The 57,671-nt window shown below is 59.7% G+C and carries 38 protein-coding genes and 1 other RNA gene (2 of these 39 running past the window's edge); 20 read left to right on the top strand and 19 right to left on the bottom strand.

The genetic code is table 11. From position 1 onward, the window contains the following. The 5 genes from I2E69_RS05420 to I2E69_RS05400 all read left to right on the top strand — a co-directional run. A protein-coding gene (locus tag I2E69_RS05420) for a calcineurin-like phosphoesterase C-terminal domain-containing protein (protein ID WP_195459612.1) crosses the window boundary here: on the top strand, positions 1-387 show its 3' end. It extends 1,224 nt beyond the left edge of the window; 387 of the gene's 1,611 nt are visible here — the last part of the coding sequence; the start codon falls outside the window, past its left edge; its stop codon occupies positions 385-387. A gap of 55 nt (positions 388-442) precedes the next feature. Beyond that, complete coding sequence (locus tag I2E69_RS05415) at positions 443-1,297, top strand: endonuclease/exonuclease/phosphatase family protein (protein WP_195459610.1); 855 nt, start codon at positions 443-445, stop codon at positions 1,295-1,297. Between the two features lie 76 nt (positions 1,298-1,373). Beyond that, positions 1,374-2,951, top strand: a complete 1,578-nt coding sequence (locus I2E69_RS05410; RefSeq protein WP_195459607.1) for a beta-N-acetylhexosaminidase — start codon at positions 1,374-1,376, stop codon at positions 2,949-2,951. A gap of 6 nt (positions 2,952-2,957) precedes the next feature. Beyond that, entirely contained in the window at positions 2,958-6,446 is a 3,489-nt protein-coding gene (locus tag I2E69_RS05405) for a family 78 glycoside hydrolase catalytic domain (RefSeq protein ID WP_195459568.1), read from the top strand. A gap of 31 nt (positions 6,447-6,477) precedes the next feature. Further along, a complete protein-coding gene (locus tag I2E69_RS05400; RefSeq protein WP_195459565.1) occupies positions 6,478-9,285 on the top strand; it encodes a family 78 glycoside hydrolase catalytic domain in 2,808 nt (935 codons plus the stop codon). Positions 9,286-9,404: 119 nt separating this feature from the next. Here I2E69_RS05400 and I2E69_RS05395 read toward each other — a convergent pair whose 3' ends face one another. From I2E69_RS05395 to I2E69_RS05350, 10 genes are all read right to left on the bottom strand, one after another. Beyond that, the gene (locus I2E69_RS05395; protein ID WP_195459562.1) at positions 9,405-10,778 is read right to left on the bottom strand and encodes an MFS transporter; all 1,374 of its coding nucleotides are present in this window, start codon (positions 10,776-10,778) and stop codon (positions 9,405-9,407) included. Positions 10,779-10,813: 35 nt separating this feature from the next. Further along, on the bottom strand, positions 10,814-11,698 hold the full coding sequence (locus tag I2E69_RS05390) for an endonuclease/exonuclease/phosphatase family protein (RefSeq protein WP_195459559.1): 885 nt from the start codon (positions 11,696-11,698) through the stop codon (positions 10,814-10,816). A 13-nt stretch (positions 11,699-11,711) separates the two neighbouring features. Beyond that, a complete protein-coding gene (locus tag I2E69_RS05385) occupies positions 11,712-12,242 on the bottom strand; it encodes a sigma-70 family RNA polymerase sigma factor (protein WP_288237822.1) in 531 nt (176 codons plus the stop codon). A 138-nt stretch (positions 12,243-12,380) separates the two neighbouring features. Continuing rightward, a complete protein-coding gene (locus tag I2E69_RS05380) occupies positions 12,381-13,838 on the bottom strand; it encodes a calcineurin-like phosphoesterase C-terminal domain-containing protein (RefSeq protein WP_195459554.1) in 1,458 nt (485 codons plus the stop codon). Between the two features lie 12 nt (positions 13,839-13,850). Next, a complete protein-coding gene (locus tag I2E69_RS05375) occupies positions 13,851-15,668 on the bottom strand; it encodes a hypothetical protein (RefSeq protein ID WP_195459551.1) in 1,818 nt (605 codons plus the stop codon). Between the two features lie 24 nt (positions 15,669-15,692). Next, entirely contained in the window at positions 15,693-17,246 is a 1,554-nt protein-coding gene (locus I2E69_RS05370) for a calcineurin-like phosphoesterase C-terminal domain-containing protein (RefSeq protein WP_195459549.1), read from the bottom strand. A gap of 70 nt (positions 17,247-17,316) precedes the next feature. After that, positions 17,317-20,421, bottom strand: coding sequence for a BACON domain-containing protein (locus I2E69_RS05365; RefSeq protein WP_195459546.1), 3,105 nt, complete (start codon positions 20,419-20,421; stop codon positions 17,317-17,319). 15 nt (positions 20,422-20,436) lie between these two features. Next, the gene (locus I2E69_RS05360; protein ID WP_195459542.1) at positions 20,437-21,936 is read right to left on the bottom strand and encodes a SusD/RagB family nutrient-binding outer membrane lipoprotein; all 1,500 of its coding nucleotides are present in this window, start codon (positions 21,934-21,936) and stop codon (positions 20,437-20,439) included. 18 nt (positions 21,937-21,954) lie between these two features. Next, entirely contained in the window at positions 21,955-25,581 is a 3,627-nt protein-coding gene (locus I2E69_RS05355; RefSeq protein ID WP_195459539.1) for a SusC/RagA family TonB-linked outer membrane protein, read from the bottom strand. 35 nt (positions 25,582-25,616) lie between these two features. Continuing rightward, on the bottom strand, positions 25,617-26,630 hold the full coding sequence (locus tag I2E69_RS05350) for a FecR family protein (RefSeq protein ID WP_195459536.1): 1,014 nt from the start codon (positions 26,628-26,630) through the stop codon (positions 25,617-25,619). 274 nt (positions 26,631-26,904) lie between these two features. Here I2E69_RS05350 and I2E69_RS05345 point away from each other — a divergent pair, with 274 nt between their 5' ends. Then, entirely contained in the window at positions 26,905-27,468 is a 564-nt protein-coding gene (locus I2E69_RS05345; RefSeq protein WP_195459533.1) for a GNAT family N-acetyltransferase, read from the top strand. A 9-nt stretch (positions 27,469-27,477) separates the two neighbouring features. Here I2E69_RS05345 and I2E69_RS05340 read toward each other — a convergent pair whose 3' ends face one another. The 7 genes from I2E69_RS05340 to I2E69_RS05310 all read right to left on the bottom strand — a co-directional run bounded on the left by I2E69_RS05340 (position 27,478) and on the right by I2E69_RS05310 (position 35,623). Further along, positions 27,478-28,551: a YeiH family protein gene (locus tag I2E69_RS05340; RefSeq protein WP_195459530.1), complete on the bottom strand. Its 1,074-nt coding sequence runs from the start codon at positions 28,549-28,551 to the stop codon at positions 27,478-27,480. Between the two features lie 135 nt (positions 28,552-28,686). Further along, positions 28,687-29,574, bottom strand: coding sequence for a LysR substrate-binding domain-containing protein (locus tag I2E69_RS05335; RefSeq protein WP_195459527.1), 888 nt, complete (start codon positions 29,572-29,574; stop codon positions 28,687-28,689). A gap of 4 nt (positions 29,575-29,578) precedes the next feature. After that, positions 29,579-30,610: a DHH family phosphoesterase gene (locus I2E69_RS05330; RefSeq protein ID WP_195459524.1), complete on the bottom strand. Its 1,032-nt coding sequence runs from the start codon at positions 30,608-30,610 to the stop codon at positions 29,579-29,581. Positions 30,611-30,685: 75 nt separating this feature from the next. Continuing rightward, the gene (locus I2E69_RS05325; RefSeq protein ID WP_195459521.1) at positions 30,686-31,459 is read right to left on the bottom strand and encodes a DUF4886 domain-containing protein; all 774 of its coding nucleotides are present in this window, start codon (positions 31,457-31,459) and stop codon (positions 30,686-30,688) included. Positions 31,460-31,483: 24 nt separating this feature from the next. After that, on the bottom strand, positions 31,484-32,143 hold the full coding sequence (gene nth / locus I2E69_RS05320) for an endonuclease III (protein ID WP_195459518.1): 660 nt from the start codon (positions 32,141-32,143) through the stop codon (positions 31,484-31,486). A 5-nt stretch (positions 32,144-32,148) separates the two neighbouring features. Continuing rightward, entirely contained in the window at positions 32,149-33,078 is a 930-nt protein-coding gene (locus tag I2E69_RS05315; RefSeq protein ID WP_195459514.1) for a glycosyltransferase, read from the bottom strand. Positions 33,079-33,082: 4 nt separating this feature from the next. Then, positions 33,083-35,623 (bottom strand): UvrD-helicase domain-containing protein, encoded by a 2,541-nt coding sequence (locus I2E69_RS05310; protein WP_195459511.1) that lies wholly within the window; start codon positions 35,621-35,623, stop codon positions 33,083-33,085. 112 nt (positions 35,624-35,735) lie between these two features. Here I2E69_RS05310 and I2E69_RS05305 point away from each other — a divergent pair, with 112 nt between their 5' ends. From I2E69_RS05305 to I2E69_RS05260, 10 genes are all read left to right on the top strand, one after another. Continuing rightward, complete coding sequence (locus tag I2E69_RS05305; RefSeq protein WP_195459510.1) at positions 35,736-36,734, top strand: AAA family ATPase; 999 nt, start codon at positions 35,736-35,738, stop codon at positions 36,732-36,734. A 2-nt stretch (positions 36,735-36,736) separates the two neighbouring features. Continuing rightward, positions 36,737-37,621 (top strand): DUF58 domain-containing protein, encoded by an 885-nt coding sequence (locus tag I2E69_RS05300; RefSeq protein WP_195459508.1) that lies wholly within the window; start codon positions 36,737-36,739, stop codon positions 37,619-37,621. Then, positions 37,618-38,586: a hypothetical protein gene (locus I2E69_RS05295; protein ID WP_195459506.1), complete on the top strand. Its 969-nt coding sequence runs from the start codon at positions 37,618-37,620 to the stop codon at positions 38,584-38,586. The genes I2E69_RS05300 and I2E69_RS05295 overlap by 4 nt, the downstream gene beginning before the upstream one ends. A gap of 11 nt (positions 38,587-38,597) precedes the next feature. Then, positions 38,598-39,383 carry a tetratricopeptide repeat protein gene (locus I2E69_RS05290; protein ID WP_195459503.1) on the top strand — a complete coding sequence of 262 codons (786 nt, stop codon included), beginning with the start codon at positions 38,598-38,600 and terminating at the stop codon, positions 39,381-39,383. A gap of 38 nt (positions 39,384-39,421) precedes the next feature. Then, entirely contained in the window at positions 39,422-39,778 is a 357-nt protein-coding gene (locus I2E69_RS05285) for a four helix bundle protein (RefSeq protein WP_195459500.1), read from the top strand. 39 nt (positions 39,779-39,817) lie between these two features. Further along, on the top strand, positions 39,818-40,804 hold the full coding sequence (locus I2E69_RS05280; protein ID WP_195459497.1) for a vWA domain-containing protein: 987 nt from the start codon (positions 39,818-39,820) through the stop codon (positions 40,802-40,804). Between the two features lie 13 nt (positions 40,805-40,817). Further along, entirely contained in the window at positions 40,818-41,843 is a 1,026-nt protein-coding gene (locus I2E69_RS05275) for a vWA domain-containing protein (protein WP_195459493.1), read from the top strand. 129 nt (positions 41,844-41,972) lie between these two features. Beyond that, the gene (locus I2E69_RS05270) at positions 41,973-43,355 is read left to right on the top strand and encodes an aldehyde dehydrogenase (RefSeq protein ID WP_195459490.1); all 1,383 of its coding nucleotides are present in this window, start codon (positions 41,973-41,975) and stop codon (positions 43,353-43,355) included. 86 nt (positions 43,356-43,441) lie between these two features. Then, positions 43,442-43,806, top strand: an RNA gene (rnpB, locus tag I2E69_RS05265) — RNase P RNA component class A. A gap of 110 nt (positions 43,807-43,916) precedes the next feature. Then, positions 43,917-45,356, top strand: a complete 1,440-nt coding sequence (locus I2E69_RS05260) for a DHA2 family efflux MFS transporter permease subunit (RefSeq protein ID WP_195459487.1) — start codon at positions 43,917-43,919, stop codon at positions 45,354-45,356. Positions 45,357-45,366: 10 nt separating this feature from the next. Here the strand turns inward: I2E69_RS05260 and I2E69_RS05255 are convergent, their stop codons facing one another. Further along, positions 45,367-46,629 (bottom strand): anaerobic sulfatase-maturation protein, encoded by a 1,263-nt coding sequence (locus tag I2E69_RS05255; RefSeq protein WP_195459484.1) that lies wholly within the window; start codon positions 46,627-46,629, stop codon positions 45,367-45,369. A gap of 196 nt (positions 46,630-46,825) precedes the next feature. Between I2E69_RS05255 and I2E69_RS05250 the strand changes: the two genes are divergently transcribed. Together I2E69_RS05250 and I2E69_RS05245 are read left to right on the top strand one after the other, a co-directional pair. After that, positions 46,826-49,654: an outer membrane beta-barrel protein gene (locus tag I2E69_RS05250; protein ID WP_195459482.1), complete on the top strand. Its 2,829-nt coding sequence runs from the start codon at positions 46,826-46,828 to the stop codon at positions 49,652-49,654. A 72-nt stretch (positions 49,655-49,726) separates the two neighbouring features. Next, positions 49,727-51,724, top strand: coding sequence for a glycoside hydrolase family 97 protein (locus I2E69_RS05245; protein WP_195459479.1), 1,998 nt, complete (start codon positions 49,727-49,729; stop codon positions 51,722-51,724). A 73-nt stretch (positions 51,725-51,797) separates the two neighbouring features. Here I2E69_RS05245 and I2E69_RS05240 read toward each other — a convergent pair whose 3' ends face one another. Then, on the bottom strand, positions 51,798-54,617 hold the full coding sequence (locus tag I2E69_RS05240; RefSeq protein ID WP_195459476.1) for a M16 family metallopeptidase: 2,820 nt from the start codon (positions 54,615-54,617) through the stop codon (positions 51,798-51,800). 144 nt (positions 54,618-54,761) lie between these two features. On the opposite strand from I2E69_RS05240, the gene I2E69_RS05235 reads away from it, so the two are divergent. Continuing rightward, entirely contained in the window at positions 54,762-56,720 is a 1,959-nt protein-coding gene (locus tag I2E69_RS05235) for a 4Fe-4S binding protein (RefSeq protein WP_195459474.1), read from the top strand. A gap of 63 nt (positions 56,721-56,783) precedes the next feature. After that, positions 56,784-57,671: the 5' end (the start) of a S46 family peptidase gene (locus I2E69_RS05230; RefSeq protein WP_195459470.1), read on the top strand. It continues 1,287 nt past the right edge of the window; 888 of the gene's 2,175 nt are visible here — the first part of the coding sequence; its start codon is at positions 56,784-56,786; its stop codon lies off the right edge, out of view.

Genomic DNA, 57,671 nt, shown 5'->3' with positions numbered 1-57,671 from the left:
GGCAGCGCCGACGTACAGTACGACTACACGTTCGGGCTGGGCGATGACGTGATCGTGGCCAATGTCTGGAACGCCGACCCAAAATGGGACATCGCCGTCTACGAGAACGGCACATATTCGGGCAGCATGTCGCGCATCAGCATGAAAGACATGTGGGGCATGGCCGTGCACGAAGGCAACACCTACGAGACCCGCATCAACCGCTGGGTAGCCGTCACCGTCACCTGCACGCACCTCTACTCCTACAAGCTCAAAGACAGGAATGCCGAGGTGAAGGTGGTCGCTACGGACCGCTACAACAACAAGTACGAGTCTTCGGAGTTTACGACCGATGTAACGGAAGGCGTTTCGCTGCTGAAAAACGAGAATCCCTACCTGAACCGATAACAAACACGCCGGACCCGTCGGGCTGACGGATCCGGCGCAAAAAACGCGAAAAAACATGTCTGCAATCCAAAAACTGGCACTCTTCGCATGCACCGCCGGGCTTTGCCTGAATACAGCCTGCGGCAAAGACGACGACGGACCGAAAACACCCGGCGACGGCAAGGGAGAAGGCGTCATCCGCCTGGTCACCTACAATGTGGCGACGTTCCGATACGATGCGGAGAACTTCCCCGCCCCGGACCGGGCCTACGCGGCGATCGGCAATTTCCTGAAAGAGATCGAAGCGGACGTTGTCTGTGTCAACGAGATCGACGACGGCGTACCGCGCACGGACGGCATCGACCAACCGAAGCATTTCGCCGAAGTTATGGGTGGCTGGGACTATATTTTCGGCCCGGCGCTCGATCCGCACCCTACCGGCGGCCGCTACGGCGAGGCGGCTTTTTCCCGCAAAAAAGCCATTGCCAAAGACTATGTCTTCCTACCCCAGGGCGTCGGGACCGAGCGAAGGGTGATGTGCGTGTTGGAATTCGACGATTTCGTATTTCTCGCCACCCACCTCGAACATTCCAACGGAGCGGCGCACCCGGGGCAGATCGCCGTGATCAACGATTATGTCGACAACCATTACGCAAATTCGGCGAAACCCATTTTTCTGGCGGGCGACATGAACGCCCGGCCCGAATCGGAGACGATAGCCCTTTACCAGCAGAAATGGAAAGTCATCTCGGCCACGCAGCAGACCTTCCCGGCGAACAAACCCGACCGTTGCCTCGATTATATCCTGGCTTACAAGAACGATGCGAAATACCAGGTGGTGCAGTCACAGGTGGTACGGCTCTCAGGCTCCGTCAAACTGAACCTCGTTTCCGACCATTTGCCCGTATTTACCGACATCAAACTACAATAAAAAAATTAACTTTGCCTTATCGGATATCAGCAGGGAGAAATCCCTGCCGATATTCGTATTACCAAGCCGCAACCCGATGAGAAACTCCATTCTATTGCTCTTTGCCGCTCTTTTCGCGGCTTCAGTCCGTGCTCAAAGCATCGACATCATTCCCCGGCCCCAAGCCCTGACCGAGGGCAAAGGCACGTTCCGGTTCTCCGCAAAAACAGCGATCGTCGCAGACCCCGAACTCCGACGCCCGGCAGAACTATTCGCTGCGGACATTCAGCCCGTCGTCGGATACCGAATCTCCATAGCTGAAAAGGGAACCGTATCGCTCTCCGTAGACAACACGCTCGAAGCAGAAGAGTACTCCCTCGCGGTTACACCCAAAAACATCCGCATCCTCGGAGGATCGCCTCGCGCCGTATTCTACGCCTTGCAGACACTCCGGCAACTCGTAGCGCCCGACGGAACAGTACCCGCGGTCATCGTCCGCGACAAACCCTGTTTCGCACACCGCGGCGGAATGCTCGATTCCGGACGGCATTACTTCTCCGTCGAGGAGGTAAAGCGGTTCATCGACATGCTCGCCATGCACAAACTCAACGTCTTCCACTGGCATCTGAGCGAGGACCAGGGATGGCGCATCGAAATCAGGCGCTATCCCCGCCTCACCGAGGTCGGGTCCATACGCAAACAGACCGTCATCGGACGATACGACAAATCCGACGAAAGCCGCAACCGGTACGACGGGACCCCCTACGGAGGTTTCTACACGCAGGCCGACATACGCGAAATCGTGGCATATGCAGCCGAGCGGTACATCGAAGTAATTCCGGAGATCGACATGCCCGGACACATGTTAGGGGCCCTCGCATCCTATCCACAACTGGGATGCCGCGGAGAAGGATACGAGGTATGGACCCATTGGGGAATCTCCAAAGACGTGCTCTGCGCGGGAAAGGAGGCCACCTTCGAGTTCGTAGAGAACGTGCTGGCCGAGGTGTTGGAACTATTTCCCTCCAAACTCATCCACGTCGGAGGGGACGAGTGTCCCAAGGAGCGCTGGAAGGAGTGTCCCGCCTGCCAGAAGCGAATCCGCGAAGAGGGTCTCAAAAACGAGAACGAGTTGCAGAGTTACTTCATGCACCGTGTCGAAAAGTGGCTCCACCAGCACGGACGCGAACTCATCGGATGGGACGAAATCATGCAGGGAGGAATCTCCCAATCGGCCGTGATCATGGCCTGGACCGATCAGGTCCGCGGAACTGACGCTGCAAGAAACGGAAACCGCGTAATCATGACACCCAAATGGAACTGCTACCTCGATTATGCACAGACATCAGAGCCCGAGAAGCTCGAGCCCATAGGACCCACACGATATCTATCCATGAGGCAGGTATACCGACTCGACCCTTACGACCGGCTCAAACCCAAAGAGTACGAGAACATTCTCGGAATACAGGGAAACGTATGGACAGAGTACATCGCAGACTTCGAACACCTACAGAAAATGGCATTGCCCCGCATGGCCGCGATAGCCGAAGTGGCATGGGCATACGATAGGAAGGATTACGACGATTTCGAAATACGAGCGAAAAGACTCCTGCCAACTTTATACAAGAACGCCGGATTCAAATTCGCCAGATTCTTCTTCCTGAATATAGAATAAAAAACGATGAAAACAAGACCCTGTATCCTCCTGCTATCAGCGGTGCTCCTGCTGTTGACGCCCTGCGGAGCATCGGGCAAGGAGCCAGCCGGCGTCGCAGTAGCACATATGACCTGCGAATACCTGGAAAGCCCCGCCGGGCTGGACATCCGGCAGCCACGTTTCAGTTGGACGCTCGAAGAGACGAATCCCGGCGAATATGCCCAGGCGCAGAGCGCCTACCGCATCGTCGTGTCGGATTCCGCAGACGCAAAAAGGCCGGGCAGCATGTGGGACACGGGCTGGGTCGATTCGGACGCTTCGCAACTAATCCGCTACGCCGGAAAACCACTCGCATCGGACCGCACCTACTACTGGAAGGTGCAGATCCGGGACCAGCGGGGACGCACCTCGCCGTGGAGCGAAACCCGGAGCTGGTCGACGGGATTGTTCAACCCCGGCGACTGGTCGGCGCGGTGGATCGGCAGCGACGAGGTGCTGGACACGACCTCCAAAGAAGACTGCAACATCAGCGACCCCTGGCTGCGCAAGCGGATAACACTAAAAAAACGCCCGTCGCGCGCCGTGATGTTCGTCGCATCGGTCGGCTACCACGAACTCTACGTCAACGGCCAGAAGATCGGCGACCACATCTTGGCCCCCGCGGTCAGCGACCACACCCTCCGGGCACGCTACATCGCCTACGACATCGCCCCCTTCCTGCACAAAGGCGAAAACGTCATCGCGCTGTGGCTCGGGACCTCGTGGTCGATCTTTCCCTCCTACGACATCGAAAGCCGCCCCCGTACGCCGATCGTGCTGGCGCAGGCCGACATCTACTACCAAAAAACCTCCGGAACCCCCGATCTGCGCATCGCCACCGACACGAGTTGGAAAATACACCCAAGCCCCAACAAACTCACCGGGCGCTGGCGTACGGGCAGCATGGGCGGCGAACTGTGGGACGCACGCCGGGAACTCCCGGAATGGAACACCCTCGCCTGCGATGAAACCCCGTGGCAGCAAGCGACGGAATACGCGCCGCAACTGCGGCTCTCGGCGCAAACGACTTACCCCAACCGGGCTTTCGCGGAGATCACGCCCGCAGGCATCGAGCAACTGACAGACGGCACATACCGCGTCGATATGGGTGTTAATTTCACCGGATGGACCTCCATCCGCGTCAAGGCCCGCCCCGGCAAACGCGTCGAGTTCCTCTTTTCGGAACGGGAACAGTTGCCGATGACCTTCGGCATTCGCAGTGCCTGCATCGTCGGGCCTTCGGGCGAAGCGATATTCCGCAACCGTTTCAATTACAGCGGCGGACGGTGGATCACCATCCGGGGAGCCTCGGAAAAACCCGCTCCCGCCGACATCCGAGGATGGGCCGTCCGGACCGATTTTCCGCGGACAGCCCGTTTCGCCTGCTCGGACACGTTGCAAAATTGGATTTACGACCGGGTACTATGGACCTTCCAGAACCTCTCCCTCGGAGGCTACATCGTCGATTGTTCGCAGCGCGAACGGCTGGGTTACGGCGGCGATGCGCACGCCACGAGCGAAACGGGGCTGACGAACTTCGCCATGGGCGCGTTCTACACCAAATGGATGGAGGACTGGCGCGACGTACAGGGACGCCGGACGCAGAAAGGCCTGCCCGCCGACGGCGATCTCCCGCACTCGGCGCCGACCTATGGCGGCGGAGGCGGGCCGGCCTGGGGCGGTATCTGCGCCACGCTCCCGTGGTACGTCTATCAATACGAAGGCGACGAGCAGATTCTGCGCGACAATTTCCCGCTGATCGAAAACTGGCTCGCATTCCTCGCGTCGCACACCCGCGACGGACTGCTCCGGCGCTGGGGAGGCCGCTGGGACTACCTCGCCGACTGGCTGTGGCCCGGCGCCACAGCCGAGGGCATGAACAACGACAAACCGCAGGCCGAATGTTTCAACAGTTGCTACTACGCCTACAACCTCGCCACAGCGGCGCAGATTGCTTCCGTGATCGGCCGCGACAGTTGCGCCGCGGCCTGGAACGCCCGGGCCGACGAGGTCCGGCAGGCCGTTCACCGTGCCTACTACGACCCGGCAGACCACAGTTACTGCGACCGCTCGATGGGCAACCTCGCAGCGGCGCTGATAGGCGGAGTCCCGCCTCCGGAACTGCGGCCCATGGTCCTGAAACGACTCGAACGGGAAATCCTCGAAGTCCGCAAAGGCCATATCCACGTGGGAATCACCGGAGGAGCGCTGTTATTTAAACTACTCCGTGAACTGGGACGCGACGACCTGATTTACAGCATGACCTCGCAAACCGGCTATCCCGGATGGGGCTACATGAAGGCATCGGGAGCCACTTCGATCTGGGAGATGTGGGAAAAGGACCTGCGCGGGCACTCGCTGCTCCACAGTTCGTTCCTCTACCCAGGAGCGTGGTATATCGACGGCGTGGCGGGTATCCGGACCGACCCGGAACACCCCGGGTTCCGGCGCTTCGTCATCCGCGTGCCGCGGCTGGAACAGGAGCACATCAACTGGGCGGAGGCCTCGGTGGAGACCCCCGCCGGAACCGTCATATCGTCGTGGAAACAACACGGCGACACGCTGTCGCTCAACGCGACCGTTCCGCCCAACACCGTAGCCACGGTCCTGATCCCCGACCGTCCCGGAACACGCATCGTGGAGTCTTCGGGCCATGCCCAACCGCTGGGAACGGAGGCCGGATATGTCCGCTACCGGGTTCCGGCCGGAAAATACGCCTTCCGGCAGACGCCGGACACGACGGCCCGCACGGTACGCCTTACAACCTACAACGTCGGCGTATTCAACAAGTATGTCCGCAACGACTATCCGTTCGTCGCCGACATCCTCAGGGAGACAGGGGCCGAAACCGTCTGCCTGAACGAACTCGACAGCTGCACGACCCGCACGGGCGGCGTCTTCCAACTCGGGCGCATCGCCTCGCTGATGGGCGGCTGGAACCACCGCTACGCCGCAGCCATGCCCTACCGCGGCGGGGCGTACGGCATCGGCGTCATGACTCGTAAAAAAGTCCTCAACTCGTTTACCGTATGCCTGCCCAAAGCCAACGGAAGCGAGCCGCGGGCGCTGGCCGTCCTCGAACTGGAAGATTACGTGATCGCCTCCACGCACCTCGATTACGCTACGCCCGAAGCGCAGTTGCAGCAGATCGGGGTGATCACGCGCGTGATGAAGGAGCGGTACGGCAAATCCGGAAAGCCCGTCTTCCTAGGCGGCGACATGAACGCCACGCCCGGTTCACGGGCGATCGAAGCGCTGAAGCGCGACTGGACCGTGCTGACCGAAACTTGCCGGGGAACCGTCCCTTCGGAAGCCCCGTGCGACTGCATCGACTACATCCTGCAACTCGACAACGGCGTCCCGTGCGAGGTCGTATTTTCAGGCGTTGTGAACCGCAGCGCCGCCGGCGACATCGCCAAAGCCTCGGACCACCTGCCCGTGACGCTCGAAGTAAGGCTGCCGAAAAAGAGATAACCCGCCCTGCGACCCAATAAAAACCCAACCCATGAAACCACATCCGATACGATTCCTCATTCTCTGCCTTTTCGCCCTGCTCCCCGCCGGGGCGCACGCACAAGGCTTTTCGGCCTGTGAACTGAAATGCGAATACCTCGAAAATCCGCTGGCTGTGAACACCCTTACGCCGAAATTCAGTTGGAAAGCCGCCTCGGAACGGCGGGGATTCGTCCAAAGTGCCTACGAAATACGTGTTGCCGACACCCGGGAAGAACTCGCCGCCAGACACGCATGCCTGTGGGACAGCGGAAAGGTACGCAGCGGGCAGTCGCTGCACATCCCTTATGCGGGAGCGGCGCTCTGTCCGGGAGAGTTCTATTATTGGAGCGTCCGCATCTATGACGCGGCCGGAAAAGCCTCCGCATGGAGCGAACCGGCCCGGTTCGGGATCGGGTTGCTCGGCGAAAAGGACTGGGAAGGCGCGCAATGGATCGCCCTGGAACTAATGCCCGAAAAGGAGCGGCTGGTTCCGGGCGCAGCCAACAACGCGATGCTCCGGGAACGGCTCGGCGGCCGCAACCCGGGCCGGAACAAACTCCCGCAGTTCCGCCGCGAGATCGACGTGCGCAAGCCCCTGAACCGGGCCGTGGCCTACGTCTCGGGCCTCGGACATTTCGACTTTTTCCTCAACGGCCGCAAGGTGGGCGATCACCTGTTCGACCCCGCCGCCACGGACTACGACAAACTCGTGAACTATGTTCCCTTCGAGGTAACCCCGCTGCTGCGGCAAGGCCGCAACGCGCTGGGCGTGATGCTCGGCAACGGATTTATCAGCATTCCCCGGGAACGTTACTACAAAGGGCTTGCGAGTTACATGTACCCCAAAATGATCCTCAAACTGACGCTCGAATATGCGGACGGCAGCCGCGAAACGGTAGTCTCCGACACATCGTGGCGCACGACCGAAAGCCCCGTGACTTACAGCAGTGTCTACGGGGGCGAGGACTACGACGCAACGCTCCTGCGGGAAGGCTGGATGGAACCGGGCTACGACGATTCGGCATGGCAGCGGGCGCTGCCCGCGCCGCTTGGCGAAGGAACCGTTTTACAGGCACAGACCGCCTACCCGCTGCGCGTCATGCAGCGATTCCGCCCCGTAACCCGCCGCCTGACCCGCCATGGCAAATGGCTCTATGACCTGGGGCAGAATTTCCAGGGAATCATGCAACTGACCGTAACAGGTAAAAAGGGGCAACGCGTGATGATCCACGCCACGGAACTGTACGACGAAAAAGCCGATTCGGTGCATCGGTACGGCGGCTATAAGGACGAAGTGCGCTTCACCTACACCATCGGCAGCGACGATCGGCCGGAAACCTGGCATCCCCAGTTCACCAACTACGGACTGCGCTACGTGCAAGTAACGGGGGCTGTACCCGCCGGGGAGAAAAATCCCGGCGGACTGCCCGTCATTGGAGAGATCGTCGGACTGCATGTCCGCAACTCGGCCCCGGCTGCCGGGTCATTCCGCTGTTCGGACGAACTGCTCAACCGCATAAACACGCTGATCGAATGGGGCATTAAAGGCAATATGGGCAGTTTTATGACCGACTGCCCCCACCGCGAAAAACTGCCGTGGATAGAGCAGTTGCACCTGATGTTCGGATCACTGCAATCCAGTTTCGACCTTTACAAACTCTACGAGAAGATAGCGGCCGACATGGCGGCGGCCCAGTGGGAAAACGGACTTGTGCCCGACGTAGCGCCGATGTACTTCCTTTTCGGCGGCGGATTCGTTGATTCGCCCGAATGGGGCAGTTCGATGATCCTCGTCCCGTGGAAGGTCTACGAATACTACGGCGATCCGTCGCTCGTCGAACGGCATTACGACAGCATGAAACGCTACCTGGAGTACCTCGAATCGAAAGCGACCGACTACATTCTCAGCCACGGGCTGGGTGACTGGTGCGACATCGGCCCCAAACGGCCCGGCGTATCGCAGCATACGTCGCTCGCGGCCACCGCGACGCCCGTCTTTTACATGGACGCCGTAACGATGATCAGGGCCGCGGAACTGCTCGGCAGGGAGCAAGACGCTATAAGGTTCCGGCAACTGGCGGAGAAGATCAAACGCTCCTATAACACCAAATTCTTCCATCCCGACACCAAATCCTACGACCGGGGCAGTCAAGCAGCCAATGCGATCGCCCTGTGCGCCGGACTGGTCGCCCCGGACGACGAACGGGCCGTGGCTGAAAACATCGCAGCCGACATCCGCGCCCGGGGCAACGCCCTGACGGCCGGCGACGTGGGCTACAACTTCGTGCTGCGGGCCCTCGAAGCCCACGGCATGTCGGAGGTCATCTACGTCATGAACTCGCGCTACGACGTACCCGGATACGGCTACCAGATCGCCCGGGGCGCTACTGCCCTGCCCGAAACATGGGACGCCCGCACAGACCACTCGCACAACCACTTGATGCTCGGACACCTGCAAGAGTGGTTCTACACACAGGTCGGGGGCATTCAGCGTGACCCGCAATCGCCGGCCTACAAACGATTCATCGTAAAACCGGCTGTTGTCGGGGGAATCACGTTCGCCCGGACCTCGTTCGAGTCACCCTACGGCACGATCTCGACCGGCTGGGAGACGACGCCCGGCGGATTCCGAATGAAGGTTGCGGTTCCGGCCAACACGACGGCGCAAATCTGGATTCCAGCTGCCCCGGATGACACCGTAACGGAGTCGGGCATCCGAGCCGACCGGGCCAGCGGCGTGCGCCACCTGTTCGACGCCGGCGGATATAAAGTCTACGAAGCCGGAGGCGGAACCTACCGTTTTGCGGCCGGGAATTGAAAAAGCGCCTGCAAATGCAGGCGCTTTCGTTTACCATACCGGGACCCTGTAACGCGCAGGGTCGGAAGCCGCATAAAGTCAGAATGAGTCGAATCGGTTTCATCCTGTCTTGCGTCGTATTACGCATGCGATTTTTTCGACACGAAGAGCGCAAGGATGAACGACAGCGCTGAAGCCGCGATCCAAAAAATAATGGCCGTATCGAAATCATAGGTCGTGACGCCGTCGGCGATTGTTTTGCCGGAGTTGATCAGCCAGCCGCTGACGATGTCCTGCAATCCGGCGCCGACATAGCTGGCCATGCCCACGATGCCGAGCGCCGCGCCGGTAGCTTCGCGCGGCACGATGTCGATGGCCATCAGTCCGCCCAAGAAACAGATCAGCACGCCGATCGCCATGCCGAAGAGCACCATGCTCAGGAGGTTGACGAACATGCTGTCGCCCGAATAGAGGAACAGGCACAGGGCGATGGTGTTGAGCACGCCGAAGCCGAAGGCCAGCACGTTGCGGCGGCCGTGGAAAAGCGTATCGGAGAGCCAGCCCGAAAAGACGGTCCCGACGATACCCAGCAGGGCGTTGACCGAGATGACCTGCGTGGCCGTGGCCAGCGAATAGCCCTTGGCCTCCTGCAGGAACAGCACACCCCAGCCGTTGATGGCATAGCGGCTGACGTACATGAAGGCGCTCGAAAGGGCCAGAATCCAAACGAAGGGATTCCGGATCACGGAGCGTTGCAACTGGGCGGTCGAACCGTGGTCGTGGTTCTGCTCGGGAGCCTCCTCGCCCGTCAGCACCTCGATCGGGGGCAGGCCTTTCGATTCGGGGGTGTCGTGCAGCAGGAAGACGATCACCAACACGCCCAGCACCCCGGCCACGGACGACCCGACGAAGCCCCACTGCCAGCCGAAGATGCCGACGACGGCTCCTACGAACAAGAACGAGAGGAACTCGCCGAGGTTGTGGCTGGCGCTGAAAAATCCGTAGTAAGTGCCGCGCTTACTGAGGGGATACCACCTCGAAAGGGCGATGATCGCCGGGGGCGCGCCCATCGACTGCGACCAGCCGTTGACGCCCCACATCACGGCAAAGGCGACGAAGAGCGTCATGTTGCCCACCACACCGATTCCGTTGGCGAAGCCCAGCACGCCGACCAGCACGTTGGCGACGGCCGACACACACAGTCCGGCGGCCATGAAACGCTTGATATTGCTGTGATCGGAGAGAAATCCGTTGACGAATTTACCGATGGCATAGGCGAACAGCAGCGCCGAGCCGATGATGCCGAGCTGCGTGGCGTCGAGCGCGCCGCTTTCGAGGATCGGCTTCTTCACGACGTTCAAACTCGTGCGGCAGACGTAATAGAGGCTGTAACCGACCGTGCCGGCAATGAAGCTCTGGAAACGGAGCTTTTTGTAAAGTTTCATGCGGGCATCGTCATCGCCCGTGAAGGGCGCCGAAGGCTCGCTTTTGCGAAAAAATGAGAATATATTCATTATCAGTCCGGGAATAGTTTCAGGTAAAAGTCAGGTTATTCGGAAAAGGCCAGTTGGACCTTCACCGGGAAATGGTCGGAGGGTGTGCGGGCCCGGAAGGGCTTTGCACTGCCTTCGGGTTCTTCCGAACGGTAGGTATCGGTCAGAATGCCGTAACGCAGCACCCGGAAACCCCGCGTCACGAAGACGTAGTCGATGTGGCGGAAGGTTTTGCGGTCGGGGTCGAAGCCGTTTTCCGTACCGGTCCAGGCATATTTGATCTCCGCGAGGTCGAACGTATCGTACAACAGGCCCGAATCGTGGAGCACGGCGTAACTCTCGCTCGTTTCGCCGACATTGAAGTCGCCCGTGAGCACGGCACGCTCGCCGCGGCACATCGTGCGGATCTTATCGAGCACCAGGCGGCAGCTTTCGGCCTGTGCACGCTCGCCCTTGTGGTCGGTGTGCAGGGTGAAGAACCAGAAGCGCTCTTTGGTTTCCCGGTCGAGGAAACGGCCCCAGCAGCAGATGCGGACGTATTTGGCATCCCATCCCTTGTTCGGACGCGAGGTGTCTTCGGCAAGCCAGAAGTGCCCCGAATCGAGCAGTTCGAAGCGGTCGCGTTTGTAAAATACGACCGAGTATTCGCCCTCCCGGGCGCCGTCATCGCGGCCTACGCCCGTGTAGCCGTAGCCGGGCAGCGCCGCGAGCAAGTCCTCCAACTGGCTGTGGAACACCTCCTGCGCCCCGAAAATATCGAAGTCGTGAAAACGGATGAGCGATGCGATAACGGGCAGGCGCTGCTGCCAGCCGTCGCCCTTCGCATCGTCGCCCGCATTGAGCTGCCGGACGTTGTAGGTTCCCGTCGCAAGAGTCTGTGCAGCGGCGGGGAGCACCGCTGTGGCTGCAACGGCGCAAAAGAGAATAAACAGTTTCTTCATATCGGTTTTTCGGTTAATCGTTCTTTTGTTCCGAATCGGGCCAGTATCCCTTGAACTGCGGTGAGCGACGGAACCAGCGGATCGAAATCGAAATATGTTTCTCGACGGTGCGCTGCGCAATATGCAGCTTCTCGGCAATCTCACGGTTCGTAAGGCCGTCGATGCGGCTCAGGCGGAAAATGCGTGCGGTCTGCGGCGGCAGGTGGTCGCACAGCGCCAGCACCTCTTCGACGAGCAGCGTGGCCAGCGGCGAGTCGTTGGGAGCGTCGAGAAAATCTCGCATGGCAAGCGTCTCCCACGCCCGGGACTCCTGCAACTTGCCCAGGTCGATGCTGTTGTAAAGTATTTTATTCTGCCGCAGCCAGTTCAGGCATTCGTTGTGAGCCATTGAAAACAGGTAGGCCGGGACTTTGTCGCGATCGAGGCAGGGCCGCCGCTTGAGGAACTTGTAAAAAATCTCCTGGATGATGTCGTCGGCCAAATCCCCGCGGCCCGTCACTCCGTTGACATAGGCACACAACCGCGGATAAAGAGCTGTAAACACCTCTTTTACCTCCCGTTCGGTATACCCGAAATATGAAGCTCCGGAATAAAACATCCAATATACAAATTCCGCCCCGCGGGACACCGGCTACACGTCGGGACCGCAGCGATTTATGGCGGCAGCATCCAAAATCATACCTTACCAGCTTACGCGTTCGGAATAAGTCGTTCCGAAACGGTCGGTCACACGGACCTCGCCCGCCGTGACGCCCGCCCCGGGCTTGATCCGGAACATGTGGAACGACTTGGCCGGCTGGCAGTATTTCCGCGTGGTCTTGTTGGTTACCGTGGCGTAAAGGTCCACGTAATCGGGATCGAACTCCTCGCAAGGCTCCATTTCGCCCACCTTCACGCCGTTCTCCCACCATTCGACGGGCCCCCAGGCGTCGTCCCAGGTCCAGACGTTGGCCAGCACGTAATCGCTTCCCGTCCGCACAGGCGAATAGAGACGCATCTGGTGGTTGCGGTCCTTGCCGCACGAGTGGTAATACCACGACACGTCGTCGCCGTTGACATCGACGATCAGATACCCCTGGGGCGTACCGTCGTTATTGAGGTGCTTGTTCAGGCGCAGCGAGCCGGTCGAACGCGTGACGGTCACAGCCGTCAGGTTCTCGATGGGCATCTGCTCCGAGCGGTTGTAGTTGTAGATATACGTGTGGTGGTTGTGTCCGGCCCACGAATAGACATTCTTGAATTTGAGCAGTTCGTCGCGGTAAACCGGGTAGTTCTTGTTACGGGTCGAAAAGCTGCTGTGCTTCTTGAACATCTGCGAATGGGCGCAGATCATGATCGTTTTGTCCTTCGGCACATAGCTCAGGTCCTGCCGGAGCCAGTGCGCGATTTCGTCGCTCAGGCCCAGTTCGTAGGATTTCGTAGCGTCGTCGCGGCCGTAGAGGATGTTATCCACGAAGACGTAGTGCATGTCGCCGATGTTGGCCGAATAGCACGTCGGACCGAGGTACATCTCGAAATAGACCGTTCCCAGCGAGTCGCTCAGGATGGTCGTCTGGTCATGGTCGTGGTTGCCGATAACGTTGAAAGTCGTCGTATTCACCCGCTCGGTGTTGTCGATATAGGTGTTATAGACGTTCATGTCGTTGTAAACCAAATCGCCGAGGTTGATGCCGTAGCACGGGGTCGTGATCGTGCTGCGCATGCGGATCATGTCCGGAATAACCACCGAACGGTAGGCCTCGGCCGAACCGTCGACGCCGTAGTTCTTGATCTGCGGGTCGCCCTGCACGAGCAGCGTGTGGTGTACGGCAGGCGTCATGCGCGGTTCGAGCACGAAATCGGCCTTCACCTCCGTCTGGAAGCGGTCGATGTGCCGGAAGAACTGCGGGCAGCCGTGACGCGCCGGAATTTCGTATTCGGCCGGGACCGAAATAAACACGAAACGGCGCAGCGCAAGGTCGCTCGTCAGGGCATAACGCCCGTCGGCGTCGGTCTGCGTACAGTTGAGTCCGTCGCTCACCACGACACCCTCGATGGGCAGTCCGCCGGTCGAAGTCACCCGGCCCGTTACATTCGGGGTCTGGGCATAGGCGGCAAAACAGAGGACCGTCGCCCAGATATAGATGATCAAACGTTTCATATCTCGTACATTTTAGTTGTTTCCGTCCCAGTAATAGCAGCTTCCACGGTCGACAACCGCCTTGTTTTTCACGACGTTGCGCCCGGTGATGAACTGATCGAAGTTTTCAGGGCCGGCTTTCGGGGCCGCATCGCGGTTCTGTACCGCCGTACCCACGCCTCCGCCGACGCCGCACCCTTCGACGCGGTCGCTGTCGGTACGTCCTTCGCCCAGGATCGATCCGACCAGGCCGAACATACCCTTGATCACCCCGTCGTTGCGGCAGGCCTCGATACGGGCGTTCCCGCCGTTCCACGTCGTTGCGGCAATACCGCCTGCCTGGCCCTTCGCCCCGGCAAACACGTCGCCGCGGTTCGTGCATCCTTTGACAGAACCGTTATCGAACGCTGCAACGATGCCGCCCAGCAGCACCCCGCCGCCTTCGACAGAACCGAGGTTCTCGTTGCCCTCGAAATCGCAGTAGCTCGCGAATCCGCAGATACCGGCCGCACGCCCCGACTCGGAACGCACCTTGCCTGTATTCACACAGTCGCGCACATCGGCGCTCACGGCCTCGTTGCCATTGATGAAGCCGACGATGCCGGCAACCTGTATGCCACGTGCACTGTTGCGCGTATTCTCGCCCAGACCGCAGTAAACGTCGCCTTCGTTGCGGCAGTCGCGGATCGAAGCCGCATAAACAGCGTCCTTCTTGGCATAGATGTCACCCACGATGCCGCCCGCAGCCGACCGGCGGTCGATACTCGTGCCGTCGAAACGAATCGCCCCTTTGTTACGGCAATGCGAAACGGCGACGGCCCGGCCCGACAGCCCGACGATACCGCCGACCGAAGCCTGGTAGGAACTCGTCGAGGTCACGGGCGCGAAATTGTCGCAGTCGCCGACGGTCATCGACTCGTGGGCCGAACCGCAGATGCCCGCCGTAAGGCTGTACGCATGGCCGCGCGTCGTGACGGCGCCGAAATTGTCGCAGCACATCACGTCGCCTTTGGCCATGCCGCAGATACCGCCCGCCATCTCCTGGCAGTAACGGTCGCTGCCGTCGTCGACCCCGCGCGCCGTCGAGACGACCTCGCCGCGATTGATGCTGAACTTGACCTTCACACGCATGTTGTACCCGACGATGCCGCCGATATGGGAAACGATGAACGCGCCCGAATAGTTCACGCGCCCGGTATTTTCGCAATAAGCCACGAAAGCCCCCGGCAGCGAACGGCCGAGGCTTCCGCCCAGCACTCCGCCCAGGTACATCCTCGGCTCGGCGTTCGGGGCCAGCGACGGGCAGTTGCCCGTCGAAGAGATGTCGCCGCCGTTCTTGCAGCGGATGACGACGTATTTGTTCATGCCGCAGACCCCGCCCACATAATTGTCGTGGAGCGATTTGGGCGAACGGTGCGCAATGGAGCCGTAGTTCTCGCAACGTTCCAGGACGCCGTGGTTCACGTCGGCCACAAAACCCGCATAGAGCGCGTCGTCGCCGTCGTCCGACACCTTCATCGAGCAACTCGCGGCAATCACGAGGTTGCGCACGGTGCTGCCCTCGGCGACGAGCCGGAACAGCCCGCCGTCGGTTTTCCAGTTGAGGATCGCATGGCCTTCGCCGTCGAAGACGCCCGCAAAGTTCTCGATCCGTGCGAACCGCTTTATTTTACCCATGTCGATATCGGCTTTCAGGTGCACCTCGCCGCGATCGTCCTGCCAGGCGGACACGTCGCCGCCTGCATTGAGAGCCTCGGCAAAGGCTGCAAGTTCCGCAGCGGTCGAAATGCCGCCCGCCGCAGCCGCCAAAGTTACCGCCGCGGCAATAAGCGTCAATAACAATTTCTTCATAATTCGGTTAAATTTTCAGGTTCGTTACCACTCCACGGTGGTCGTATAGTGTTCGCCGAAACGATCCGTCGTCTCGACAGTAGCCTGCGCCGCCCCCGCCGTGGGCAGGATGCGGAACATATGCGTGGTTTTGAAGGGTTCGAACGTCGTCGTGGTCTGGACCGAGTTGTAATAGTCGGCCATCCGGACGAAGGCTCCGTCGTAGACGGTCACCCGCGTCATCTTCGCACCGCTTTTGCCGCTGTCCGTATAGCGGACATCGCTCCAGCGGGCGTCGTGGTTCCAGACATTGGCATAAACGTATCCGTCGTCGTAGTAGTCGCCCGGAGTATAGACCCGGATCTGGTAGTCGCGTTTCAGCCCCGAAGGTACGTTATTTTCGTAAGAATACGGTTTGTAGTACCAACTGATGTTTTCCCCGTCGACATCCACGACCATGTAGCCCCGCGGCGTTCCGTCGCTCGAAATGTTCTCGTTGAGCCACAGCGCCCCGGTCGAACGGGCCAGGATGTGCGATTCGACATTGGGAAATTTCGCCGACGTTTCCTCGGCCGAATAGGCATAGTTGAAATTGATGTGCGAATGACCCGCCCAGGAGTGCACGCAGCGATACTGCGCAAGGCGCGACGCATAGTCGGGCCCGTGCTTGTCGCGGTCGGCAGGTTCGGAGTCGGGCTTGCGGAACATCGAACTGTGGGCGCAGAGCATGATGGTCTTGTTTTTATCGACGTATTTCAGGTCGTTGCACAGCCAACTGTAAGCCTCGTCCGAAAGTCCGTCGTTGTAGGCGCCCGTGTTACTCGGATCGAGCGTGTTGTTCTTCATGATGATGTTATCGAGGAAAATAAAGTGCAGATCGCCCAGTTCGACCGAATAGCAGGTCGGACCGAGGTACTCCTCGAACTTCGCCACCGCCTCGCGGTCGGTAGCCACATTCTGCACGTGGTCGTGGTTGCCGATCACGTTGAAAACCGGGAAGTCGAATCCGGCGATCCCGGCGCAATAGGTCGGATAAAGCGACATGTCGTTGTGAACCAGATCGCCCAGCGCGATGCTGTAAACCGGCCGGTCGGTGATCGACGCGGCGGTCTGCTGCAAATCGCGGCACATATCTTCGTACATGTCGATCGAATGGAACGCAAAATTGTCGTAACGCGCGCTGCGCGAACGGATCTGCGGATCGGCCGTCATCAGGACCGTATAACGCGAAGCCGCTTTTTTCCGGGCCTGGAGCGTAAAATCGGCCTTAAATTTGGTCGCCCCCTCCGGAATGCGCTGCCAGAACTGCGGAATGCCGTCCTTCACCGGGATTTCATACGCTGCGGGAATGGTCACCTGCACGAAGCGCCGTTTCGAGAGGTCGCTCGCAAGCGCATAATTGCCCGCGTCGTCGGTCACGGTCGTAAGCATTCCGTCGCTCACGACTACCCCTTCGACGGGCAGTCCCCGCTGATCGACGACCGTCCCGCTGACGACCGCATCCTTGCCCCCGGGCCCGGTTCCTCCGGGCGCGTCGTTGCCGCTGCAGGCGGCCAGGAGCCACCCGATAAAGAGTGCAAATAGTATTTTCCGTGCCATTCGTCGCATTGTTTCTTAAAAAACGGGAACGGAACGGAAGCTTCCGCCCCGTTCCCGACCTACTAACCGTTTATTTTCCGTCCCAGAGGTAATTGGGAGTCGATGATGAGAAGTTCTTGTCGCCGCAAACATTATCGAGCTTCATTTCGAAGGTATGGGCCTCGTCGGCTCCCTTGAGTTGGCCTCCGAACCCGCAGCCGTCGATCACGGCGCCCTTCGCCGAAATGCCGGCGATGCCGCCGCTGGTCAGCACCTTGTACTCGGGTTTAGCCGTGCTGCCGTAAATCTTGGGATAAACCACTCCGTAATGTTTGCTGTTGCGGACCGACGAATTTTCGCCCAGGTCGCCGACGATACCGCCGACCTTGACCGTTACCGCATCGCCCGCGCCGTCGGCAAATACCAGCGCCTTGTTCAGGCAACCTTCGACCTGCGCGTTGAGCACCTGCCCCGCGATACCGCCCGTAACGCCGTTACGGTTGGAAGTCGGGAAGCTGCTCGTGTTCGAGCAATCCTTGATTTCGATGCCGTCGGCATAAGCCACTACGCCGCCGCCTATACCGCGGTAAATCGGAATCAGCCCCGAGTTGGTACACGACGCTATAACGTTGGGTTCGCCCAGGGTAAAGGACGCACCCACGACGCCGCCCGTGCAGTTGGTCCGCTTGGTACTCTCCGCCGCATCAAAGTCGATGTTGTTATTGTAGTAATCGTTGTTGACTTCGCCGCTGTTGCTGCAATCCGAAACCGAAGCTGCCGACTCGTAGATGTAACCTACGACGCCGCCCACATAAGCGGGCATGCCGTTGCTGCGGACCGTCGTACGCTCCTGCTTGACCAGAGCCAGGTTCTTCGATCCGGCGACCGATGCACCCGCATAGGTTTTGCCGATTTCACCGAGCAGACCGGAGATTCCGCCCACGCAGCGGACCTTCCAGGCAATGGTTCCCGAAGCGGGGCTGGCCGACACCGAGACGGCGCCCGAGTTGACCGTTTTGGAAACTTTACCGAGCTGATGACCGACCACGCCGCCCACGGCGACGATGTCTTCCGTGCTGTATTCCATCTGCTCGATCGTAACAGCTCCCGAGTTGGTCGTATCGCCGTTGCCGGTGATCGTTCCGTCGTTGCGCAACTGGCCCGCAACGCCGCCGACATAGGCGTAACGGGGACCGAAATACTTCTCTTTCAGCGCGCCGCCGGTTCCGCCGGGATTTCCGGGAACCGAAACCGAAGCCACATTGACGACATCCGAAACGGCTCCGTCGGCCGAACCGACGATACCGCCCATGATGACGAACTTGCAGATCGCCGCGGCAGTCAGGTTGCCCCGGTTCTTCGAACTGGTAAGCGCACCGACCGACTTGCCGGCCACACCGCCCGCATAGGCATAGCGGCAGGCGTCGCCCAAGCGGTTGGCGGCGATCGAAATGGGCTGTTTGTTGGTACATCCCGTAACCGTTTCGTTGGCCCAGCCGACAATACCGCCCGTGTAGGTCATATAACCAGCCGTAATCTGCAAGGCAATCGTCTTACCTCCCTCGGTGGTGCAGTTCTCGACTGCGCCGCCGGCATAGCCGACCACGCCGCCCGTATAGATACCCGCCGTGTTGACCTTGGGCGTTGCACCTGTGGAAGAGATGCCGCCTTCGTTGCTGCATCCCGTCACGACTGCTCCGGCTTCCGTTTCGGCGACTACGCCGCCGACCGAAACTTTATCGCCAGTCACCTTGTCGCCCAGCGTGATGAACGCCGTATTCGAACAGCCTTCCACACGGCCCGTCGCACCGACCAGACCGGCCACACCGGCTACGCCGCACGCTCCGGCCACCGTAGCTGTTGCATCCAGCGTTACGGCCGCCATGTTGCGGCAGTTTTTGAGCGTTCCGTTGCAGACGCCGGCGAACGCCGCTGCATAAACGTCCTTCGCAACGCTCTTGGCTGTCAGTTTCGACGTGGCGTCGATCGTCAGGTCGCGGATTTCCGAGCCCTCGCCCATGTAGCCGAAGAGCGGCTGAGCCGTATTCCAGTTGAGGATCAGGTGCTCGTTGCCGGCTACGATGCCGTCGAACGGACGCTCCGCCGTACCGATGGCCGTCCACTCGACGCCCTTCATATCGACATCGCCCAATACCTCGACGGTCTTGCCGCCTTCGCCCGATGTCCAGTCGGAGATATCGTCCCCAGCGTTGAACGCCTCGGCAAACATCTTCAGACCTGCGCCCGAAACGATGCCGCCTGCGGGATAGAACGCCTGCTTGACGGTCGGCAGCGCGGTTTTCACCGCAATATCCTTGATCGCGAACTCGATTTCGCCTTCGCGCTCGGTCTTCGTATCGCTGGGGTTCTCGGCAACGGAGAAGGTATAGACAGCCTGCTCCCCGTCCGGTTCGGCGGTATAGGTCACCCATGCCGGGCAAGTCACGCCGGCAACCGCTTCGGCAGGAGCCACCACGTCGAACGTGATTTCACCTTTCGCCGCAAGGTCGATTTTGTTGTCGGCATCGAACGCCACACCGGTTCCGAACTGGTAGACCGAATAGGTCGTGCTGTAACCGACCCCGTCGGTGGGTTCGATGGTCAGCGCACCGTAACGGCCCGCAGCGCCCGTATTGGCGTCGCAGCGAACGCGGAGCGTCGAGGTGGTCATACCGTTCGCATCCGGCTCGGAGGTCTCCACGATCTCGGCGTGGATCCACTCCGAATCCACCGGCTGCCATTTCGAGAGGGTTTTAACCTCCACATCGAAGGCCTCGGTGTCGTTCGGCGCCACGACCGAATAAACGCGGTCGAGGATGAAAATGTTGCCCGACTGGTCGACGGACATCCGGTAGGTGAAAGCGCCGGCCGAAAGGGTGACCACGGCATCGCGCGACTTGAAGTCGTCGTTGGCCGTTACCTCGATCGTAAATTCGCCGCTGCCGATGTGGCTCTCTTCCTCGTCGACAACGCACCAGTCGCTGTCCGAAGCCACTTTCCAGTGGACGCTCTCCACATTGAGCGCCACAGCTACGGTTCTGGTCTGGCTCGAACTGGTCATGCCCCGGGTAGCGTCCCACGTCGGGGTCAGTACGACTTCCAGTTTATCGGGATATGCCGACGTTCCTTCGTCGGACGAACAGGCTGCAAAAACGGCCGTCACCGCCGCCAACAGCACAAAAATGAATCTTTTCATACCTTGGGTCTCCTTTTATTTGCGTTTGTTGGTGTGGTCGGCCCACCAAACATTCGTAGTCATGTTGTTCGTACCTCCGAGCCAGCTGTCGAGTGCCTCGAAATAGTTGTTTTTGTTGCGGAACTCCTCGTCCGAGGGGTAACGCAGGCGGGTGGGCAGGATGCCGTCGTTAGCGGCCAGCGCCTTGACGGGCATCTCGGGATAACCCGTGCGGCGGTAGTCGCACCACGATTCGATGCCGACCAGGAAGTTCGAAATCCACTTCTGGGTCATGATCCGTTCGAGCACCTCTTCGCCGTCGAGCGCATCGAGCGACACCTTCGAGTTGGAGAGGAACGATGTCAGGTCGGCCGCAGGATTGTCCGTCCACTCATAGACGGCCTCTGAAACGGCCTTCACGTAATACTCCTTCGGCGTGCCGGGAATCCAGCCGCGGTAGGCGGCCTCGGCCCAGATGAACCAGAGTTCCGAATAGTTCATCAGCGGGAAATGGTCGCGGTCCTGGATCACATTGCGGCGGTAGTGGCCCGCCGTGTCGAAGTAGCCCATCAGTTCGTTATAGGTGATCTGCGTCGGCACGCCCACGAGTTTGTCGAAATAAAACGACGCACGCGGGTCCTTCAGGCCGACCGACGAATCGTACATCTCGTCCATCAGCCGTTCGCAGATCATGTTGGCGTTCCAGAGTCCGGCGCGGACGTTGTGGAACGGCGTGTACTGTGCATTGACATTCGCGTCGAACTTCACGTCGGCGGCATCCGCACGGCTCTCGAAAACGGGATAAACCGACGGATAGGAGAAAATCTCGTTGAGCTTCGATACGGCGTCGAGGCGTTCCCCGGCCTGGTCGCTCTCGTCTTTCAGCGCGGCGCGCATCAAGAGGCGGACGTAGAGCGAGTTGCCGAACTTGCGCCACTGGGCGACCTTTCCGTCGTACATGTAGTCTTCCAGCGCGTCGAAATCCTTACTCTCGGCCAGCAGTTCGTTGGCCAGTTCGAGTTTCGCGAACATATCGCGGTAAATCTCCTTCTGGCTGTCATAGGCCGGGTAGAACTTACCTTCGGTATACCCCTTGCCGGCCTCGAAATAGGGCGCATCGCCGAATGCGTCGGTGATGTGCGAGAGGGTCAGCACCTTGAGGATGTAAGCGATGCCCAGGCCCGTCTTGTCGTTGTCCTTCTCGGCCTGCGCACGCATGGTCTCGGCATTGCCGGCCCAGCGGTAGATGTTCTGCCAGAAGTAGTTGATGATCGAGTTGTTGAAGCGGTAGTTATAGATACGCTCCGCCTGCGTCTGCGCCTGCACGGTGTACTGCATGAGCTGCGAGTTGACATCGAACGAACGCTCCAGCAGCGCATATTCGAGGCCGAAAGTGATCGGCTGCACGTAGCTCGTGGCATTGGTGGTCTGCAGGGCGTTGTTGTTGACGTTCATCTCGTCGAAGTTGTCGCAGCCCGACAAAGCGAGCGCACCGAACGAGAAGGCTGCAGTCAGTTTTATAATCGTATTTTTCATAATTGGGTTCCTCCTGCGTTAGAAAGTGATCTTGATACTGCCGCCGATAGCGCGGGTTCCGGGCATCTGGGCGATTTCGAATCCCGGCACGACCGACGAACCGCGCATGAAGGCGCCTTCGGGGTCCCATCCCGGGAACTCGGACCAGCAGAAGAGGTCGCGTCCGTAAACGGACAGCACGAGTCCCTTGATGAAGCCGGTCTTGGAGAGCAGTTTTTTCGGGAATTCGTAGTCGAGGCGCAGCTCGCGCAGCTTGAGGAACTGCGTGCTGACGAAGTTCTGCTCGGCGTTCTGGAACGCATAGGCCAGACCGTAGTATTCGGTGATGTCGGCCGTCTTGTGCGTGTTCTTCACGTAGTTGCCGTCGGGCAACAGGTTGACGCCGTCCAAAACCAGTCCGTCGTAACGTCCCGGAAGCGAAATCGTACCCTTACCGCGCGACCCCAGCAGGGCGTTGGAGTAGGAGTAGACATGTCCGCCGAACTGTCCGTCGAAAGCCACCGAAAGGGTCAGGCCGTTCCACTTGACGCTCGTGCCGAAACCGCCCTTCCAGTCGGGCATGCACTCGCCGATACGCTGCAGGTCGTCGGAGTACTGCGGATAACCGTTCTCGTCGATCACCATCTGTCCGCTGACATCGGTCAGCGAACCGTCCTTGCCCACGATGAACGAGCCTTCGGGAGCACGCTTGTAACCCAGGCCGTACATCGTCGAAAGCGACTGTCCCTCGTAAGCCGTCATGTAGGCGTGCGACGAGTAGGAAGCCACGATCCACGAATCGACGCCCTCGCCCAGTTCGAGTACCCGGTTGCGGTTGAGCGCCCAGTTGATGTAGGCTTTCCACTGTACCTTTTTAGTCTTGATAATCGTTCCGTTGGCCGATACTTCCCAACCCCAGTTGCGGATGCGGCCCGTGTTGCTGTAACGGCTCCCAACGCCCGAAGCCTGGCTTACGGGCATGCTCACGATCTGATTCTTCGATTCGCCGTCGTAGTAGGCGATGTCGAAGTTCAGGCGGCTCTGGAACAGGCGGATGTCGGCTCCGACCTCCCACGAGCTCACGATCTCGGGCTTGAGGTTCAGATCAGCCGCCGTGCGGGGAATCATGTAATTGCCCGCGAAATCCGAAGAAGAGAGGTAGTTCGACGTGCGGTAAGGCTTCGTGTCGTTACCCACCTGCGCAAAGCTGCCGCGCAGTTTCACCAGGTTGACGACGTTGCGCGCCGTACCGAAGTCGATCAGTTCGTTCAGCAGCACGCTGGCCGAAACCGACGGATAGAAATAAGAGTTGTTGTTGCTGGGCAGCGTCGACGACCAGTCGTTGCGGCCCGTGATGTCGAGGTAGACGGCGTCGCGCCACGAGAGCGAAACCAATCCGTAGATGCTGTTGGTCTGGCGCTCGTAGGAGTAGCTGTCGGTCTTGATGCGGTTGACCGAGTTGGCCAGCGAGTAGACGCCCGGCTGCTTGAGCTGCTCGGCGGTCTTGGCCGTCTGCACGAACGAGCGGTTGATGATGCTTCCGCCCAGGTTGGCCGTGATGTTGAAGCCGGCGCCCAGCTTGCGGTCGTATTTGAGCAGGAAGTCGGTCGAGAGCTGCAGCGAGGTGAGCTCCGTCTCGTTGTACATGCCGTATTTCTGCGAATAGGAGCTTTTCGGGTGGCGGGTCGTGCGCAGGTCGCGCGAGAAGTCGATACCGCCGCGGAGCATCAGGTCGAGACCCTTGTAAAGGTGGAGGTTCAGCGCCGTGTTGCCGAACATGCGGTCGCGATCGAGCGAGTTGATCTGCTCGTAAGCCACGAAATAGGGATTGTTCTTGCCGCCCGAAAGGTCGGAATCCTGCTGAATACCCTCCTGGCCGGGATACCAGTACTGCTTGGCCCAGTTCATGTCGATGTTGGGCGACATGCACCACAGCGAATACATGATCGAGCTCGAACCGTAACCCATCACGGGCAGGTTGTCGTCGTCCTTGCGGTAGTAGGTCAGCGAGGTGTCCATCGAGAGCCACTTGTTAACCTTATTGTTGCTCTTGAGCGACAGCGACTGCTTGGACCACGGCGAATTGGGGATAATCGACTCGCTGCGGTAGTCGGTCACCGAAAAACGGATCGAGTTGTTCTTGTTGATCTTGCCGGAAACCGACAGCGTGTTGGTCGCGGTCCATCCGTTCTGGAAGAAATTCTTGAACCAGTTGCCGTAGCTGACGAACGGCGTCTTGATGCGCACGCCGTTCTCGTCGACGCCGATACCGCGGTTCACGTCGTAATACTGATAGTAGAGCGTACCGTCCATCTTGGGGCCCCACGACGACACGTCGAGCGTACTCGTACCCTCGCCGTCGACGGGATCGCCGTAATGGAAACCGTCGGTTCCCTTCGACGAGCCTTGTCCGTAGATATACTGGAAGTCGGGCGAGGAGTTGATCTGGTCGACAACGAAATTCGAGGTGAAGGTTACCGACACTGCACCGTCCTGCCCCTCGCCGGATTTCGTCGTGATGATGATGGCGCCGCTGGCGGCCTCCGAACCGTAGAGTGCGGTTGCAGCAGGGCCTTTCAGCACCGTGATGTTCTCGATATCTTCGGGATTCACGTCGCCCGTACCGTTGCCGTAGTCGATCGAATAGGCCCCCGACTCGCCGCCTGCGGCCGAGGTGTTGAACATCGGCACACCGTCGATCACGAACAGCGCCCCGTTGTTATTGAGGTCGATCGACGACTCGCCGCGCAGCGTTACGCGCATCGAACCGCCGCCGCCCGTGTTGGCCTTGGCGACCGAAAGACCGGCCACCTGGCCCGAAAGGCCCGACATCCAGTTGGACGACGAAGCCGCCGACGAGAAAACGTCGCCCTTGACTTTCGTGGCGGCGTAACCCAGCGATTTTTCTTCGCGCTTCATACCCAGCGCCGTCACGACCACGTCGTCGATGGCCTGCGCCGTGCTGACCAGCTTCACGTCGATGGTCGTCTTGCTGCCGACATAGACATCCTGCGTCTTATAACCCAGGAAACTGAACGACAACTGATCGTTGGGGCGCGCCTTAATGCGGTACGAACCGTCACTTTCGGTGACGGCTCCCACAAGCGAACCCTTGACGATCACGCTGACGCCCGCAACGGGCTGTCCCGCATCGTCCTTAACAACGCCCTGGACCAGTGCCGGGGCCGCCGAAGCGGAGCCCTGTTGCTGGGGGGGGGTCACCTGCCGGTCCACACCCGCAGTCTGTCCGCCGGCAATGGTCCCGGCGGGCTGTACTTCCTGCGCCTGTGCGGCGGATTTGCCGCCGCCTTTGCGTTTGATCAGGATTTTGTCCTCGCGAAACTCATAGGTAAGGTCGCTCCCGGCAAAAATCTTCGCCAATACGTCGGGAACCGGAGCCTGCTTTACGGAAAGCGTCACCGGAGCAGCCTTGCCCACCAATTCGTTGTTGAAGAAGAACGTGTAGTAGGTCTGGGCTTCGATCTGTTTGAGGACCGTAGCCAGCGGCGCCCTCTCGACGGTAAGCGTTACAGTCGGAGCGGGTTTCTCCCCGGCTTCGGAGGCATGGGCGACGCCCGCAACCGCCAGGGACATTGCAGCGAGTCCGCACGCCAGCCAGCGTCGCAGGAGTCTGCAGCAACCTTCGAATTTGTCAAAATTGCTCATTCATTTAAATGTTTAGGTAGTTGATAATCTGTGTGTTATTTTCGTTTTGCCCGCGACAGGAAATACTCCCCGTCGATGTTGGTGATGGACAGCCTCACCGGCGAGGTTTCGGAAATCATCCGAAGGGCCTCCGGGAGGGTTTCGCGATCTACCACGCCCGTATATTGCAGGTTGGCGATCTCATCGTGGATATTGATCTTGACCTGGTAATAACGCGAAAGTTTGTTGGCCACATCCTTCAGCGGATACCCCGAGAAGACCAGCCTTCCCTCGATCCAGCCGATCGAATCGTCGATGCGCACCGCCCGCTTGGAGATCGTGTTGGCCGTGGCGTCGATCTGCAACTCTTCGTTGGGGTCGAGGATGATCACATCTTTTTTGACCTGCGCCTGCAGACAACCCGTATGGAGCGTCACCACAGCGAAATTCTCCCGGGCATAGGATTGCAGGTTGAACGATGTTCCCAACACCGTATAGTTGTTATTGGCGCTGTGAATAATGAACGGACAGTTTTTATCGGGTGTAATCGTAAAAAATGCCTCGCCGTCGAATTCAATCTCGCGCGTCGCCTTTCCGAATCCCGGGTCCAGGGTCAGCGTCGCCTCGGAATTCATGCAGACCGTCGAACCGTCGGGCAGCACGATGTCGCGTTTCTCACCGCGTGCCGTCCGATACTCCAGCGGTTGCGCAGCGCTGATCTCCGTTCCGGTCCCGGCTACGGGAACAGTCCCCGGAGTACGCTGCCAGAACCATACGGCGCAAACGCCGATCGCCACGGCCGCTGCTGCCGCAATATAACGGCGAAATATCCTCCGGTGCGTCTTTGCACCCCCGGGAACGGCGAACAGGATTTTGTTGCGGGCAGCGAAACGCGCCCATTCCCGCTCGGCCTTCGCCGATGCGGGCAGTTCCCGTCCGGTGAGACACGCCCTGAAATAAGCCCGGTTTTCGTCCGACTCTTCCAGCCATTCCGCCAGCATACCGGCCTCCTCTTTATTTAAGGTATTGCTCCGGTACGAATTGATCAGTCTGTCTATCTCCTTCTGCATATCGTTTTCACTAAACAGAATTTTTTTCCTTTGCTTTCACCCAGTAGACACACAGTTTCCGAATACCGACCCCCGAAAATGCAAATTCCCGCAATTTTTTTTGAACGTCCCTTTTCCGCCCCTGCCGCAACGGAAAATCCCGGAACCGAAGCTCCGGGATTTCAGCTATTTCTCAGGCGAAACATCGGCCCGGAGGCAACCCGGACTGCTTCCGGCCCTCGGACAAATTGGGTTTTGTGGGAAATTTGCCGTATCTTGCCGAAAATCGGAAATCATGACACAGCAACTGCAATTCATACCCTTCAAATCCCGCTCGGACAAAGGCTGGGCGGAAGCATGGGCCCTTTACGAGGTCTCTTTTCCCGACTGCGAACGCTGGAACGCTGCGGGTTACGACCGCGCCTTCGGCGATCCTCATTTCGAGGCCGACGGCATCTGGCGCGGCGACGAGTTCATCGGTATCCTCTTCCACTGGAACGCCGGGGATTACCACTACGTCGAACACCTCGCCGTCTCGCCCCGCCTGCGGGGACAGAACATGGGTTCGAAAGCCCTGGCGGCTTTCTGCCAGGGGCGGCGCGTCATCCTGGAGATCGACCCGCCGGTGGACGACATCTCGGTCCGCCGCCAGCACTTCTACGAGCGGCTGGGCTTCATCACCAATCCCTACGAGTATATCCATCCCTCGTTCCGCCGTCCGTTCCACGCCCACCAGTTGGTGCTGATGAGCTACCCGACGGCCCTTACATACGAAGAAGCCCGCGATTTCGCGGACTTCATACGGGAAACGGTGCTTCTTTATTCGGATCACGAGCATCCGACGCTGCCGAAGCTGTAACGGGAACTGTTACAGCATTCCGACCACGTACTTCGTAACGTAATAACCGCCCGCCAGCAGCCAGACGTACAACAGGCCGGCCAGCACGAAGGGTTTGGCCCCGGCCTGCTTGAACTTGTCGAAACTCGTCTCGGTTCCCAGCGCCGTCATGGCCATCGTCAGCATGAACGTATCGATATACTCGATGGTCCCGTTCAGCGGAATCTCCCGGACCGTCTCCGCCCCGCAAAGGTATTGCAGCAGTGAATTGAGGCCGATGACCCCGATGAATCCGAAGGCGAACCACGGCACGGCGATCTTCCGTTTCTCGGTACGTCCCCCGGCGTCGGTCTTCCGGCGTCCCGCCAGCACGAAGCCCATGATCACAAGCACGGGAGCCAGCAGCATGACACGAATCATTTTGGTAATGGTGGCCGTCCCGGCGATTCCCAATGCATCGGTCGGGTCCATCGCGTTGCCCGCCCCGGCCACATGGGCCACTTCGTGCAGCGTACTGCCCGTATAGACGGCCACGCCCGTATCGGTCAGCCCGTCGAGCATCCCCGTGCGGTACATAACAGGATAGAGGAACATCGAAAGGGTCCCGAAAATAACGACCGTGGAGACGGCGATAGCGGTTTTATATCCCTCGCACTTCACGACCGGTTCGGCGCCCAGCACGGCCGCCGCGCCGCAGATGGCGCTGCCCGTCGAGGTCATCAGCGCCGTGTCGCGGTCGATCTTCAGCAACCGCCCCAGCAGAACCCCGCCCAGGATGGTAACCGTTACGACGATCACGTCGACGACCACGGCCGGAACGCCGACGGCCGCCACCTCGGCCAGCGTCAGGCGGAATCCGTAGAGGATGATGCCCCAGCGCAAAACCTGTTTGGTGCAGAACCGGATGCCGGGAACCCACGTCTCGGGCAGCCTGTTGCGCAGGCTGTTGGCGTAGAGCATACCCAGCACGATGCCGACGATCAGCGGACTGAACGAGAGTTTCCTGACGATGGGGACCTCGGCGATATAGAATGCCGCAAATGAAAACAGGGCGATCAAAAGAATTCCGTGCAGGGTATTCGCCCTGTTGCCTTTTTCCAACATACGTTTACGATTTTAAAAACAACCGATAACTTTTACTTTATTTCGCCGGCAAAGGTCGCATCTTTTATCGGGATATGAAACAAGAATTTGTTATCCGGAATAACCTGAAGTTATCACAGACGAAGATATGCCCGGTCAGAGACCCGCCCGGGCGAAGTCGATGAACTGCCGGGCGAGCTGCGCAGGTTCGGCGGCGGCATGCACAAAACTGAAATCCCGCACGAATGCCAGGCCTTCGATATCGACGATCCGCAGCGTACCGCTGCGCAGGCAGTCTACCACCGAAATCACCGACACGATGGCCATTGCGTCGCTGTTGCGGACGAAGGCCTTGATTCCTTCGGTCGTACCGAGGCGCATCGCCACATGGAGCTGCGAGAGGCGGATACCCTTCGCCGCAAGGGCTGCGGCGATCACCTCGAGCGTTCCCGAACCGCTTTCGCGCAGCACCAGCGGGATTTGCAGCAACTCTTCGGGCGTCACGGCATCAGTACGGGCGTATTTCCCGCACGAACTGGCTACCAGCACCAGTTCGTCGGATTTGAAAAGCGTATAATGCAGCCCCTGCCGGCGGCTGAGGCTCTCGACCAGCCCCAGGTCGACCGCATGTTCGCCGAGCGCCTGCTCGACCTCGGCGCTGTTGCCCGAAAACACCGAGACCCGCACCCCGGGAAAACGCGCCGTAAAACGCGCCAGGATCGGCGGCAGGAGGTATTGCGCAATGGTCGTACTGGCCCCGAGGCGGAGTTCGCCCTCGGCCAGGCCGGTGCAGAGGCTCATCTCGTATTCGAGGCGGCGGTAGCCGTCGGCCAGCCGTTCGGCGGCCTCCAGCATCGTGCGGCCCGCATCGGTCAGCTCCAGGCGGCTGCCGCGGCGGGCGAAAAGTTGTACCTTATAACGGGATTCCAACTCGCCGATGTGCTTGCTCACGGCGGGCTGCGAGATGTAGAGTTGTTCGGCGGTCCGGGTGAAACTCAGCGTCCGGGCCGCGGCGATAAAGACTTTGAGGCGAAAATCATCCATGATTTCAGCCCAGAAGGCCGTCGTCGGCGAACTCCTTCACCGAACGGATATAGTGGTCGATAGTCTCCTGCATCGAAACGAACGACTTGCCGCCTGCGGCGTTTTTGTGGCCGCCGCCGTCAAAATATTTGCGGGCGAAGAGGTTGACATCGACATCGCCCCGCGAGCGCAGCGACACGCGGATAAACTTGCGGTGGGCGAGGAACATGGCCGACATCTTGACCTTCTTGATCGTGAGGGCGTAGTTGACAAAACCCTCGCTGTCGCCCTGCTGGAACTGGAAGCGGCGCATCTCGTTTTCCAGCAAAGACATATAAGCCACCGTGCCGTCCTGGATAACCTCCATCTTGCGGTTGATGGCATAGCCGAACAGCCGCGCGCGGCCTTCGGTATAGGCATTGTAAACGCTGTTGTAAATGTCGGGAATCGAGATGCCCTTTTCGATCAGCACGGCCACGGCGCGGAACAACTCCGGGGTGAGGAACGAAAAGGCGAAGTTACCCGTATCGGTCATCATGCCGACGTAGAGCGATTCGGCCATGCTGCGTGTGATGGCCTCCGTGCCGCACATCGCCTCGACGATGCTGTAAACCAGAAAACAGGTGCTCGACGAATCGGGATGCGAGAACAGAAGATCGAAGCCCTCGTCGGGCGAGAGGTGATGATCGATCAGCACGCGGCGGGCCGTGGTGTTGGCCTCGATAGTGTCGCTGAGGATTTCGAGCCGCGAAACGGCGTTGAAATCGAGGCAGAAGATCACGTCGGCTTCGGCAATAGCGCGTGCGGCGCGCCCCTCGGTATCGGCCTTGAAGACCACGACCTCGTCGATGCCGGGCATCCAGTCGAGGAAATAGGGGAATTTATTGGGGACGACGCAGGTCACCTCATGCCCCATCGTACGCAGGACTTCGGCCCATGCGAGCGACGACCCGACGGCATCCCCGTCGGGATTGGTGTGGGAGACGATGACGATCCGCTGCCGGGGCTGCGCAAGCAACTCACGCAGGCGTCCGATGTGTTCTTTCGATAACTTCATTCGGCTTGGTCCGCATTGGTGAACTGGACAAAGATAGGAAAAAAGGGGGGATATAACAAACCCGCATCCACAGACCTACCGGATATTCAGCAGCACGAGGTTGTCGAGCACGGTCCGCTGGGCTAGGTGCTGGAGGTATCCGGCCTGCTCCGCAGGGAGCCCCGCCCGCACTTCCGTCAGATAGGGCTTCCGGAAAATCGTCGTAAAAATCACGTTGGCCGCCAGGTAACTCCCTGTGGGCGAAGGATGGTAATTATCCGGCTGGTAAAGATCCCAGTCCGGGTGTTCGGCCCGCACCTGCCGCCACGCCAGGCCGACCGGGGCGCACCATGCGTCGTTGTCGTAGGTCATTTCGAGATAGCTCGTCACCAGCCGCGCCTGCATCAGTTCATAGCTGTTGATCGGGGGATAGCCCGCCACGGGCCGACGGCAGCCGTTGCGGTGACCCCACGTCATGTAGAAAATCACCTGCGCGCGGGGCGATCCGGCGTGCACGAGGCTGTCGAGCGTCCGCGCAAAAGGGTAGACCTCGCGGGCGACCTCGCCGGTCGGCATCGCGGGCGAGGAGCTCTGCTCCTGCAGGATCACGTAGTCCCAGCCGCCGCGAGCGAGCGTGTCCAGCAGCGCCCGGTTCTTCAGGTGTCCCGAGAAGCGCTCGCCGCCCTTGAGGATACGCGCACACGAAAGTTTCACACCCTGCGAAGCGGCGATTTCACGCACCGTCGCAGGCAGGTCGTTGTAATAGGTAAAACTGTTTCCGACCCACAGCACCCGCAGGGAGTCCTGCGTCTGGGCCATACTGCCCAGTGGCAACAACACAAAAATCAAGCGTAGAACAAGTTTCATCATGGCGGATTCGGTTTTTCGGTGAATTTACGATTTTTTCGCAGCCGATTTCCGGTCGGCGGCGTATTTACGACACCAGGTCGCAATGCCGCACTCGCTGCATTTCGGGGCCCGGGCCGTGCAGACGTAGCGCCCGTGGAGGATCAGCCAGTGATGGGCGACGGGCAGCAGGTGGCCGGGAATATTCTTTTCAAGGGTCAGTTCGGTCTGGAGCGGGGTTTTCGACCGGGTCGTCAGCCCGATGCGCTCCGAGACGCGGAAGACGTGCGTGTCGACCGGCATCACCTCCTTCTGCCACAACACGGCGCCCAGCACATTGGCCGTCTTGCGGCCCACGCCGGGCAGGCGCTGCATCTCGTCCAGGTCGCTCGGGACTTCGCCGCCGAACTGCTCGCACAGCATCCGGGCCATCCCCGCAAGGTTTTTGGCCTTGTTGTTCGGGTAGGAGATGCTCTTGATATAGGGATAAATCTCCTCGGCCGAAGCCTTGGCCATCTCGAACGGCGTCGGGAAAGCCTCGAACAGGGCCGGAGTAGTCATGTTCACCCGTTTGTCGGTACACTGAGCCGAAAGGATCACCGCCACCAGCAGTTGGTAAGGGTCGGTGTACTGCAATTCGCTCTCAGCCACAGGCATGTGCTCCGAGAACCAGGCAATGATGCCGTCGTAACGCTCTTTTGTTGTCATAGCCGTTATTTTTTACGTCGAAACAAAATCTTTTTCACCAGCAGTCCGGGTCCTTCGGGACACAACAGCAAACGCGGACAGGCGCATATATCCTTCCGCCAGCGCGCCGCATACTCCCCGACCGTACCCTCCCACGAAAGGACCCACAGCGCAACCCCGCTGCGTTCGCGCAGGATGCGGAAACGATTGCGCCCCGTGCCGTAGTGCGCGTCGAACCAGAGGCTGATGCCCATGAGCGAATCGCGGAAGGCGATGCGCTTCACGTGCGAAGGCGTATGGCTCACGCTCTCGGGCAGGCGGCGGTGTGCGGCCGTCGGGCGGTCGATAAACCGGATTCGGCTCTTCGCCGCAAACCACAGCCACATCGGCCAGTCGTCGGTCTGCCACTCGGGATGTTCTTCGGGACGCACTTCGGCATAGTAGACGGCGATCAGCTCCCGGCGGGCGAGCGTCGTGCAGTTGGCGACGGTCGTGCGCAGCAACAGCCGGTCGAAATCGGTATAACGCTCCGGCGGATAGGGCTTCCGTTCGCCCGTCGCCTGGTAATAATCGATTGCGGCGGTGCAGCACATCCCGCATCCGGGGTCCGACTCCATAAGTTCGACCTGCAATTCCAGTTTTTGCGGGTCCGTCCACCAGTCGTCGCCGTCGAGGTAAGCCACGTATTTCCCGCGGCACGCATCGAACGTGCGGCGGTAATTGGCCCGCATGCCGACATTCCCCGGCGAAGTCACCAGCCGGATGCGGTCGGGGTATTTCGCCGCATACTCCCGGCAAATCTCCCCCGTACGGTCCGTACTGCCGTCATCGCCTACTACCAGTTCCACATCGAACGAAGTCTGCTGCGTCAATACGCTTTCGATCGCCTGTGCGATATATTTTTCCTGGTTGTAGGCCGTTATGCAAACCGACACCAGCGGAGTGGAGAGATTCATTCTGTTATAATTTAGTCAGTTTTGCAAATTTGGCCAGCAGGGTCTTTTCACCCGCATTGTCGAAAGCCACCACGAGTTTGTGGTCCGTGGCGAGGGTTTCGATGCGCTGCACGATGCCCACGCCGAATTTCGGATGTTCGACGCGCTGCCCCACTGCATAATCGCCGCTCACGGGAGCCGAATCCCCGGAGGCAAGTCCGCCGTCCATCGCCTGACGCACGCCGACGCGGCGCATGCCGTCGGTCGAGGGCCTCGGCGTCTGCACGAGTGCAGGATCGGGAGCCGCCGCCGGGCGTTGGGGCTGCGTCGCCCGCGCAAAACGCCGCGCCGGCCCCGATTCGCCGTCCGCCGGGCGGCCGAAACTGCCGCCGCTGCCGGAACCGCTGCGGCCTCCGTAACCACCCGAACCGCCGTTTCCGCCGAAACGTCCCCCGCCCTGCTGTTTCTGCTGGAAGCGGTAGTCGAAGCGGCGGCGCAGTTCGTCGATGGCCGCGGGTCCGTCGTCGCCGGCCTGGCGCCGCGGGCGCTCCTCGGCGAAGTCGGTGTCCGATTCGATGTATTTGGGGTCGATCTCGCGCAGGAAACAACTCGGACGCGAAAATTCCATGTTGCCCCATTTGAAACGCATCTCGGCATAGGAGATCGTCGCCGAAACTTTGGCGCGGGTCAGGGCTACATAGAACAGGCGGCGTTCCTCCTCGATGCCGTCGGGCGACTCGGCAGCCCGCTGCGAAGGGAAGAGGTTTTCTTCAAGACCTACGATGTACACATATTTATACTCCAATCCCTTGGCCGAATGGACCGTCATCAGCGTCACTTTGTTTTTCTCCGCAGGATCGTCCTTGTCCATGTCGGTCATCAGCATCATGTTCTGCAACCACTCCTCGATGGTCGCCTCCTCCTCTTCGGGACGCTCACCGTTGCGGATTTCAGCATCACACCGCTCCTTGAACTCCTGCATCGAGTTCAAAAGCTCCTCGATATTGTCCAGCGCCGAAGTGGCCTCGGGAGTGTTCTCCGTGCGGTAAGCCGCGATGATGCCCGACCGCGAAGCGATCTCCAGACCGAAGTCGTAAAGCCCCTTGTCGTTGCGGGCCAGCGACATCGCACGGATCATCGCCACGAAATCCGTCACCTTGCGGGCAATGGTCTTCTGCACGGGGTCCGTAACGGGTTCGGCGACCAGCGCGTCGACCGCTTCCCACATCGAAACACCCCGCTCGGCCGCCAACTGCGCGATGCGCTGCACGGTCGTGTCGCCGATACCGCGCGCCGGATAGTTGACGATACGCTTGAACGCCTCGTCGTCGCGGGGATTGATCACCAACCGGATATACGCCATCATGTCGCGGATTTCCTTGTGGTCGTAAAACGACGAACCTTTGTAAATGCGGTAGGGAATGCCCCGGCGGCGGAGATTGTCCTCCAGCACGGCCGACTGGTTGTTCGTACGGTAAAGGATCACCGCCTCCGACCACTCGTCGTCCGCCGCACGGACCTTGTCGCGCAGGTCCGTGACGACCATTTCCGCCTCCTCGCGGTCGGTATAGGCCTTCAGGATGCGGATTTTATCGCCCACATCGCCCTCCGAGAAGCAATGCTTCTCCATGCGTTTCGAGTTACGTACGATCACCGAGTTGGCCGCATCGACGATCGTACGCGTCGAACGGTAGTTCTGTTCCAGTTTGAAGACCATCGCCGAGGGATAATCCTTCTTGAACGAAAGGATATTCTCGATTTTGGCCCCGCGGAACGAGTAGATCGACTGCGCGTCGTCGCCCACGACGCAAACCTTCGAGTGCGTCTGCGACAGGCGGCGGATAATCGTATACTGGGCATAATTGGTGTCCTGATACTCGTCGACGAGGATGTATTTGAACTGCTCCTGGTAGCGGGCCAGCACATCGGGGCAGTCGCGCAGCAGGATGTTGGTCTGCAACAGCAAATCGTCGAAGTCCATCGCGCCGTTACGCTTGCAGCGCTGGCAGTAGATGTTGTAGATGTTGCCGAACTCGGGAATCTGCGCCTGCCGGTCCTCGGCGGCGCAGGTCGAATTGGCCAGGTAGGCGCCCGGCGTGACGAGGCAGTTTTTGGCATAGGAAATGCGCGACGCCAGCACGTTGGGCTTGTACTTCTCGTCCGGAAGGTTCAGTTCGCGGACGATCGTCTTCAGGAGGTTCTTGCAGTCGCTGGGTTCGTAGATCGTGAACGAGTCGGTGAACCCGATCTTCCCGGCGTTCTCCCGCAGGATACGCGAAAAAACCGAGTGGAACGTACCCATGCGGATATAACGGCTGCGGTTGTCGGGCAGCATCTGCGCAATGCGCTCGCGCATCTGCTCGGCGGCCTTGTTGGTGAAGGTCAGCGCCAGAATATTCCAGGGCTTTATGCCCTGTTCGATCATGTATGCTATACGCGAGGTCAGCACGCGGGTCTTGCCCGACCCGGCGCCCGCGATGATGAGCGACGGCGAGTCGTAATTGACCACGGCATCCCGCTGGGCGGGGTTCAAACCCTGTAATATCGGAGATTCTTTGGATTCCATGACTGCAAAGTTAATAAGATTTAAGAAAGAATTTTTGAAAGAAAATAATATCTTTGCATTGCAAACGTTAAAAAGTTACATCCCACGACAATACTACAACAAGAATAAAACAATGAGCGAAGTCATCAACATCAAAGAACTAAACGAGCGTATCGAGCGCGAATCGGTTTTCGTCGATACGCTCCGGAACGAAATGGGAAAGGTCATCGTAGGCCAAAGCCACCTGGTGGACACCCTGCTGATCGGCCTGCTGTCCAACGGACACATTCTGCTCGAAGGCGTGCCGGGCCTGGCCAAGACGCTGGCCATCACGACGCTCGCCAAGGCCGTCGACGCGGGTTTCTCGCGCATCCAGTTCACCCCCGACCTGCTGCCCGCCGACCTGATCGGTACGCTGATCTACTCGCAGAAAAGCGAGGATTTCGTCGTGCGCAAAGGTCCGATCTTCGCCAACTTCGTACTGGCGGATGAAATCAACCGCTCCCCGGCCAAGGTGCAGTCGGCGCTGCTCGAAGCCATGCAGGAGCGCCAGGTAACCATCGGCGACAGCACCTATCCCCTGCCGCAGCCCTTCCTCGTACTGGCTACGCAGAACCCCCTGGAGCAGGAGGGAACCTATCCGCTGCCCGAAGCGCAGGTCGACCGTTTCATGCTCAAAGCCAAGATTTCCTACCCCAAGAAGCAGGAGGAGCGCGACATCGTGCGCATGAACCTCTCCGGAGCCGGCATGCCCAAGGTGAACAAGGTAATCACACCCGACGACATCGTCAAGGCCCGCAAGGTGGTCGAGGATGTCTACATGGACGAGAAGATCGAAAAATACATCATCGACATCATCTTCGCCACGCGCGAACCCGCGGAGTACAACCTCCAGAAACTCCAGAACCTGATCGCCTACGGCGGTTCGCCCCGTGCGTCGATTTCGCTCGCGAAGGCCGCCCGCGCCTACGCCTTCATCCGCCGCCGCGGCTACGTCATCCCCGAGGACGTGCGCGCCGTCTGCCACGACGTGCTGCGCCACCGCATCGGCCTGACGTACGAAGCCGAAGCCGAGAACATCACCACCGAGGAGATCATCACCGACATCCTTAACAACGTAATCGTACCCTAACGATGCAGGAAACCGAGAACGATATTCTCAGACGCGTCCGTAAGATCGAGATCAAGACCCGCGGTCTTTCGAACGAGATCTTCGCCGGAAAGTACCATACGGCTTTCCGCGGGCGGGGTATGTCGTTTTCCGAAGTGCGGGAGTACCGTGCGGGCGACGACGTGCGGGACATCGACTGGAACGTCACGGCCCGCTCGCGCAAACCCCACATCAAGGTCTACGAAGAGGAACGCGAGTTGACGATGATGCTCCTGGTCGACGTGTCGGCCTCGCGCATGTTCGGCTCGACCGACCGCCTGAAAAAAAACATCATCACCGAAATCGCCGCCGTGCTGGCTTTCTCCGCCGCGCAGAACAACGACAAGGTGGGGTGCATTTTCTTTTCGGACAAGGTCGAAAAGTTCATTCCCCCGAAGAAGGGCCGCAGCCACATCCTGATGATTATCCGCGAACTGATCGGGTTCCGGCCCGAATCGGCCGGCACGAAGCTCTCCGAACCGGTGCGCTTTCTGACCAACGTCAACAAAAAGCGCTGCACGACCTTCATCCTCTCGGACTTCATGGATTCGTCCAACGACAAATCGGCGCTGGACGATGCGCTGAAAATCGCCGGGAGCAAGCACGATTTGGTGGGCATCCGCGTCTTCGACCCCCGCGAAACGGAACTTCCCGACGTGGGCATCGTCAGCCTGCGCGACGCCGAGACGGGCCGCAAGGTCTGGGTCGACACTTCCTCGCGGGCCGTACGCGACCACTACGCCGCCTCGTGGCAGCAGCGCAGCAGCGAAATCGACTCCACGCTCAAGCACAACCGCATCGACACGGCCATGATCTCGACCGACGGCGACTATGTGGCCGAATTAATAAAACTGTTCAAACAGCGATGAAACGACTCTTTGCAATAGCGCTTCTTTTCACCGGATTCGCGGCCCGGGCGCAGGAAACGCCCACGGTCACGGCGCGCGTCGAACCCGACAGCATCATGATCGGCGACCGCTTCGATTATATCATCGACGTGGAGAAGGACCTCGTACAGGTCGTGGAGTTTCCCGAATTCCAGAACGCCGAAGGGAAACTCGAACTGGTCGAAAGCTGCCCGGTCGACACGCTCGAACGCGACGGCCGCCGCCTGAAACTGCGCAAACGCTACCGGCTGGCCGCCTTCGACGAAGGCAAATACAACCTCGGCGCGGCGCAGGTGCTCTATGCCGACAAGAACATCCTCGATACGCTCCGCAGTACCGATTCGGTCTACCTGGAGGTGGCTACGTTCCAGATCGACTCCACCTCGCAGTCGATCTACGACCTGAAAGGCCAGAAAAACCTGCCGTTCCGCTTCCGCGAACTGAGCGGTTATATCAAATGGGGAATATTCTTCATTCTGGCGCTGCTGATCGCCGGCTATGCACTCAAACGTTACCTCGCCAGCCGCGGCAAGGGCTTCGGCGACCTGTTCAAACCCGCCCCGCCGCTGCCGCCGCACGTCGCCGCCATCCAGGCCCTCGAAGCGCTCCACAACCAGAAGTTGTGGCAGAACAACAAACATAAACTCTACTATTCGGGACTGACGGACATCCTGCGCACCTACATCGCCGCCCGCTGGGGCTTCGGCGCCATGGAGATGACCTCCGACGAAATCATCGAGACGATGCGCGCGGAGGAGCTGCCCGACAAGGCCCGGATGGACCTGACGGCGATCCTGCGCGACGCCGACCTGGTGAAATTCGCCAAAGCGACGCCCGAAGCCGAGCAGAATGAGGCCGACTACCTGAAGGCATATTACTTCGTCGAGGAAACGAAAATCGCCGAGGAGGAGACTCCCGACGAGGAAGAAGCTCCGAAGGAAAACTAAACGCAACAACGATGTACAAGTTACTCTATATCACCCTGTTTATCTTTGCCGCCGCCGGGGCGCAAGCCCAGGATATGCCCGAGCGCTCGCTGGTGCGCAAAGGCAACCGGCAGTATAACAAGGGCAATTACGAGCAGGCGATCGGCCGCTACGAGCAGGCCCTGCAGGCCGCTGCGGGACAGTTCGAGGCAACTTACGACCTCGGCAACGCCCTCTACAAAGCCGAACGGTTCGACCGCGCCGAGCAGACCATGCAGCAGGCTGCGGCCGACTCGCTGCGTGCGGACACGGAGCGCGCCGAAGCGTTCTACAACCTCGGCAACGCCCAGTTCAAGCAACAGAAATACCAGGAGGCGCTCGAAAGCTACAAGCAGTCGTTGCGTCTGAATCCCTCGGACATGGAGGCCAAGTACAACTACGCCTATACCAAGCGGCTGCTCGACCAGAACAAGGACGGCGGCGGCGGTGGCGGCGACGACAAAAAGGACCAGGACAAAGACCAGAACAAGGACCAGAACCAGAACGGCCAGGGCCAGCAGAACCCCGATCAGAAAGGCGACCAGAAGGACCAGAAGGGCAACCCGAACGACCAGAAAGGCGACCAGGACCGGCAGCAAAACCCCTCGCAGGGCGACAAGGAAGGCAAAGGCGACCAGCAGGGCCAGCCGACGCCTTCGGGTATCTCGCCGCAAGAGCAGCAACAGATGCTCGACGCCATTCAGGCCCAGGAGGACAAGACCCAGGAGAAGCTCAAGGAGAAACAGGGCGTGGTGGTCCGCGGAAAGAAAAACTGGTAGCTTGTTTTAATTAAAAATGAAAAATTAAGAATTAAAAATTGAAGGCCGATAACATCATAAAGGACAAGAGCCTCGATTTTGCAATCCGGATTGTCCGGCTGTATAAGCATATTTCCGAAACGAATAACGAGTACGTACTTTCGAAACAGCTGCTTAAAAGCGGAACGAGTATCGGAGCAAACGTCCGGGAAGCAATCGGAGGACAATCGAAAGAGGATTTCATCGCAAAAATGCACATTGCATTAAAGGAAACGTATGAAACCGAATATTGGTTGGAATTGTTATACAGCACGGACTACCTGACGGAGAACGAATTTAAAAGTATTTTTTCTGATTGCCGGGAATTGACGAATATCCTTGCAAGTATCCTGAAAACAATGAAAGAGACAAAATAATTTTTAATTTTTCATTCTTAATTTTTAATTGCGTAAGCTATGCATTTTGCTTCACCATATTACCTCTGGCTGCTGACGCTGCTCGTGCCGATGATCGGCTACTACGTCTGGCGTGCGTTGCAGGGCGGGGCCTCGATCCAGATTTCGAGCGTCGCCGGCGTCGTGCGGGCGCCCCGGACCGTACGCTACTACCTGCGCCACCTGCCTTTCGTGCTGCGCGCAGCAGCTTTCGCACTGCTCGTCATAGCGCTGGCCCGTCCGCAGGATATCGAGCAGAACGTGCGTTCGAACACCGAAGGCATCGACATCATGCTGGCCATCGACGTTTCGGGCTCGATGCTGGCCCGTGACTTCAAACCCGACCGCATCACGGCGGCCAAGGAGGTCGCCGGATCGTTCATCGCCGACCGCTACGGCGACCGCATCGGTTTGGTGGCATTCGCCGGCGAAGCCTTCACGCAGAGTCCACTGACCACCGACCAAAGTACGCTCCAAACCCTCCTGGCCCGCATCCGCAGCGGCCTGATCGAGGACGGCACGGCCATCGGCAACGGCCTGGCGACGGCCATCAACCGCCTGCGCGAGAGCGACGCCAAGTCGAAGGTCATCATCCTCCTGACCGACGGCGTGAACAACCGGGGCGAAATCGCGCCGATGACCGCCGCCGAAATCGCCAAGGCGCAGGGCATTCGCGTCTACACGATCGGCGTGGGAACCGAAGGCATGGCCCCCTACCCGGCCATCGACATGTTCGGCAACCTGACATTCGTCAACCAGAAGGTCGAAATCGACGAGAAGGTGCTGAAAGCGATCTCCGACATGACCGGCGGCCGCTACTTCCGGGCCACGGACAAAGACAAGCTGAAAGCCGTCTACGACGAGATCAACCAACTCGAAAAGAGCAAGGTCGAGGTGACCGAGCATATCTCCTACCACGAACTGTTCCTGGTCTGGGCGCTCGCCGCCCTGGGGCTGCTGCTCACGGAGTTCCTGCTCTCGAACCTCGTCCTGAAACGCATACCGTAAAGAAAATTTGCTTATGTTCCGCTTCGCAAATCCGCAATATCTCTGGCTCCTGCTGGCCGTCCCGGTGCTCATCGCGCTCTATTGGCTGGCCGCACGCAACCGCCGCAGGCGGCTCGCGCGTTTCGGCCATCCGGGCATCCTGGAAGAGTTGATGCCCGAAGTATCGACCGGGCGCATCGCCTTCAAGTTCATCCTTTTCTGCGGCGCCGTGACGCTGGTCGTGCTGGCTGCGGCGCGCCCGCAATTCGGTTCGAAACTCCGCGAGGAGAAAGCCCGGGGCATCGAAATGATGCTCACGGTCGATGTCTCGAACTCGATGCTGGCCGAAGATTTCCAGCCCAACCGCCTCGAACGGACCAAATACGCCATCGGCAAACTCTTCGAGGGGTTGCAGCAAGACCGCGTGGGACTGGTCGTCTTCGCCGGAGAACCCAAGGTCCAACTGCCGATCACCTCGGACTACCGCATGGCGCGGGCCTTCGCGCGGCGAATCGACCCGTCGCTGGTGTCGGTGCAGGGCACGGCGATCGGCAAGGCCCTGGAACAGGCCCTGCTGTCGTTCTCGGGCGAGACGGAGCAGAGCCACGGCCGCGTAATCATCCTGATCACCGACGGTGAGAACCACGACGACGACGCTATCGCCGTCGCCGAACGCGCCGCCCAGATGGGCGTCAAAATCTTCACCATCGGTATCGGCACGCCCGAAGGCGCCCCGATTCAGATCGGCGGCGAGTTCATTAAGGACGAGAACGGCGAAATGGTCGTCTCGAAACTGGGCGAAGAGATGCTGGCCAAGATCGCCGACATTACGGGCGGCGTTTATGTCCGTTCGTCGAAGCAGTCGATCGGCCTCGAAGAGGTCGTCAAGGCAATCAACGAGATGGAGCAGACCGAACTTTCGATGGTCCGCTTCGAGGAGTTCAACGAACAGTACCAATACCTGCTCATCGCCGCGCTGGTCCTGCTGCTGCTGGAATTCGTCGTGCTCGACCGCCGCAACCCGCTGCTGGCGCACCTGAACATTTTCCGCGAGAAATAGCCGCTCCGCCGAGTGTGGCAGCGGCTTTGCAACGGTGCGGAAAGCCCGCAGCCAACAGGATTTCAGCGAGGCCGCAACCTCGCAGGTTATCCGATTGCGGTTCGCCGGACCACGTTATATATACTGCCTATGCCCCTCGAAAACACCCCTGCCGCACGCATTTCGGCCCTTGCCGCGGCCCAGAAAGCCTATTTCCGCTCGGGAGCGACGCTTCCCGAAGCCTTCCGCCGCACGATGCTCCGGCGTTTCGAAGCAGCCCTTGTCAACTGGGAAAAACGCCTCTGCGACGCCCTGTGGACAGACTTGCGTAAATCCCCCGAAGAGGCCTATCTTACTGAAATCAGCATCGTCCGGAGTGAAATCCGCAGCCACCTGCGCCACCTCGGCAAATGGATGCGCCCCGAGCCGCGCCCCACGCCGCTCAAACTCCTGCCGTTGAAAAGCCGGATCGTCAGCGAGCCCCTCGGGCAGGCGCTCATCGTCGCACCGTGGAACTACCCCGTGCAACTGCTGCTGAACCCGCTGGTCGGGGCCATTTCGGCCGGCTGCACCGCCCTGCTGAAACCTTCGCCTTATACGCCCCACGTCGCAAAGACGATCGAAGGGCTCGTCGCCGAAATTTTCGACGAACAATACGTCGCCGTCGTGCAGGGCGACCGGGATGTGAACACCCGGTTGTTCGACCTGCGCTGGGACGTGATCTTTTTCACGGGAAGCCCTGCGCTGGGACGGATCGTCATGGCCGCAGCCGCGAAAAACCTGACGCCCGTCGTGCTGGAACTGGGCGGTAAAAGTCCCTGCATCGTCGACCGCGGGGCCGACATCGCAACCGCCGCGCGCCGCATCGCCTGGGGCAAAACCCTCAACGCCGGGCAAACCTGCATTGCACCCGACTATTTGTTGATCCACCGTTCACTGCAAGACCAATTCACGCAAGCGTTCGCCCGTGCCCTGCGGGAACTCCACGGCGACGATGCGCAGCAAAGCCCCTGTTACGTCCGGCTGGTCAACGACCGCGCCTTCGAACGCGTGGCGGGCTACCTCCCGCAGGGAAAAATCCGGATCGGCGGCCGCACGGACGCTGCCGACCGCTACATCGAACCGACACTGCTCACCGACACGGACCCCGCATCGCCCGTGATGCAGGAGGAGATTTTCGGCCCCGTGCTGCCGATGGTTCCCTTCGACGACACCGACGAAGCCGTAGCCTTCGTCAACGACCGCGAAAAACCGCTGGCGCTCTACTACTTCGGGCCGGAGGAAACGGGCCGCAAAGTCCTGCTGCACACCTCCTCGGGCGGAGCGTGCCTCAACGACGTGATCATGCACATCGCCAACGACAACCTGCCTTTCGGCGGCGTGGGCAACTCGGGCATGGGCCGTTACCACGGGCGCGACAGTTTCGACGCGTTCTCCCACCGCCGGGCTGTCGTCTCGTCGCCGAAGCGCCTCGACCTGCCGTTCCGCTATCCGCCCTACAAAGGATTCCGGTGGATCAAAAAGATCTTGTAAAAACGGCCCCGCATAATTCCGGCCTGCCGCCTGCAATTTTTAATTCTCAATTTTTAATTCTTAATTTTTAATTCCCTACCTTTGCTGCGCAGGTCCGCTCTGTCGCTGCCGGCCCCAGGCCGGGAGAGGAAAGTCCGGGCAACACAGAGCGCCACGCAGGCTAACGACCTGACAGCCGTGAGGTTGTGGTAGCGTAACAGAAAACGACCGCCCGCAGCAAACTGCGGGTAAGGGTGAAAAGGCGGGGTAAGAGCCCACCGCGGGGGCAGCAATGTCGCCCGGCAGTACGTCCCGTGGGTTGCAAGACCGTGTATACCGGCAATTAAGGGTTGCTCGCCCGATGCCGGGGGGTAGGTTGCTCGAGACGGCAGGAGACTGCCGTCCTAGATAAATGACAGGGACCCGGGGTTCGCCCCGGGGACAGAACCCGGCTTACAGGACCTGCACGTACGGAGGTGTCGCATTACTGCGACACCTTCCTGTTTTTACGGGAGCGCCCTGCGGCAACATTGGGCAGCCGAATCCCCCGGGCTGGCACTTTTTTTGAACCCGCCACGCCGGATGACGACTCTCGGCGAACATATCCGGCAGGGCAGCAGCTACAAATGGTGGATTCTGGGCATGATCATGCTCGGGACCTTCATGGCCGTGCTGGACGTTACGGTGGTCAACGTCGGGCTTCCGGCCATTATGTCGGCCTTCCACATCGGCATCTCCTCGGCCGAATGGGTCATCACGGCCTACATGATCACCATGACCGTCATGCTGCCTTCGGCGGGCTGGTTCGCCGACCGTTTCGGCAACAAACGCGTTTACATCCTCGGAATGGTGCTCTTCACGCTGGGTTCGTGGCTCTGCGGAAAAGCCCCGAGCGACACGTTCCTCATCGCCTCACGGGCTTTGCAGGGATTCGGCAGCGGCATCATCCAGGCACTCGGCCTGGCCATCGTCACCCGCGAATTCAAACCCGAAGAGCGGGGCCTCGCGCTGGGTCTCTGGTCGATGGCCGCCGCGGCTTCGATCTCGTTCGGTCCGCTGCTGGGCGGCTACCTCGTCGACGATTACAGTTGGCACAAGATTTTCGACGTGAACGTTCCGGTGGGACTTGCAGCGATCCTGCTCTCGGTATTCATCCAGAAAGAGTGGCGGAGCGGCGTACGCCACCCCTTCGACTGGAAAGGATTCGCGGGCATCGTCCTGTTCATGCCGCTGACGATCTACGCCCTCGCCCGCGGCAATTCGCCCACCAACCACGACGGCTGGTCGGCTCCCGAAGTCGTGGCCTGCTTTACGGTGGCGGCCGCGGCGTTCGTCTTCTTCATCGTCACGGAACTGCGCAGCCCGGCGCCCCTGCTGCAAATCCGGCTGCTGGCCGAACGGAATTTCGGCGTTTCGATGGCCGTGCTGACGCTCTTCGCCGTCGGGATGCTCGGGGGAACCTACCTGCTGCCGTTGTACATGCAGCGCGGACTGGGATACACGGCACTGATGGCCGGCAGTGTTTTCCTGCCCGTAGGACTTATCCAGGGGGTACTTTCAACCGTCTCGGGTTACCTGACGCGCTACATCAAACCCCTGCTGCTGGTCGTTGCGGGCATCCTGGTCATGGCCCTGAGTTTCTGGCTCGCAAGCCGCTTCACGCTCCACACCACCCACAGCCACATCCTGCTGGTCCTCTACCTGCGCGGCTTCGGCATGGGTCTCACGTTCGCACCGCTCAACCTCTTTTCACTCAAGAACCTCACCCAGCAGGACATGGCCGCGGCGGCCGGCATTTCGAACAGCATCAAACAACTCGCAGGCAGTTTCGGCATCGCCGTCCTCACGGCGATCCTCGCAACCCGCACAGCCTACCACACGGCGCACGAAACGCTCCCGGCGGCCCAGACTTACGTCGAAGGGGTCACCGACGCGCTCTCGGTCGTGGTATGGCTCACCCTCGCATCGGCCGTGCCGCTCGTGTGGGTGCTCCTGAGACGGAAAAAACAGGTGAAAAACTGATCCCGGGCGGCTACATCAGCCCCATCCGCTTGCGGGCGAACTGCATGACCCACGCCGGGGACTGCTCGCGCGCCAGCATGTCGCGCATGTACTCCATGTAGGGTTCCGAATGGCGGAACCAATGCTGTAAACCCTCGCAGAGCGAGTTCTTGCGGCATCCGTCGGAGCCCGTCTCGAAGCGGTGCTTCGGACACTCGCCCCGGCAGGCGAAATAGTATTTGCAGCGCAGGCATTCGCCCGGAAGGGCGTTGCGTTTCGCCAGCCCGAAATCGCGGCGTTTTCGGGTCCGGTAAATCTCCGTCAGCGAGGTCTCGGCAATGTTGCCCAACTTGTATTCGGGATAAACGAAATGGTCGCACGAATAAACGTCGCCGTTGTGTTCGACCACCAGCGCATCGCCGCACGTCTCGCCCATCGAGCAAACGCCCGGGGGCACGCCGCACCACTGGGCCAGCGTCGCGTCGAACATCTGTACGAATATGCGCCCCACGTCGCTCACCACCCATACGTCGAACACGTCGCACAGGAACTCGCCGTAGCCTTTGGCCGTCACCGACCATTCGGCCAGCCGCGCGCCCTCGCGGTCGGGCGAGACGATCAGCGGACGGTGGAAGCCCGGCTTGTCGACGACGTGCTCCACGGCAGGCAAAAACTGCATGTACTTGCTGTGCACCGTATCGCGGAAGAAGCGGTAAATCTCGCCGCCGCGGCCTTCGCACAACTTGTTCACGACGCTCAGGGTGTTGTACTCCACGCCGCTGCGCTGGAACATCCCGATCGTCTGCATCACGCGTTCGAAGGTGGGTTTGCCGCCTTTGGTCAGGCGGAACGTGTCGTGGATGTCCTGCGGTCCGTCGAGCGAAATCCCGACCAGGAAGTTGTTTCCGGCGAACAGGTCGCACCACTCCTCATCGACCAGCGTGCCGTTGGTCTGGAGGATGTTTTCGATCTTCTTTCCGTCGGCGTATTTCTCCTGGAAAGCCATCGCCCGGCGGTAAAAATCCACGCCCAGCAGCAGCGGTTCGCCGCCGTGCCAGCAGAACTGCACCACTTCGACCTCGTTGGCCTCGATGTATTGTTTGACGTAAAGTTCCAGTAATTCATCGCTCATCACGGCCTGCTTGCCGCCGTACTGGACGGCTTTGTCCAGGTAATAGCAGTAGTGGCAGTCGAGGTTGCAGGCCGAACCGGCGGGCTTGAGCATCGTCGAAAAGGCCACAGGGCCCGCCTGTTTCTCCGCATCGCGGAAGGTAAAGATATCTTTGTTCTTCATGTGAGATTCCCGGTTTACGGACAAAACGAACGCCGCCCGCAATTATTTTGACAAATATAGTGAAAGGCAGAGGCAATCGGGAATATTTTCTGGTCAAAAACAGCCGACACGTATCCCATTATGCTAAAATATCCCTAAAAAGAGCGTATGAAAGGCGCAAAACCATTATCTTTATCCGCCGAATCCCCTTCATCCGATGAACCCGAGAAAAGCGCTGCTCAACCTGCTATTCCTGCTCTGCGCCGCGACCGCCGCGGCACAATCCGCAGGAGTGCGTTTCCGCATTGCCGACCGCATCACGCGCGAAGCAGTCGTGGGGGCCGTAGCCGAACTGCGCAGCCGCACGGACACCGCGGCGACGCCTTTCTATACCACCTCGGACATCGAAGGCCGCGGCACATTCCCCCGCGTGCCGCGCGGCGACTACCGCCTCACGGTCACCTCGCTGGGGTACGACTCGCTGCACCGCGACCTGCGGGTCGGCACGGCGGCCGTCCTTCTCGACTCGCTGTGGCTCACGCCCCGCGCCGAAGCCATCGACCAGGTGACCGTCGAAGCGCCCGCGCTACGTTCGTCCGTACGCGGCGACACGCTCTCCTACCGCGCCTCGGCCTACAAGGTTTCGTTCGGGTCGGACGCCGAGTCGCTGATCTCGAAAATGCCCGGCCTGGAGGTCGCCGACGGCGGTATCGAGGCACAGGGCCGCACCGTGCGGCGGGTCTACGTCGACGGGCGCGAATTTTTCGGCAACGACGTGATGTCGGCCATCCGCAACATCCCGGCCGACATGATCGAAAGCATCGACATCTACAACTCGCAGAGCGACCAGTCGGAATTTACGGGCGTAGACACCGGCGAAGGATACACGTCGCTCAACATCGTAACGCTCCCCGACAAGCGGCGGGGCGCTTTCGGACGCCTCTACGGAGCCTACGGCATCCCCGACAAATACATCGGCGGCGGCAACGTCAACATTTTCGACAACGACCGCCGCATCTCGGTGATCGGACTGGCGAACAACATCAGCCGCCAGAATTTCTCGTTCGAGGACATCCTCGGCACGACCGACCGGTCGGGCAAGTCTTCAGGCAACAATTTCATGGTCCGCCCCTTAGACGGCATCTCGGCCGTGCAGGCCATCGGCGTCAATTACAGCGACGACTGGGGCAAAAAGGGCAAGGCCACGGCCAGCTATTTCTTCAACCGCACCGACAACCACAACACCAGCCTGAGCGACCGGCAGACCTTCACTTCGACGGATAAACTGGTGCTCTACAACGACGAGAACAACTCCAGGACGCTCAATCTCAACCACCGTTTCAACGCGCGCGTCGACTACAAATTCTCCGACCGCCATTCGATGATGATGCGCACCTCGTTCAGCCTGCAGGACAACAACTACCGCAACGAACTGCGAAGCCGCACCGACAACAAATTCTCCGACGACGACATCCGCTTCGTCAACCGCCGCCGCAACTTCGGCCACAACAACAGCGACGGATACAACGTCTCGAACTACCTGCTCTACCGCTACCGCCTGCCGGGAAAAACGTCGCACAACCTCACCGTCGGCGTCGGGGGAACCTACCGCAGCTACGACCAGCTGAGCCGCCCGCGGCAGTACACCTTCCGCGACCCCGACAACATCGAGTGCGACACGGCGGATTACTCCTCGCGCAACATTACGCGCACCGACCGCGACCAGCCGGGCTACGACCTCAACGGCAACGTGAGCTACACCCGTTCGCTCTCGAAACGCTCGCGCCTGAGCTTCGAATACCGCATCAACTACACCGATAACAGCGTCGAGCGCAACACGTTCGTACTCACCAAAGAGAATGTTTTTCCCGACGAACGCAATCCGAAGCAGTCGACCGAATACGACTATGCCTACCTGACCCACCGCATCGGCAGCACCTATCAGTATTATTTCAAAAAGACGAAAGTCGCAGCGACGCTCTACTACCAGCATGCGGGATTCAGCAGCGACTATGTTTTCCCCTATGACCGGAAAACCGAAACATCGTTCGACAACCTCACGTACAGCGTGGTGGCGAACGTCAATATCAACCGCAACAACACCCTGAAATTCAACGCTTCGGGGCGCACGTCGAATCCCCGCGCCACCGACCTGCAGGACATCGTCAACACCACCAACCGCCAGAACGTCTTTGCCGGAAACCCCGGCCTCGATCCGGTCTATACCCATCGCCTTTCGGGTCAGTACATCCGCGCCAATCCCGCCAAGGGGCGCACCTTCACGGTCTCGGCGGAGTTCGCGGCAAGCCCCAACACCATCACCGACTCGCTGGTGATCGACTCCCCGAACTTCGTCATCGACGACGAGGGAACGCTCCTCGGCGAAGGCAACCAGTACACCAAGCCGGTCAACCTCGCGGGCTTATGGAGCCTGCGCGCCAGCGTCAACTACGGCATGCCCGTCCGGTGGCTGCGCTCGAACCTCAACTTCCGGGCGGGGGTCTCGACGGGCCGCATCCCGAGTATCATCAACGGCGAACGCAACGAGCTGAACAACAACGTCTATAACGCCGGACTGACCCTCGGGAGCAACATCTCCGAATCGGTGGACTTCCGCCTGAGCTACACGGGACGCTACAACGCGAGCAAAAGTTCGTCGCAGGTCCGCACGCTCGACAACACCTATTTCAGCCAGTCGGCCAAAGCCGAAACGACGTTCGTGGTCTGGAAGCGCCTCGTCGTGCGCGCCAACGCCGACTACAACTATTATAAGGGAATCACCGATACGTTCCTCGAAGAACGCCTGATCTGCAACGCAATGCTCGGTGTCAAACTCTTCCGCAACTGTTTGGGCGAAGCGAGCGTCGGCGTGAACGACATCCTCGACCAGAACGGAACCACCTTCCGCCGTACGGTGACGGGCACAACGCTGCGCAACGTCACCAACCTGGGCATCGGCCGCTACGTATCGTTTCAGTTCACCTATAACCTGCGCCTTTTCCGCCGCCAGCACAACGCCGTAATAGAGGCAATGCAGGAAAAGTAAGCGATTTTTTTCCGAAGCGCCGGTTATTCGCAGTTTTTTCACTATTTTCGTACCCAAACCCAATAATCTATTATGAAAAAATTACTTCTGACACTCCTTTTATTCAGTGCCGGGACCGGAATTTCCGCAGCCAAAACTTACGAATTGAAATCCCCCGACGGGAAAATCGCCGTACGCGTGGACGCCGGCACACAGGCCGTCACCTACTCCATTTCCCGCGACGGCAAAGAGCTGATCGCCCCTTCGCCCCTGTCGCTTACGCTCGCCGACGGGCGCGTCCTCGGCCAGAAAGCCGTCGTACGCAAAGCATCGACGAAAAGCGTCGATGAAACCATCGAGGCGCCCTTTTACAAGCGCAGCACGGTCGACAACAAATATAACTCCCTGACGCTCACTTTCAAGGGGGATTACGGAGTCGACTTCCGCGCCTATGACGACGGCGTCGCTTACCGGTTCGTAACCTCCATGAAGGACGAAATCACCGTCGCCGACGAGCTGGTGGACATCCGTTTCCCGGAGGACTTCCGGGCCTATGTCCCCTATGTAAACCCCCGCAAAAAAGAGGGCGGTATCGAACGTTGCTACTTCAACAGTTTCGAGAATACCTACACGAATCAGCCCGTTTCCGAAGTTGCGGCCGACCACCTGGCCTTCCTGCCGATCCTGGCCGACGCCGGAACGGCGAAGATCGTCATCACCGAGGCCGACCTGGAGGATTACCCGGGCATGTACCTCTACAACCCCACGGGCGGCAAGGCCCTGCGCGGCAATTTCGCACCCTACCCGGCCAAGGAGGTTCAGGGCGGCCACAACGAACTGCAACTGCTGGTAACCGAGCGGGAGAACTTCATCGCCCGCACCAAGGGAGCCCGCACCTTCCCGTGGCGCGTCTTCGCGATCGCCGAACACGACATCCAACTGGCCAACAACGACCTGGTTTACTGCCTGGCCGCACCGTCGCGCGTGGAGGACATCTCGTGGATCAAACCCGGCAAGGTAGCCTGGGACTGGTGGAATACCTGGAACCTCTACGGGGTGGACTTTAAATCGGGCATCAACAACGAGACTTACAAATATTACATCGACTTCGCCGCCGACCACGGCATCGAATACGTCATCCTCGACGAAGGCTGGGCCGTGAACAAGAAGGCCGACCTCTTCCAGGTGGTTCCCGAAATCAACCTGCCCGAACTGGTCGCCTACGGCAAGGAGCGCGGCGTCGGCATCGTCCTTTGGGCCGGGTTCTACGCCACGGAGCGCGACCTGGAGCGTGTCTGCAAGCACTATTCTCAGATGGGTATCAAAGGTTTCAAGGTCGACTTCCTGGACCGCGACGACCAGAAGATCGCCGACTTCACGTACCGTCTGGCCGAAACGGCGGCCAAATACCACTTGTTCCTCGACATACACGGTTACCACAAACCCGCAGGTATCCAGCGCACCTATCCCAACGTACTCAATTTCGAAGGGGTCTTCGGCCTGGAGCAGATGAAGTGGACCAGCGAAAAAACCGACATGGTGACCTACGACGTGACGATTCCCTTCATCCGCATGCTCGCCGGACCGATGGACTACACGCAGGGCGCCATGCGCAACGCCACGCGCGGAAATTTCCGCGCCGTAGGCTCCGAAGCCATGAGCCAGGGTACGCGCTGCCGCCAGTTGGCTGAATACGTGATCTTCGAATCGCCGTTCAACATGCTGTGCGACTCGCCGTCGAACTACATGCGCGAGGAGGAGTGCACGCGTTTCATCGCCGACATCCCGACGACGTGGGACGAGACCGTGGGCCTCGACGGCCGGGTCGGCGAATACGTCTCCATCGCACGCCGCAAGGGCGACACGTGGTACGTCGGCGGCATGACCGACTGGAACGCGCGCAGCCTGACGGTCGACCTCGGCTTCCTGGGCGAGGGTTCCTACACTGCCGAACTGTTCCGCGACGGCGTCAACGCCGACAAAGCCGCCCGCGACTACAAGTGCGAAGCGGTCGAAATCCCCGCCGACCAGAAAATGACGGTAAAGATGGCTCCCGGAGGAGGCTTCGCCCTGAAGATCACGCGCAAATAAGCGCCAGGACATACATACGAAAAACCCGGGCGGCCTCGACGGCCGCCCGGGTTTCGTTTCGGGGCATGCGGAGTTACTCCTGTGTGAAAACCGCCGTATAGCGGTTGCCCTGCGCGAGAATCTCACGCGTAAGGCGGCGCACCTCTTCGGGCGTCACGGCCGTAAATACCGCCTCGTTGTCCTTATCCAGGTCAGCTCCGTCGAAATACTCCGCCCGCATCTTGTTGATCCAGTAGGAGGTCGATTTCAGGTTCTTCGACTTGCGTTCGGCATTGACCTTCTTGAAGTAAAGCATCGCTTCGTTCACCTCCTGCTCCGAGGGAGCTTCGGCGGCCAGTTGTTCGATGCCCTTCTGAACTTCGCCCAGCAGCATTTCACGCAGCTTGGGATCGGTCTCGAAGCTCACCACCAGGTGACAGTAGCCGCGGGGACGGGCCCCGACCTCGTCGTGCACGCCGATGTAATAGGTTCCGCCCTTCTCTTCGCGCACGGTCGTCAGGTAACGCGCGCCGAGAATATAGGAGACGTAGCGCAGCGCGGCATAATTGGCCGGCGTATAATCGAACTTGCCATGGTAGATGCGCTCGATCGACGACTTGGGCGTCACGGCGCCCGGGAAAACCGCATCGTACTCCCTCGTGCCAGGTACGATCTCGAAATCCTCCTTCTTGAATTTCTGCTTCGGGGCGGCAGGCAGCGAACCGATGTATTTCTCGATGAGCGGCCGCGCCTCGCCGGCAGGCATCTCGCCCGCGAAGAAGAAGACGAAATCGGCGGCATTGCCGAAGAGTTTGTCGTAGAGTTTGCGGGCCGCTTCCCGGTCGAAACGGTCGAGCGTCGAAAGCGTCGCCCGCCGGAGCCACGGATGACCGCCGTATTTCGTGCTGTCGGTACGCTCGGCGAAAAGCGCCTTGGGCGACTTTTCCTTCCCGAGCGACGTACGGGCCAGGCCGAGGTAGTCGCCATAGGCCTGTTCCGAGAAATTAGGCTCGGTAATATAGAGGTGCAGGAGTTGCAGCAACAATTCGAAGTCAGCCGCACTTGCCGCTCCCGAGAAGGAGCTCGCATCCCGGCCCAGCGTCGCCATCAGGCTGGCGTCATGCGAGGAGAGCAGGTCGCGCATACTGCTGCGGCCGAGATCCTTTACGCCCATCGTACGGACGTAATTCTGGAGCAGATGCATGCCTTCGACATCGCTGTCGCGGGCAAAACCGCCCTCATTAATAGCCGCCACGCCGACTTTACGCGTACCGATCACTTCGGGAACGGTCCGCCAGAATACCTTCACGCCGTTCGAGAGCGTCCACTCCTCGGCTCCGAAGGCCGCCTTGCGGGTCTTGACGACCTCTCCGGGGGTTATTTTCGCCGTGAAGAGCGGTCCGGCGGCCTTTCCGCTGCGTTCGGGACGGGCTATCTCAGCATGCTTCACCGAGTCGATCAAAGCGAAAGCATCGGCTTCAGAGGGGACCTTGTCCATATACTCTTCGGGCGACGACACGAGTACGAGCATACCCTTCGGCGAAACCATGCCGGCGCGCAGCAGGTTCAACGCCTCAGGCGTCAAGGCATCGAGCTGCTCTTCGACAATACGCGTCCGGTCTTCGGGCGTTGCGTAAGGCACATTACGCGTAAAATGCTCCACATATCGCCCGGCCAGGTCGGTATTCGTTGCGAGACGGTATTTCTCCAGCGCTTTCTCTTCCGCCTTGGCGACCTTGGCTTTGGCGGCTTCGAACTCCTCGTCGCTGAAACCGTAGCGGCGCATCTGTTCCACGTCGGTCAGGATGCCCGCCAGCGCTTCGCGCATGTCCTGTTCCCTGGGCAGAGCCGTCAGCATGAGGGTATTGCGGCACGTCGCGAGGCTTCCCGTAACGGCTACGACGCGCTTGTAACGCACATCGGGGCGCTTCTCGGCCTCAGCCAGCCGGGAACGTGCCATTTCGAGGAAGACCTTGCGCGCAAGGTCGTCGCGCACGGCCCCCACCGTCGCACGCTCTTCGGCCGACGGATAGGGCTGGTAAAAAATCAGTTTCACGGCCACGGCCTTGGTCTCGGGGTCGGTCACCACGCTGTAACGGGGCTTGTCGCGCCACGGAATGTCGTAAACCTCCTTCGGCGCCGGGTTTTCGGCCTTCGGGATCGACGACATCAGGTCGCGGATTTTCCGCTCCATCGCGTCCACATCCACATCGCCCACGACGATTACGGCCTGCAAATCGGGACGATACCACTTGTGGTAAAAGTCGACGAGCGTCTGCCGCTCGAAGTTGTTGACGATATCCATGTCGCCGATCACGTCTCGGCGGGCGTATTTCGACCCGTCGTATTCGACCTGGGCCGACTTGCGGACCATGCGCGAACGGGCGTCGTTGCCGCGCCGCCACTCCTCGCGGATCACGCCCCGCTCCGACTCGATCTCGTCGGGTTCGCACGAGATGTAATAGGACCAGTCGTGCAGGATCAGCAGCAGCGAATCCACCAGTCCTTCGCGGACCAGCGGCACATTCGAAACGTTGTAGACCGTCCGGTCGCGCGACGTATAGGCATTGACGTTATAGCCGAAACGCACGCCGTTCGCCGCCAGGTAGTTGAGAATCCCCTTCCCGGGAAAATTTTTCGTGCCGTTGAAAGCCATGTGTTCGAGGAAGTGGGCCAGTCCGTTCTGGTTATCCTCCTCCTGCAAGGCGCCGACATCGTGGGCTATGAAAAAATCAGCCCGCTGTTTGGGGTTGTCGTAATGCCGGATGTAATAAGTCATTCCGTTGTCGAGTCGCCCGACCCGCACCTCGCCGTCGAGGGGAATCTTCTCTTGCAGGCCTGCAGGGACCTGCGCCGCAACCGGGACGGCCAGCAGGCAAAACAGGGCCGCACGGATCAAAACAGATTTTTTCATCGTGGATTCGCTTAATTACTTGGTGTAGTCTCACAAATATAGTAAAAAGTCGCATAGAAGGCGCTAAAAAACAAATAACGCGTACCAATTACTCACCAAAATAATTACCTTTGCGTATACACACATCATTTACAACCCGAACAAATGAAAAGAAAAAGCAATTGGTTAAAGAATTTGCTGCAGTGGGGCACGCTCGCAGCAATCGTGGGATTTGTGGTCTACGGGCTCACCCTCGGGGAGAAACCCGCGGACGTGGAGGCTTACTGCCCGTTCGGCGGTTTGCAGGCACTGGGCAGTTACCTGGTACGCAACTCACTGGCCTGCTCGATGTCCATGGTGCAGATCATGGTGGGAGTCATGCTCGTCGTGGGAGTCGTACTTTTCAGCAAACTCTTCTGCGGCTACCTCTGCCCGCTGGGAACCGTCAGCGAATGGATGGGCAAAGGCGGCAGGAAACTGAAAGTCAATGCCGAAATCCGCCCGGGAAGCATCGCCGACCGTGCGCTCCGCATCATTAAATACGCGCTGCTGTTCCTCGTTTTCTACATGTCGGTGTCGAGCAGCGAACTTTTCTGCAAGAATTTCGACCCTTATTACGCCATTGCCACGGGTTTCAAAGGTGAAATTACCGCCTGGATGACCATTATTTCGATTGCGGTACTCTTCCTCGGCAGTTTCTTCGTAAAAATGTTCTGGTGCAAATACATCTGCCCGCTGGGCGCACTGAGCAATATCTTCAAGTTCACGATCACCTTCGTCGGCATCGTCATCCTGCTGTGGGTGCTGGGCCTGCTGGGCGTAGGTTCGGCCTGGGTATGGGCGCTGGGCGCCGCCTGTGTCGTGGGTTACCTCTGGGAGATGATCTACCTCAAGAGCAAGGTCTTCCCGCTGCTGCACATCGTCCGCGACGAGGCTTCGTGCACCAAGTGCGACGTTTGCCGGCGCAAATGCCCCTATTCGATCGACATCAAGAACCTCGACAAGGTAAAACACATCGACTGCACGCTCTGCGGAACCTGCGTCTCGGCCTGCCCGGAAGATTCGCTGCAGGTCGGCGGCAAACGGTCGCTGCGCTGGCTGCCCGGCATCCTGGCCGTCGCGCTCTTCGGCGCCGCGCTGTGGTTCGGCAGTCATTGGGAACTCCCGACCATCGACGAGAAGTGGGGCGAGTTCGAGCAGGTCGAAGGTATGCAGACCTACGAGATCGAAGGCCTCACGTCGGTAAAATGCTTCGGCAGTTCGAAGGCTTTCTCCGCCAAGATGCAGAAAGTACCCGGCGTCTACGGCGTCAAAACGTTCGTGAAACGCCATGCGGTAGTCATCAGCTACGACCCCAAGGCAATCGACCAAACGGGTATCGACAAGGCGATTTTCGCACCCACAACCATGAAGTTCACATCGCCCAAGGCCGGCGTCGACTCGCTTTCGATCGTCCGCATCGGCGTCGAGGGACTCCACGATAAGATGGACATGGTCTACTTCGGGGCTATCCTGCGCAATATCGACGGCATCTGCGGCTTCGACGCACAATACGACTGCCCGGTAGCCGTTACGCTCTACGTCGATCCCTCGGCCTCGGTTCCCGAAAAGATGCTCCGCGACTCGATCGAGGTCAAGGAGGCCCACATGCTGGCCCATGGCGGCAAGGTCCGGGTGATTCCGGTTCACTACCAGCTCAAGAGCTACGACCCCGCAGCCGGCAAGATCGCCCGCCGCGAGTTCCTCGACCTGATGTTCGCACAGACCCGCGACCTTTCGGCGCCGTTCAAGCACAACACCGAGACCTACGGCGACGACGAGAAATATCCCAAAGGCGTTTACGAAGTCGAGTGCCGGGGCATCGAGAAGCCGCTCATCAAGCGCAGCTTCCCCTACTTCCGCGGATTCCTCTCGCTCAAGGAGGGTATCACGCGTCTCGACGTGGCACTGAACGACGAGGAGGTTCCCGTACTGCGGATCGTCTACGTCAAGTCGATGTGGGACGATGCGAAGATCTGGAACGAACTGCTCAACGCCAAGGTATGGCCCGTAAAATACAACGACGGCACGCTCAAGGACGAAGAGCCGAAATTCACCTTCAAAACCGAAGGGCGCACGCTCTGACGCAACATACTTACAAGGGGCTTGTGATACGCAAGCCCCTTTTTTGAATAAACAGAACCGACTATGAAAAAAGCGATTTTTTATTTACTGGTCTGCGCGTTGCTTCCCGCCGCCGCATCTGCCGACGAAGGCATGTGGCTGGTCAGCACGTTCCAGAACATGATCTACCCCCAGATGAAGAAGGAGGGGCTGAAGCTCAAGCCCGGGGAGATTTACAACGAGGAATCCCCGGCGCTGTGCAACGCCATCGTGGCCGTCGACGGCGGCATGGGTACGGGCAGCGTAATTTCCGACAAGGGACTCGTCATCACCAACCACCACGTGGCCTACGGCGACATCCACTCGCTGAGCACCCCCGCGAAAAACTACCTCGAAGAGGGTTTCTGGGCCCTTGAACAAAAGGACGAACTGCCGCTCAAAGGCAAGACCGTAACCTTCCTGCGCAAGGTAGCCGACGTGACGGACGAAGCCCTGGCCATCCGCGACTCGCTCGAAAAAGCCAACAGCCTCGGCGTTTTCGGAACCCGCAAGGTCTACGGCATCCTCGCAAGAAAATACGGCAAAGACACGCCCTTCGAAGTCGAGTGCGCCTCGATGTGGAAAGGCAAGAAATACCTGCTTTTCTATTACGAAACCTATAAGGACGTGCGCCTCGTCGGTGCGCCGCCCGTGAAGATCGGCGCCTTCGGCGGTGAACAGGACAACTGGGGCTGGCCCCAGCACAAGGGCGATTTCGCCCTCTACCGCGTCTACGGCGACGCGAAGGGCCGCCCGGCCGCCTATTCGAAGGACAATGTGCCCATCACGCCCCGCAAGGTGCTCAACGTCTCGACCGGCGGCATCCACGACCGCGACTATGCCATGGTCATCGGGTTCCCGGGCCGTACCAACCGCTACATGTCGTCGTTCGCCGTACGCGAGAAGGAATACGTGACCAACCCCATCGTGATC

Origin of the sequence: Alistipes sp. D31t1_170403_E11, from assembly GCF_015553985.1 — a bacterium.
Classification (GTDB): Bacteria; Bacteroidota; Bacteroidia; order Bacteroidales; family Rikenellaceae; genus Alistipes; species Alistipes montrealensis.
The sequence above is the reverse complement of the archived record's forward strand: the minus strand, read 5'-3'. Positions and strand labels throughout refer to the sequence as shown.

What these genes read in the sequence shown, in the direction of transcription:
- I2E69_RS05295 (WP_195459506.1), top strand. Translation starts at nt 37,618, where the DNA reads ATGAAACGACTCTTTGCAATAGCGCTTCTTTTCACCGGATTCGCGGCC.
- I2E69_RS05395 (WP_195459562.1), bottom strand. Translation starts at nt 10,778, where the DNA reads ATGAATATATTCTCATTTTTTCGCAAAAGCGAGCCTTCGGCGCCCTTC.
- I2E69_RS05245 (WP_195459479.1), top strand. Translation starts at nt 49,727, where the DNA reads ATGAAAAAATTACTTCTGACACTCCTTTTATTCAGTGCCGGGACCGGA.
- nth (WP_195459518.1), bottom strand. Translation starts at nt 32,143, where the DNA reads ATGACAACAAAAGAGCGTTACGACGGCATCATTGCCTGGTTCTCGGAG.
- I2E69_RS05340 (WP_195459530.1), bottom strand. Translation starts at nt 28,551, where the DNA reads ATGTTGGAAAAAGGCAACAGGGCGAATACCCTGCACGGAATTCTTTTG.
- I2E69_RS05335 (WP_195459527.1), bottom strand. Translation starts at nt 29,574, where the DNA reads ATGGATGATTTTCGCCTCAAAGTCTTTATCGCCGCGGCCCGGACGCTG.
- I2E69_RS05315 (WP_195459514.1), bottom strand. Translation starts at nt 33,078, where the DNA reads ATGAATCTCTCCACTCCGCTGGTGTCGGTTTGCATAACGGCCTACAAC.
- I2E69_RS05300 (WP_195459508.1), top strand. Translation starts at nt 36,737, where the DNA reads ATGCAGGAAACCGAGAACGATATTCTCAGACGCGTCCGTAAGATCGAG.
- I2E69_RS05380 (WP_195459554.1), bottom strand. Translation starts at nt 13,838, where the DNA reads ATGAAACGTTTGATCATCTATATCTGGGCGACGGTCCTCTGTTTTGCC.
- I2E69_RS05405 (WP_195459568.1), top strand. Translation starts at nt 2,958, where the DNA reads ATGAAAACAAGACCCTGTATCCTCCTGCTATCAGCGGTGCTCCTGCTG.
- I2E69_RS05235 (WP_195459474.1), top strand. Translation starts at nt 54,762, where the DNA reads ATGAAAAGAAAAAGCAATTGGTTAAAGAATTTGCTGCAGTGGGGCACG.
- I2E69_RS05410 (WP_195459607.1), top strand. Translation starts at nt 1,374, where the DNA reads ATGAGAAACTCCATTCTATTGCTCTTTGCCGCTCTTTTCGCGGCTTCA.
- I2E69_RS05330 (WP_195459524.1), bottom strand. Translation starts at nt 30,610, where the DNA reads ATGAAGTTATCGAAAGAACACATCGGACGCCTGCGTGAGTTGCTTGCG.
- I2E69_RS05345 (WP_195459533.1), top strand. Translation starts at nt 26,905, where the DNA reads ATGACACAGCAACTGCAATTCATACCCTTCAAATCCCGCTCGGACAAA.
- I2E69_RS05325 (WP_195459521.1), bottom strand. Translation starts at nt 31,459, where the DNA reads ATGATGAAACTTGTTCTACGCTTGATTTTTGTGTTGTTGCCACTGGGC.
- I2E69_RS05415 (WP_195459610.1), top strand. Translation starts at nt 443, where the DNA reads ATGTCTGCAATCCAAAAACTGGCACTCTTCGCATGCACCGCCGGGCTT.
- I2E69_RS05375 (WP_195459551.1), bottom strand. Translation starts at nt 15,668, where the DNA reads ATGAAGAAATTGTTATTGACGCTTATTGCCGCGGCGGTAACTTTGGCG.
- I2E69_RS05290 (WP_195459503.1), top strand. Translation starts at nt 38,598, where the DNA reads ATGTACAAGTTACTCTATATCACCCTGTTTATCTTTGCCGCCGCCGGG.
- I2E69_RS05360 (WP_195459542.1), bottom strand. Translation starts at nt 21,936, where the DNA reads ATGAAAAATACGATTATAAAACTGACTGCAGCCTTCTCGTTCGGTGCG.
- I2E69_RS05350 (WP_195459536.1), bottom strand. Translation starts at nt 26,630, where the DNA reads ATGCAGAAGGAGATAGACAGACTGATCAATTCGTACCGGAGCAATACC.
- I2E69_RS05260 (WP_195459487.1), top strand. Translation starts at nt 43,917, where the DNA reads ATGACGACTCTCGGCGAACATATCCGGCAGGGCAGCAGCTACAAATGG.
- I2E69_RS05275 (WP_195459493.1), top strand. Translation starts at nt 40,818, where the DNA reads ATGTTCCGCTTCGCAAATCCGCAATATCTCTGGCTCCTGCTGGCCGTC.
- I2E69_RS05400 (WP_195459565.1), top strand. Translation starts at nt 6,478, where the DNA reads ATGAAACCACATCCGATACGATTCCTCATTCTCTGCCTTTTCGCCCTG.
- I2E69_RS05280 (WP_195459497.1), top strand. Translation starts at nt 39,818, where the DNA reads ATGCATTTTGCTTCACCATATTACCTCTGGCTGCTGACGCTGCTCGTG.
- I2E69_RS05310 (WP_195459511.1), bottom strand. Translation starts at nt 35,623, where the DNA reads ATGGAATCCAAAGAATCTCCGATATTACAGGGTTTGAACCCCGCCCAG.
- I2E69_RS05370 (WP_195459549.1), bottom strand. Translation starts at nt 17,246, where the DNA reads ATGGCACGGAAAATACTATTTGCACTCTTTATCGGGTGGCTCCTGGCC.
- I2E69_RS05250 (WP_195459482.1), top strand. Translation starts at nt 46,826, where the DNA reads ATGAACCCGAGAAAAGCGCTGCTCAACCTGCTATTCCTGCTCTGCGCC.
- I2E69_RS05390 (WP_195459559.1), bottom strand. Translation starts at nt 11,698, where the DNA reads ATGAAGAAACTGTTTATTCTCTTTTGCGCCGTTGCAGCCACAGCGGTG.
- I2E69_RS05365 (WP_195459546.1), bottom strand. Translation starts at nt 20,421, where the DNA reads ATGAAAAGATTCATTTTTGTGCTGTTGGCGGCGGTGACGGCCGTTTTT.
- I2E69_RS05255 (WP_195459484.1), bottom strand. Translation starts at nt 46,629, where the DNA reads ATGAAGAACAAAGATATCTTTACCTTCCGCGATGCGGAGAAACAGGCG.
- I2E69_RS05270 (WP_195459490.1), top strand. Translation starts at nt 41,973, where the DNA reads ATGCCCCTCGAAAACACCCCTGCCGCACGCATTTCGGCCCTTGCCGCG.
- I2E69_RS05240 (WP_195459476.1), bottom strand. Translation starts at nt 54,617, where the DNA reads ATGAAAAAATCTGTTTTGATCCGTGCGGCCCTGTTTTGCCTGCTGGCC.
- I2E69_RS05305 (WP_195459510.1), top strand. Translation starts at nt 35,736, where the DNA reads ATGAGCGAAGTCATCAACATCAAAGAACTAAACGAGCGTATCGAGCGC.
- I2E69_RS05355 (WP_195459539.1), bottom strand. Translation starts at nt 25,581, where the DNA reads ATGAGCAATTTTGACAAATTCGAAGGTTGCTGCAGACTCCTGCGACGC.